39 protein-coding genes and 1 pseudogene (1 of these 40 cut by a window edge) are annotated in these 44,981 nt (G+C 63.1%); 19 read left to right on the top strand and 21 right to left on the bottom strand.

Annotated elements, in window-relative coordinates:
• Positions 1–37: 37 nt before the first annotated feature.
• A complete protein-coding gene (locus tag SO156_RS14000; protein ID WP_458148613.1) occupies positions 38–445 on the top strand; it encodes a hypothetical protein in 408 nt (135 codons plus the stop codon).
• 59 nt (positions 446–504) lie between these two features.
• Here the strand turns inward: SO156_RS14000 and SO156_RS13995 are convergent, their stop codons facing one another.
• Both SO156_RS13995 and SO156_RS13990 read right to left on the bottom strand, forming a co-directional pair.
• Complete coding sequence (locus SO156_RS13995) at positions 505–753, bottom strand: PilZ domain-containing protein (protein WP_458148612.1); 249 nt, start codon at positions 751–753, stop codon at positions 505–507.
• Positions 754–1,022: 269 nt separating this feature from the next.
• Positions 1,023–2,384, bottom strand: a complete 1,362-nt coding sequence (locus SO156_RS13990) for a T6SS phospholipase effector Tle1-like catalytic domain-containing protein (RefSeq protein WP_498535167.1) — start codon at positions 2,382–2,384, stop codon at positions 1,023–1,025.
• A 163-nt stretch (positions 2,385–2,547) separates the two neighbouring features.
• Between SO156_RS13990 and SO156_RS13985 the strand changes: the two genes are divergently transcribed.
• Positions 2,548–3,177 carry a hypothetical protein gene (locus tag SO156_RS13985; protein ID WP_498535166.1) on the top strand — a complete coding sequence of 210 codons (630 nt, stop codon included), beginning with the start codon at positions 2,548–2,550 and terminating at the stop codon, positions 3,175–3,177.
• 245 nt (positions 3,178–3,422) lie between these two features.
• Here SO156_RS13985 and ftsZ read toward each other — a convergent pair whose 3' ends face one another.
• Positions 3,423–4,679 carry a cell division protein FtsZ gene (gene ftsZ, locus SO156_RS13980; RefSeq protein ID WP_498535165.1) on the bottom strand — a complete coding sequence of 419 codons (1,257 nt, stop codon included), beginning with the start codon at positions 4,677–4,679 and terminating at the stop codon, positions 3,423–3,425.
• 51 nt (positions 4,680–4,730) lie between these two features.
• Positions 4,731–5,243, bottom strand: coding sequence for a hypothetical protein (locus tag SO156_RS13975; RefSeq protein ID WP_498535164.1), 513 nt, complete (start codon positions 5,241–5,243; stop codon positions 4,731–4,733).
• A 344-nt stretch (positions 5,244–5,587) separates the two neighbouring features.
• Between SO156_RS13975 and SO156_RS13970 the strand changes: the two genes are divergently transcribed.
• The gene (locus SO156_RS13970) at positions 5,588–7,324 is read left to right on the top strand and encodes an ATP-dependent nuclease (RefSeq protein ID WP_498535163.1); all 1,737 of its coding nucleotides are present in this window, start codon (positions 5,588–5,590) and stop codon (positions 7,322–7,324) included.
• Positions 7,321–9,036 carry a UvrD-helicase domain-containing protein gene (locus tag SO156_RS13965; RefSeq protein ID WP_498535162.1) on the top strand — a complete coding sequence of 572 codons (1,716 nt, stop codon included), beginning with the start codon at positions 7,321–7,323 and terminating at the stop codon, positions 9,034–9,036. Before SO156_RS13970 ends, SO156_RS13965 begins: the two co-directional genes overlap by 4 nt.
• A gap of 116 nt (positions 9,037–9,152) precedes the next feature.
• On the opposite strand, the gene rpmB is transcribed toward SO156_RS13965, so the two are convergent.
• Complete coding sequence (rpmB, locus tag SO156_RS13960; protein ID WP_498535161.1) at positions 9,153–9,461, bottom strand: 50S ribosomal protein L28; 309 nt, start codon at positions 9,459–9,461, stop codon at positions 9,153–9,155.
• Positions 9,462–10,015: 554 nt separating this feature from the next.
• Here rpmB and SO156_RS13955 point away from each other — a divergent pair.
• The 5 genes and pseudogenes from SO156_RS13955 (at position 10,016) to SO156_RS13935 (ending at position 17,056) form a co-directional block, all read left to right on the top strand.
• A complete protein-coding gene (locus SO156_RS13955) occupies positions 10,016–10,816 on the top strand; it encodes a DUF3108 domain-containing protein (protein ID WP_458148634.1) in 801 nt (266 codons plus the stop codon).
• 871 nt (positions 10,817–11,687) lie between these two features.
• The gene (locus SO156_RS13950; RefSeq protein WP_498535160.1) at positions 11,688–15,083 is read left to right on the top strand and encodes a helicase-related protein; all 3,396 of its coding nucleotides are present in this window, start codon (positions 11,688–11,690) and stop codon (positions 15,081–15,083) included.
• Positions 15,084–15,155: 72 nt separating this feature from the next.
• Positions 15,156–15,422, top strand: a pseudogene (locus SO156_RS13945) (RNA-binding S4 domain-containing protein); the annotation flags it as partial.
• 137 nt (positions 15,423–15,559) lie between these two features.
• The gene (fdxA, locus tag SO156_RS13940; RefSeq protein WP_027526516.1) at positions 15,560–15,898 is read left to right on the top strand and encodes a ferredoxin FdxA; all 339 of its coding nucleotides are present in this window, start codon (positions 15,560–15,562) and stop codon (positions 15,896–15,898) included.
• Between the two features lie 345 nt (positions 15,899–16,243).
• Positions 16,244–17,056, top strand: coding sequence for a CarD family transcriptional regulator (locus SO156_RS13935; RefSeq protein WP_458148600.1), 813 nt, complete (start codon positions 16,244–16,246; stop codon positions 17,054–17,056).
• 110 nt (positions 17,057–17,166) lie between these two features.
• Here the strand turns inward: SO156_RS13935 and SO156_RS13930 are convergent, their stop codons facing one another.
• Entirely contained in the window at positions 17,167–17,646 is a 480-nt protein-coding gene (locus SO156_RS13930; protein ID WP_498535159.1) for a hypothetical protein, read from the bottom strand.
• A 339-nt stretch (positions 17,647–17,985) separates the two neighbouring features.
• Between SO156_RS13930 and SO156_RS13925 the strand changes: the two genes are divergently transcribed.
• The 4 genes from SO156_RS13925 to SO156_RS13910 all read left to right on the top strand — a co-directional run bounded on the left by SO156_RS13925 (position 17,986) and on the right by SO156_RS13910 (position 21,784).
• Positions 17,986–19,242 carry a GTP cyclohydrolase II gene (locus tag SO156_RS13925; RefSeq protein ID WP_498535158.1) on the top strand — a complete coding sequence of 419 codons (1,257 nt, stop codon included), beginning with the start codon at positions 17,986–17,988 and terminating at the stop codon, positions 19,240–19,242.
• Positions 19,243–19,250: 8 nt separating this feature from the next.
• Positions 19,251–20,489 carry a URC4/urg3 family protein gene (locus tag SO156_RS13920; RefSeq protein WP_458148597.1) on the top strand — a complete coding sequence of 413 codons (1,239 nt, stop codon included), beginning with the start codon at positions 19,251–19,253 and terminating at the stop codon, positions 20,487–20,489.
• A gap of 54 nt (positions 20,490–20,543) precedes the next feature.
• On the top strand, positions 20,544–21,173 hold the full coding sequence (upp, locus tag SO156_RS13915; RefSeq protein WP_458148596.1) for a uracil phosphoribosyltransferase: 630 nt from the start codon (positions 20,544–20,546) through the stop codon (positions 21,171–21,173).
• A 128-nt stretch (positions 21,174–21,301) separates the two neighbouring features.
• Positions 21,302–21,784: a c-type cytochrome gene (locus SO156_RS13910; RefSeq protein ID WP_498535157.1), complete on the top strand. Its 483-nt coding sequence runs from the start codon at positions 21,302–21,304 to the stop codon at positions 21,782–21,784.
• Between the two features lie 98 nt (positions 21,785–21,882).
• Here the strand turns inward: SO156_RS13910 and SO156_RS13905 are convergent, their stop codons facing one another.
• Together SO156_RS13905 and SO156_RS13900 are read right to left on the bottom strand one after the other, a co-directional pair.
• On the bottom strand, positions 21,883–22,722 hold the full coding sequence (locus SO156_RS13905) for a DUF1194 domain-containing protein (protein WP_498535156.1): 840 nt from the start codon (positions 22,720–22,722) through the stop codon (positions 21,883–21,885).
• 238 nt (positions 22,723–22,960) lie between these two features.
• Positions 22,961–23,248 carry a hypothetical protein gene (locus SO156_RS13900; RefSeq protein ID WP_498535155.1) on the bottom strand — a complete coding sequence of 96 codons (288 nt, stop codon included), beginning with the start codon at positions 23,246–23,248 and terminating at the stop codon, positions 22,961–22,963.
• 476 nt (positions 23,249–23,724) lie between these two features.
• Between SO156_RS13900 and SO156_RS13895 the strand changes: the two genes are divergently transcribed.
• Positions 23,725–24,624 (top strand): AraC family transcriptional regulator, encoded by a 900-nt coding sequence (locus tag SO156_RS13895; RefSeq protein WP_458148592.1) that lies wholly within the window; start codon positions 23,725–23,727, stop codon positions 24,622–24,624.
• Between the two features lie 11 nt (positions 24,625–24,635).
• Here SO156_RS13895 and SO156_RS13890 read toward each other — a convergent pair whose 3' ends face one another.
• From SO156_RS13890 to cyoA, 8 genes are all read right to left on the bottom strand, one after another.
• Positions 24,636–26,051, bottom strand: coding sequence for an adenylate/guanylate cyclase domain-containing protein (locus SO156_RS13890; RefSeq protein WP_458148591.1), 1,416 nt, complete (start codon positions 26,049–26,051; stop codon positions 24,636–24,638).
• A 164-nt stretch (positions 26,052–26,215) separates the two neighbouring features.
• Entirely contained in the window at positions 26,216–26,749 is a 534-nt protein-coding gene (locus SO156_RS13885) for a response regulator transcription factor (RefSeq protein ID WP_498535154.1), read from the bottom strand.
• Entirely contained in the window at positions 26,739–28,136 is a 1,398-nt protein-coding gene (locus tag SO156_RS13880) for an ATP-binding protein (protein WP_498535153.1), read from the bottom strand. Before SO156_RS13880 ends, SO156_RS13885 begins: the two co-directional genes overlap by 11 nt.
• Positions 28,108–28,947 carry an SURF1 family protein gene (locus tag SO156_RS13875; protein WP_498535175.1) on the bottom strand — a complete coding sequence of 280 codons (840 nt, stop codon included), beginning with the start codon at positions 28,945–28,947 and terminating at the stop codon, positions 28,108–28,110. Before SO156_RS13875 ends, SO156_RS13880 begins: the two co-directional genes overlap by 29 nt.
• A complete protein-coding gene (gene cyoD / locus SO156_RS13870) occupies positions 28,947–29,330 on the bottom strand; it encodes a cytochrome o ubiquinol oxidase subunit IV (RefSeq protein WP_498535152.1) in 384 nt (127 codons plus the stop codon). Before cyoD ends, SO156_RS13875 begins: the two co-directional genes overlap by 1 nt.
• Positions 29,327–29,956, bottom strand: coding sequence for a cytochrome o ubiquinol oxidase subunit III (cyoC, locus tag SO156_RS13865; RefSeq protein WP_498535151.1), 630 nt, complete (start codon positions 29,954–29,956; stop codon positions 29,327–29,329). Before cyoC ends, cyoD begins: the two co-directional genes overlap by 4 nt.
• A complete protein-coding gene (gene cyoB, locus SO156_RS13860) occupies positions 29,957–31,954 on the bottom strand; it encodes a cytochrome o ubiquinol oxidase subunit I (protein ID WP_498535150.1) in 1,998 nt (665 codons plus the stop codon). It abuts the gene before it with no gap.
• A gap of 11 nt (positions 31,955–31,965) precedes the next feature.
• Entirely contained in the window at positions 31,966–33,138 is a 1,173-nt protein-coding gene (gene cyoA, locus SO156_RS13855) for a ubiquinol oxidase subunit II (RefSeq protein WP_498535149.1), read from the bottom strand.
• Between the two features lie 178 nt (positions 33,139–33,316).
• On the opposite strand from cyoA, the gene SO156_RS13850 reads away from it, so the two are divergent.
• On the top strand, positions 33,317–34,645 hold the full coding sequence (locus SO156_RS13850) for an MFS transporter (protein ID WP_458148584.1): 1,329 nt from the start codon (positions 33,317–33,319) through the stop codon (positions 34,643–34,645).
• Between the two features lie 133 nt (positions 34,646–34,778).
• On the opposite strand, the gene SO156_RS13845 is transcribed toward SO156_RS13850, so the two are convergent.
• Together SO156_RS13845 and SO156_RS13840 are read right to left on the bottom strand one after the other, a co-directional pair.
• Entirely contained in the window at positions 34,779–36,254 is a 1,476-nt protein-coding gene (locus SO156_RS13845; protein WP_498535148.1) for a M48 family metalloprotease, read from the bottom strand.
• A 69-nt stretch (positions 36,255–36,323) separates the two neighbouring features.
• Complete coding sequence (locus tag SO156_RS13840) at positions 36,324–37,076, bottom strand: thermonuclease family protein (RefSeq protein ID WP_498535174.1); 753 nt, start codon at positions 37,074–37,076, stop codon at positions 36,324–36,326.
• 217 nt (positions 37,077–37,293) lie between these two features.
• Between SO156_RS13840 and SO156_RS13835 the strand changes: the two genes are divergently transcribed.
• The 4 genes from SO156_RS13835 (at position 37,294) to SO156_RS13820 (ending at position 42,519) form a co-directional block, all read left to right on the top strand.
• On the top strand, positions 37,294–38,505 hold the full coding sequence (locus SO156_RS13835) for an ABC transporter substrate-binding protein (protein ID WP_458148583.1): 1,212 nt from the start codon (positions 37,294–37,296) through the stop codon (positions 38,503–38,505).
• 179 nt (positions 38,506–38,684) lie between these two features.
• The gene (locus SO156_RS13830) at positions 38,685–39,476 is read left to right on the top strand and encodes an enoyl-CoA hydratase (protein WP_458148582.1); all 792 of its coding nucleotides are present in this window, start codon (positions 38,685–38,687) and stop codon (positions 39,474–39,476) included.
• Positions 39,477–39,478: 2 nt separating this feature from the next.
• Positions 39,479–40,243 (top strand): VOC family protein, encoded by a 765-nt coding sequence (locus SO156_RS13825; protein WP_498535147.1) that lies wholly within the window; start codon positions 39,479–39,481, stop codon positions 40,241–40,243.
• Positions 40,244–40,404: 161 nt separating this feature from the next.
• Positions 40,405–42,519 carry an acetate--CoA ligase family protein gene (locus SO156_RS13820; RefSeq protein WP_498535146.1) on the top strand — a complete coding sequence of 705 codons (2,115 nt, stop codon included), beginning with the start codon at positions 40,405–40,407 and terminating at the stop codon, positions 42,517–42,519.
• A 97-nt stretch (positions 42,520–42,616) separates the two neighbouring features.
• On the opposite strand, the gene SO156_RS13815 is transcribed toward SO156_RS13820, so the two are convergent.
• The 3 genes in view from SO156_RS13815 to SO156_RS13805 are tightly spaced (at most 18 nt apart) and all read right to left on the bottom strand, a layout consistent with a single transcriptional unit that may run on beyond the window.
• Positions 42,617–43,423 (bottom strand): enoyl-CoA hydratase/isomerase family protein, encoded by an 807-nt coding sequence (locus SO156_RS13815; protein WP_498535145.1) that lies wholly within the window; start codon positions 43,421–43,423, stop codon positions 42,617–42,619.
• Between the two features lie 11 nt (positions 43,424–43,434).
• Positions 43,435–44,595 (bottom strand): acyl-CoA dehydrogenase family protein, encoded by a 1,161-nt coding sequence (locus tag SO156_RS13810; protein WP_498535144.1) that lies wholly within the window; start codon positions 44,593–44,595, stop codon positions 43,435–43,437.
• An 18-nt stretch (positions 44,596–44,613) separates the two neighbouring features.
• On the bottom strand, positions 44,614–44,981 hold the 3' end of the coding sequence (locus SO156_RS13805; protein WP_498535143.1) for an acyl-CoA dehydrogenase family protein. The gene runs 697 nt beyond the window's last position; the window shows 368 of its 1,065 coding nt (coding positions 698–1,065); its start codon lies off the right edge, out of view; it ends in the stop codon at positions 44,614–44,616.

Raw genomic sequence — 44,981 nt, 5'->3', positions numbered from 1 at the left:
GCCTAACCTCGCCATCGCGAACCCCGCGAGGCCTGCCATGCGCTATGGTGTCCGGAAGTCTGCCCACGTGCTGGAGCGCTGTGGACTGGCGTTGGCGGGGGCGGCGTGCGGCCTGTTCGTCGGCGCCCATGTCGGATCGGCCATCCCGGAGCTCACCACGCAGGGCTTTCTGGTGCTGATGATGCTTCTCGGCGCGGTTGGCTTCTATCTCGGCATCGACACCCCGCAGCTTCCCTTCGACCAGGCGCATGAGCAGATCGACGCCGCGGAATTCCTGAGCTCGGCCGGCACCCTCTGCGCCAGTGTGACCGCCTTCGTCTCCGTCGCCGTCATCGTGCTGCGCGAGAACCCGCACATCTTCTGGACCTGGGTCGTCTTCCTCGTCTGGATCGCCGGCGTCACCATGCAGATCGTCGCGGGCGCCAAGGCAAGGTGGCGGAAGTAGGGGGCGCGGTCGTCCTGGCTTTCGCCAGGACGACGGCGGAGCAAGGGGCGCATGTCCCCCTAAAACACCACGCCGATCCGCGTCCCGCGCTTCCATGCGACGCGGCAGCGCTTCTTCGTGTTGACGTGGAGCAGCTCGAAACGATCGGGGACTTTCACCTGGCCGCCGAGATCGACGCAGGCGCCGCCCGGCGAATAGTCGATCAGCGTGCAGTTGATCACCGGCGCCTTCGGGTCCGTGATGATCTTGGCCTGCCGCGACACCAGCCCGCTCGGCTTGACGCGTGTAAATCGGCGCGGATGCTGCATGTCGCTTGTCCTCCTTACGCGAAATGCGTCCTCGCGGGAAGGAATGGCACAGCGTGTCGCACCATCGCGCTAACTGTTGAGTAAGAATTTTAGCGATTCTTCGAAGCGATTAAGGGAGCAGTAACCATCATCTCCGCTGTCATGCCCCGGCTTGACCGGGGCATCCAGTACGCCGCGGCTCCTCCGTATTCGTCACGGCCTCTGGAATACTGGATCGCCCGATCAAGTCGGGCGATGACGGCGAAGTGTGTGGCGCGCTCCCCCACCCCTCACGCCGCCTCCACCGTCGTCGGCTTCTCCGGCCCGACCGGCATCGGCACGGTGACGAACTGCGTCGGCAGATTCACCGGCCTGTAGTCCGGCACGTCCGCCATCCGCTTCACCACGCTCTCATGCACATGCGCGCCTTCGGGGATCAGGCGCGGCTCGCAGTCGGGGATGTAGAAGCCGAAATGGACCTGCCGCTCCGGCCATTCCTTGTACTTCGCGCTCTTCGGGATGTATTCGAGCACGCGCCAGGCAGCCGTCATCGAATTGTGCAGCTCGCCGGTCACGCTGGGCGCGACGTAACTGAACGGGCTGTTCTTGCGCTGCACGCCCCAGGCGAGCTGGTTTACCGTGCGCGGGTTGAAATGCAGCCCGCACTTGGACGCCTCGTCGATCATCCACAGCAGCGGATATTTCGACAGCGCGCTTTCGGTTTCGGCATAGCCGCCGCCGACGTCGCAATGGCAGCCGGCAAAGTACACCTGCAGGATATCCTGCGGCTCTTTCTTGTCATCAGGGACGAAGCGGTTGCTCCAGAACTGCTGCGGCTCCATCCACTCCTTGAGGCGGAACATGCAGCGCCGCTCGTCGATCGCGATCGCCTGGCGAAAGATTTTCACGCTCGGGTTCTGCAGCGTGAAGGCGAGCTCCTCCAGGCTCGGCCAGTACAGCCGGTCCGGCCGCGGCACGATCACGCTGGCGACCGTATCCCACACGCCGATGAATCGGATCGTCGGCCAGCGCGAAGAGGTGATGCGCGCGAACTGCGCGGCGAGATCGAAGCGGTCGGACGGCAGCGGCCCGTCCTCGTCGGAGCCCGCATCGGTCAGCGCGGAGAGATCATTGCCGCGTCCCATGCCGGAATATTGCTTGTAGGCGATCAGGCCGCTGCCAGCGAGGTTCGCCTGTTCCGGCGAGATCAGACCGATTTTGTGGATCAGCCCCGCCAGCACCCGCACGGTATAGGCGCCGCGTGAGAAGCCGAACAAATAGATCTGGTCGCCCGGCGCGTAGTGTTCGACCAGGAAGCAATAGGCCGAGAGCACGTTGTCATCGAGCCCATAGCCGGTGGCGAGTCCCAGCACCAGGTTGATGTTGGCCTTCAGCCGGTGCCACGTCGAGGGCTCCGAGACCGTGCCGACCCCTGGATCATAGAACACAAGTTGCCGCGGCCGCGTTTTGTCGGTCTTGCGCAGGCAACGATAGAGCTTGAGCACATTGGAGATGTTCTCGCTGATCTCGTTGCCGGTGCCGTCGCAGCAGATGACGATGTTCTTCGGTTCGTTTTTGGGTGCGGTCGTGTGTTCGTGCCTGGTTTCGTTCTTGGTTTCGTTGTTGGTCTCGTTCTTGGCTTCGTGCTCCATCGAAGCGTCCCCTCCGGTGATGCTACCGGGGCGAGTATAGCCGATTGGCGTATCAGTCTGTTGAAATTAACGACTTGTTAACCATGCGGTCGCCTAATGTGGACGATTGGGGGATCACCATGTCGGCCCAAGCATGTCAGTCCATGTGACGCGACCGAAATTGATGCCTGTTTCGGCCGATCCGGTCATCCGGTCGGTGGCGAGGCTGGCGGTTCGCGCCAAGGCCGTACTACAGACCAAAACGGCTGTCCTACGGAGTAACCCAATGTTCGGAAAGGACGACTTAGTGGACAATCTCAGCCGCGATCTCGATCGCGTGCGCGGACGGCGCGATGCACTTGCATCCGAGGCCGAGACCCTGACGACTCACATCGCCGAACTCGAAGCCCGCCTTTCGGAGGAAAGAATAAGGCGGGAACGCGATCGCGTTCTGGCGGAAATCGAAGCGATAAAAACGCGCATCAAACAGGCCGCCGGCGCCTTTGCGCCCGTCGTCGACGGTCTCTGCAAGGCGATCGAGCCGGCGGCGGCCGTCATGCCCGAGGCGCGCGAGCTCAATAGTTTTCTGGTGTCGGTGGCGACCGAAATCGACAGCGTGCTCGATCCCCTGTTGCGCGGACTGGATCAGCGCGCGGATGCGGTGCGCGTTGGACACGTTGCACTGGACCTGCCGAGTTCGCCCAGTGAGGCGCGCATCGAGCCGCCAAAAGACAACACCGATCGCCTGCTTCGTTTTCCAGCCTGGCTGTCTCGCGACAAGGAGCCGGAAAAAAAGGAACCAGCGGACTCGTAGCACGGCAGCGTGAAGCATCGGCGCGCTGCGCACCACAAATTCCGCCGTCGTCCCGGCGAAGGCCGGGACCCATAACCCCAGGGAGCGGTTATGGCGCGAAGTTGCTAACCACGAGTCTTCGCCAAACTACTCCCTGTGGGTATGGGTCCCGGCCTTCGCCGGGACGACACCTTGGTTGTTGCTGGTCGCCTAGCAGCGACCCACGTCCGGTATTGGAGGCCAGCAAGTCCCCTTCTCGCAACCGCTCAGCTGCCCGTACGGCGCAGGAAGGCTGGGATATCGAGAACGCCGTCGTCGGTCGCATTGCGCGCAGAAGCGCGGCCGTAGGGATCGAGCGGCCGAGGCGCCGCCTGGCGCGCATGGTCGGGATTAGGCCTTGGCGGTTGCCCCGCTTGTGGGCGAACCTCCGGGCGGAGCGGCGGGCTCGCCACTTGCGGCAGGCTGGCGCTGCGCTCGATGCGATCGGCGATGCGGCGGCTGTCGTTGCGCAGCTTGCCGGCGAGCTGCGTGAGTGAGGTTTCCACCGGCATCTCCTGCGCCGGGTCGAGATTATCGATCCCGGTCGCCACCACCGAGACGCGGACGATTCCTTCGAGGCTTTCATCAAAGGACGCGCCGACGATGATGTTGGCGTCCGGATCGGCCTCATCGCGAATGCGGGTCGCCGCTTCGTCGACCTCGTACAGCATGAGATCCTTGCCGCCGGTGATGGAGATGATGAGGCCGCTGGCGCGCTTGATCGATGGGTTCTCGATCAATGGATTGGAAATCGCAGCCAGCGCGGCGGCGAGCACGCGCTTCTCGCCGGACGCCTCGCCCCGTCCCATCATCGCCTTGCCCTTCTCCTTCATGACGGAGAGAACGTCGGCAAAGTCGAGATTGATCAGGCCTTCCTTGACGATGAGATCGCTGATGCAGGCCACGCCCGAGTAAAGCACCTGGTCGGCCAGGGCAAAGGCATCGGCGAATGTGGTCTTCTCGCTGGCCACCCGGAACAGGTTCTGGTTCGGGATGATCAGGAGGGTGTCGACTGTCTTGAGCAGCTCCTCGATGCCGGCTTCGGCCGAGCGCATGCGGCGCTGGCCCTCGAAGTAGAATGGCTTGGTGACCACGCCGATCGTGAGAATGCCGAGCTCGCGCGCGGTCCTGGCGACGACGGGTGCAGCCCCGGTGCCGGTGCCGCCGCCCATGCCGGCCGTGACGAACACCATGTGTGCGCCGGTCAGTTGAGCGCGGATCGTATCGATGGCCTCTTCGGCTGCGGCGCGCCCCAGTTCAGGCTGCGAGCCGGCGCCAAGGCCTGCCGTCACTTTCGTGCCGAGCTGGATGAGGCGTTTGGCCTTCGACATGGCAAGTGCCTGCGCGTCGGTATTGGCGACGACGAACTCGACCCCCTGCAGCCCGGCCGTGATCATGTTGTTGACGGCATTGCCGCCGGCGCCGCCGACCCCAAACACGACGATGCGCGCCTTCATTTCGTGAATATCGGTGTTGCCAGCCATTCTTCCCTCGCGTTGGTCCGGCAAGCCGGGGATGTGAGAAAGTATTGCATGCTATCTGCAGGCCGCGCGGTCTGCGGCCACGATGGAAGCGGCCAGATGTCCCAATCGACGCGCGGCTTGTCCGGCGCGCGAGCCGCCAGCCTGGCGGTTGGTCCGCAAGTCCGCCACTTCATCTTCCAATCGTGCCGCCCACGCGTTGGTTGCTCTCGTCTCGGCAGCCGCCTGCAGCAGCTCGACGGCGAGGCGATCGGCGCGCTCCCGCTCGCGCTCGAAATCCGCTCTGTAGCCGGCTGCCCTTGCTTCGAGCCGCGCGATCTCGGCCTTGAAGGCCTCGCTCTTGAAGGCCTCGATCTTTGCCATGGAGGCGGCGATGGGGTCTGCCTGGCGGCCAGTTCGCGGGCGGGGCCTGTAGCGCAGTTCGGAGAAATCGACGCCGACCCGCACCTTGCGGTCATCCGACCGCGAGCGCGGCAACCGGCGCCGCCTGGCAAGCGAACGAGCGGCCTCGCGCGAGATGTTGAGGCGGGCGCCTAGCTCGGCATACGTCAACAACTCAACGGACATCGGCTGTCTTCCTGGATTGAACCGGGGAGGCATTTCAGGCTGATGATGGCTGGACGATCAGAGCAGGCTAGGCTGCGTTGGTTAATGGACGGTTAACGCGGGAACGGGGCGCGGCACCGGATTGATGTTGGCCTTGCGGCGGGGCCGCGTCGAAGGCCGTGGCCGTGCCGACGCCGACACCAGCTGCCGCGGCCCTGTCTTTTCGGTCTTGCGCTAGCAGCGATAGAGCTTGAGCGCATATTGGCGCGACCCTAGCGAAAATTGAGAATCCGGCCACTCGTGCCAATTGCATAAACTTACAACATCCCGTAACACTTGAATCAAAAATTTTTTGGGGGAGGTCCGTGTATTTAGCCAGATTATCGATCAAGAATTTCCGCCGTCTAAAAGAGATCTCCGTCGAATTTGTTCCCGGTCTGAATGTCTTGGTCGGTCCTAATAATGTGGGTAAGACCGCCGTGGTCGATGCTCTGCGATCTTTGCTTGCAGGTCCAGACGACCAATACCCTCGGTTCGATCGAGATGACTTACATTTCAACGGTAAGGGGGAACGAGCAAATGAGATCCAGTTCGAATATCTCTTCCGAGATCTAAGCCCCGAAGATGAAGCCGACTTTCTCCACGCGTTGCGACCGGGGCCAGACGGCAAGATAGAAGCGGTGCTCGGGATCAGCTATGGAGATGTAGATAAGTCTGGTCGTCTAAGAGGCCGAAGATGGTGCGGAGACCATAACGACGTTCCAGTTGCTTCAAGCATGCTAGAGAATTTGCGCAGCGTCTATTTGCCACCTCTACGTGACGCTGCACAGGGCCTTAGGCCGAGTCGCACGAGCCAGCTATCGCGGTTGTTGCAGCTCTTGTCTGACGAAAAGGGGCGAGGCGACATCGATGAGGCCTTGAATAAGCTGGATGTAGAGCTGAAGAAGCACAAGCCGCTAATTGATGCTCAGGATGCTATTGCTGGCCGTCACAAGAGCATGCTCGGCGAACAGTTAGCCCAAGCTCTTGAGATCGGCTTGACTGCGACCGACTTTGGGCGGCTGGCTTCTCGGCTATCCATCCTCGTCGATGCTTTCGAAATTGAAAGCAACGGACTTGGGTATAACAATCTCATATTTATGGCGGTGGTGCTAAGCGAACTGGCGAGGAGTGCAGATGCCGCGTTTCGCAGCTTGATCGTCGAGGAACCGGAAGCACACTTGCATCCGCAGCTTCAGGCTGTTCTGCTAACCTACCTTTCGGATATCAAATGTGCCGTGGGCGAGAAGGCCGTACAGGTTTTTGTTACGAGCTACTCGCCAAACTTCGCGAGCCTTGCGAAGCTCTCGTCAGTTGCGTGTCTATTCGAGATCGATGAGCAAGTTGAATCTTTTCATCCTCGTTCAGTCGAATTTGGAAAGGGGAAGAGAGAAAAGCTAGAGCGGTACCTGGATGTCACTAGAGCCGAGCTGTTCTTCGCGCGGCGAGTGATATTCGTGGAAGGGGCAGCCGAACTGATGATGGTCAATCTACTGGCCGAATCTATCGGTGTTAACCTGCGGGAATATGCAGTCAGTCTAATCAGTGTGGAAGGTTTGAACTTCGATTCCTTTATGCCTCTCTTTGGGGATGGTGCCATCAAGATTCCGGTCTCCGTAGTTACTGATTCGGATCCGGAACCGACCGTTGACGCAAGCGGAAGGACCGCCCCTCACTATCCGGCTGTTGGCGAGACCATCGAGCCGTCAGCGAATGCAAAAGCGATGAAGGCTTTGGAGGACAACTATGTGAAAGTGTTTTTCGGGCTTAAGACCTTCGAATATGATCTTGCCCTTCATCATACTAATCGAATTGCGATGGTCGCAGCTCTCAAAGAACTCCATCCTATTATCGGAAAGCAGGTGGAAGCTGAAATCGAAGCAGCATCTGACGATGCTGCGAAAGCAAAGGCTCTTTTTTCAGGAATGTTTGAACGTGGTCAAAACAATGTACAGAAAGGACGATTCGCTCAGGCGCTTGCTGCAAAGGTCGAGGATGAAGACTTGGCGCTGATCGTTCCTTCCTACATCGTAGATGCAATCGGTCACGTATCGCGGAAGTGACAGCCCTTTCGGATGAGCAGCAAGCGATCGTCGGACTGCCGATATGTCCGATAAGTGTCACTGCGTGCGCGGGTAGCGGCAAAACGCGGACGGCTGTTCATCGGCTTATGGAATTGAGACGAACGCTAAGCGATGTGCACGGCATGCCTGCGCTGCTGTCATTTTCCAATGTTGCAGTTGATACGTTTCGCAGAGATTACGACGCGCTGGAAGCGGGCGCATCAATGGTGGCGCAGTCGTCTGCCGTCGAAATCGATACCGTCGATGGGTTTATCACTGCCAACATTCTCAAGCCGCATGGTCATAGGACGATGAGGGCGCCGCGGACACCCTTTTTGGTTCATGGTCGGGAGCCCTTTCTGAAGTCGTTCACCGTCTTCGACGGTACGAGATCGCATGCGACGGCAGACTTACGAGTATTGTTGTCAGAAAGAGTTTTTCGGTTTCAGGCTGGTCAGTCATATGCGGTAATCGAGATTCCTCGAACTGATGCTACGAGGGCGATTGCGAAGCTTGGACAAGTCGGTGCCTATACCCATTCGTTGGGACGGTATTGGACGATCCGTATTCTGGAAGATCAGCCATTTGTTCTGCGAGCCCTCGCTCGAAGATATCCGTACATCTTGGTTGATGAAGCTCAAGATATCGGTCCAGAGCACCAGCGAATTCTGGAACTGCTTGTTGAAGCAGGGTCCGAGCTGTCGCTCATCGGCGATTGCAATCAAGGCATCTATGAATTTTCAGGAGCAACAGGCGAGTTTCTGAAAAACTACGCGGCGCAGGCCGGGGTAATCGCGCGTGATCTAGCTACGAACTATCGCTCGGTTCCTGCCATTGTTGCCGTCGCTAACAGGATTGCTAATCGAAATGACAGCGCTGCTCGTGAAGCTCCAGCAGAGCTGAACGGCGCTTTCTTTCTTCCGTACAAATTGGCCGAGAAGAGTAAAACGATCGATGCGTTCATGACCATGCTTCATGATGCTGAAATCGACCGCAACGATGCGGCGATCGTCTGTCGCTCGACCCAATGGACGAATGCATGGAGTGGCGGAGAAAAGCAGCAGGGGCTAGGAATCGTCCGTAGCTTTGTGAATGCTACTGTTAGCCGGGATAAACTTCATAAGCATACGGATGCTTTCAGGCACGGATGTACTGGTCTGGTTGGTTTGCTTGCCGATAAGCATGGCGATCTGTTGGATGTTCTAAATCGGAAGGCAGACTTAGACTCGCGAAACTTGAGGCGAGCGATCTGGTCGTTCATTCGCGACTCGTCCACAGGACTCCCAAGCGGGAGCCTGCGCGCAGCGACTCAATGGCATCCGCAACTTGTCACTCGCACAAAAGCGCTATTAGACCGGCTAAGTAGTGAGTTTGCGCTGACTCCGGCTGAAAACATCGGAAATAAGCTCGCTAAGAAGGAGTTGTTGGACGAGCCAATCGTTCAACCTCATGATTTAGCTAGTGTCGGTGCAGCGCCGCTTCGCACATCCACTGTCCATCAGGTAAAAGGCGAGAGCATCGGGGCTGTCATGTATGTCGCTGACAAATCTCAGGTGCGCTCACTCATAGGTGGAACAGCCAGCGAGGTTGGGCGCATCGGGTATGTTGCTGTAACCCGTGCGCGCAATTTGTTCGTACTGGCGATCCCGGAAAGTTCTCTTGCCGAACTTGAAGCTGAGTTAATCGAACTTGGCTTCAAGAAGCCAGGATGATGACCGCCCAAGCAAAAACGGCCGGGTCTTTCGACCCGGCCGTCACTCAAACTCAACGCTCTAAAGCTACGCCACGCGACGCTTACGCGTGCCCCCGGCCCAGCTCGTAAGAATTCTTAGCTCGCCTTCTTCTCGGGCACAGCGCCGCCGACCTTCTTCTGGATCTGGCGCTTCAATTCCAGCGCGCGCGGCGAGAGCGCGTCAGCGTTGGCCTTGATGAGGTAGGCATCGAGGCCGCCATTGTGGTCGACGCTCTTCAGCGCATTGGTGGAGACGCGCAGGCGCACGTTGCGCTCGAGGGCTTCGCTGATGAAGGTCACGTTGACGAGGTTCGGCAGGAAGCGGCGCTTGGTCTTGATGTTGGAGTGGCTGACCTTGTGGCCGGTGAGGGGGCCCTTGGCCGTCAGTTCGCAGCGGCGAGACATGTCAAAAATCCTTATCCTTTCCCCCAGCGATTTGCGGCGGCCATTCGGGGCGCCACGGGGGTTGCAAATTCTCTGTCCTTGCAGGGAGCGGGCGGACGTATAGGGGGGAAGGGGCGGGTAGTCAAGGATTTGGCGCGCTTTCAGCCCACCCACCGGTGCCATCGCCCGGCTTGACCGGGCGATCCAGTACGCCGAGGCGCCTGTGATTGAACCGAGGGGCCGCGGCGTACTGGATGCCCCGGTCGAGCCGGGGCATGACAGCGGAGCGGGACGGGGGAACGGCGGAACAAGGGGCAGGAGAGGTTTCCGAGTACGCACTGCCCACTCACGAAAACGGCAATGATTGAAATGCCTTACCATCACATAAAGGGCGTAATCGGGGCGGAAAGAGAGGCCGGTTCCAGGCGGCCGGGCGCTGATTGCCCGACCCCGACATTGTTTGCCGCCGGTTTTGGCTTAAGTACAGGGCTAGCGGTATCATCGGATTGCAGCTGAACGTGATCATGCCTCTGTCTTTCTCGCCCCGGCCGCGTGCCCGCGGCTGGCTGGCGCTGATGGCCCTTTGCGGCCTCGGCTGGGATGTGGCGCCGGCGGCAGCGCAAGGGCGGCTCGATGCGCAGTATGAGGCGACGCTGTCAGGCATTCCGGTCGGCCGCGGCGCCTGGACCATCGACATCCAGGAAGACGTATTTTCGGCTGCCGCGTCCGGCGGCACCATCGGCCTCCTGAAATCCTTCACCGGCGGGTCCGGCACTGGCGCCAGCCAGGGGCGCGTCGTCAATGGCGCGCTGGTTGCGACCGGCTACCAGGCCTCCACCACCACCTCGAAGAAGACCGAGGACATCCACATCGTCCTCGACAAGGGCAATGTGAAAGAGTTCGGCATCGCGCCGGAGCCGCCGGTCGACCCTGATCGCATCGTCGTCACCGAGGCGCATCGCCGCGGCGTCTGGGATCCGATGACGGCTTCGCTCTTGCGCGTGCCCGGCGCCGGCGAGCCAGTGTCGCCGGAGGCCTGCCACACCGGCGCCCCCGTGTTCGACGGCCGCATGCGCTACGACCTGAGGCTCGATTTCAAGCGCATGGAGAGCGTGAAGGCGGAGAAGGGCTATCGCGGCCCGGTCGTGGTCTGCGCGCTCTATTTCGTGCCCGTCGCCGGCTACATCCCCGATCGTCCGGTCATCAAATACCTCGCCGCCCAGCGCAACATCGAGATTGCGTTTGCGCCGGTGGCCGGCACCCGCATCCTGGTGCCGTTCTGGGTGAAGATCCCGACCCCCTTGGGCCCGGCCATGCTGGAAGCCACCAGCTTCATCACCGTCCCCCAGCCGCCCAAGGTCGCGAAGACGCAATAGGGCGGGCCGTCGTCCCGTAGCCCGGATGAAGCGAAGCGAAATCCGGGGTCGTGCCGCCCCGAGGGTCCCCCGTATTCCGCTCCGCTCCATACGGGCTACGCGTTGACGATGGTGGACCCACTACAAATGGTGGAAAGCGCGGCCCCGCTTGTCTATCCCTACTGTGCATGGGGTTGTTTTCGCCGAAATGAGCGAGGCGTGTGTGACGCCGCTTTCACCCTCCCCTGGAGGGGTCCGAGACGAGCGTAGCTCGCTCGTGGGTCGATCGCGCGTCGCGCGAGCGGGGTGGGGTGAAAGTCTCTCCACCTCAACAGTGCCTGCGTGGAGAGATCACCCCACCCCGGCGCTTCGCGCCGACCCTGCCCCTCCAGGGGAGGGTTGGGCCACATGAATCCATTTGACTCTCAGTCGATTCTGATTCGACTCCCTCCCGTCCCCAACATTAAGGAACTCGCCCCGAAAACGCCGCTTGTGCCGACGGCCAAAACTCCATCTAGTGCACCCGAAATCGACTTGGCACGAGATGCTGCGTGAACGAATCCGGAAGCAAAGGGGAGTCAGCGATTCGGCCGCGATTCGTTCCGGAGTCGTTCCGAAGCTTAAGCGTGGGCGAGAAAGCGTTGCAAAATGAGACAGTTGCGGGGGAGGCGGGGAGTCTCTCCACTCACTCCGTCGTCATCGCCCGGCTTGACCGGGCGATCCAGTACTCCGAGACGCCTGTGATTGAACCGAGAAGCCGCGGCGTACTGGATGCCCCGGTCAAGCCGGGGCATGACAGCGGAGCAAGCGATGACAACGGTATGTGTGGCGCGCACTTCGCCACCAATCGCCACTGACAAACCGCCCAATCACGACTAGCTAATCCCCCAGAATGGCCTTTCCTCCCTCCTCCTTCGCTTCCGAGCGCGCGCCTGGCGCGGGCGTCACTGCGGTGCTCGGGCCGACCAATACCGGCAAGACCCATCTCGCCATCGAGCGGATGCTCGCGCATTCCTCCGGCATGATCGGGCTGCCGCTGCGGCTGCTCGCGCGCGAGGTCTATAACAAGATCGCCGATCGCGCCGGCGTAGAGAGCGTCGCGCTCGTCACCGGCGAGGAAAAGATCAAGCCGAGGAATCCGCGCTACTGGGTCTCGACCGTCGAGGCCATGCCGCGCGATCTCGATGTGTCCTTCCTTGCGGTGGACGAAGTGCAGATCGCCGCCGATCTCGAGCGCGGCCACGTCTTCACCGATCGCATCCTCAACCGTCGCGGCCGCGACGAGACGCTGCTGCTGGGTGCAGCCACCATGCGCCCGATCATCGAGCGCCTCTTGCCCGGCGCCTCCATGATCACGCGTCCCAGGCTTTCCAGCCTTGAATTTGCCGGCGATCGCAAGATCACGCGCCAGCCGCGGCGCACCGCGATCGTCGCGTTCTCGGCCGACGAAGTCTACGCGATCGCCGAGCTGATCCGCCGCCAGCATGGCGGCGCTGCCGTGGTGCTCGGCTCGCTCTCGCCGCGCACGCGCAATGCGCAAGTGGCGATGTTCCAGAACGGCGACGTCGATTACCTCGTTGCCACCGACGCGATCGGCATGGGCCTCAATCTCGACGTCGACCACGTCGCGTTTGCTTCCGACCGCAAGTTCGACGGCTATCAGTTCCGCCGCCTGACGCCGGCCGAGTTCGCGCAGATCGCGGGCCGCGCGGGCCGTGCCACGCGCAACGGTACATTCGGAACAACGGGCCGCTGCGCGCCGTTCGAGCCCGAGCTCGTCAACGCGCTCCAGAACCACACCTTCGATGCGGTGAAGGTGCTGCAATGGCGCAACTCGAAGCTCGATTTCTCCTCGCTCGGCGCGCTGCAGGTCTCGCTCAATCTGGCCCCCGGCCATGAGGCACTGACGCGCGCGCCGATTGCCGAGGACATGCGCGTGCTCGATCACGCCGCCCGCGACGGCGAGGTCCGCGACAAGGCGCACGGCAAGGCGGCGGTGGAACGGCTGTGGGAGGCCTGCCAGGTCCCCGATTACCGAAAACTCTCGCCGGCGGCCCATGCCGAGCTCGTCACCACGCTCTACGGCTTCCTGATCGACAAGGGCTGCATCCCCGATTCCTGGTTCGCCGCCCAGGTCGACCAGTCCGACCGCATCGACGGCGACATCGACACGCTGTCGGGCCGGATCGCGCAGATCCGCACCTGGACCTTCGTCGCCAACCGCCCGGACTGGCTGAAAGACCCCGAACGCTGGCAGGGGGTGACGCGGGAGGTCGAAAATAAATTGTCAGATGCGCTCCATGAACGGCTTACAGAGCGTTTCGTTGATCGTCGTACCAGTGTATTGATGCGCCGCCTGCGGGAGAACACGAGCTTGAATACTGAAATCGGCAAGACCGGCGAAGTCATCGTCGAAGGCCACGTCATCGGCCGCCTCGATGGGTTCACCTTTGCACCGGATGCTGCGGAAGCAGGATCTGATGCGAAAGCCTTGCAGGCTGCGGCGCAGGCGGTGCTCGCCGGCGAGATCAATGCACGTGCCGAGAAGCTCTCCGCTGCGCCCGACGAGCAATTCGTGCTGACCTCGGAAGGCACCATCCGCTGGACCGGCGATGCGGTCGCGCGCCTCGTCGCCGCAGAGGAAGCGCTGCATCCGCGATTGCGCATCATTTCCGATGAGCGTCTCACCGGGCCCCCGCGAGAAAAAGTGCAGGCGCGGCTCGAGCTTTGGCTCAAGACGCATATCGAAAAGCTGCTCGGGCCGATGTTCGAGCTGTCGAAGGCCGAGGACGTCACCGGCATCGCCCGCGGCATCGCCTATCAGCTCGTCGAGGCGCTCGGCGTTCTGGAGCGGCCGAAGATCGCCAATGAGCTGAAGGATCTCGACCAGCCCTCGCGCGCGACGCTGCGCAAATACGGCGTGCGGTTCGGCGCCTATCACCTCTATTTCCCGCAGCTCTTGAAGCCCGCCGGGCGTGCGCTCGCCGCGCTGCTCTGGGCGCTCAAGCACGACAATGTCGATCTGTCGGCGCTGTCGGGCGCACAGCATCTGGCAAGCTCGGGCCGCACCTCGTTCCCCACCGACAAAGCGTTGCCGCGCGATGCCTATCGCGTGCTCGGCTACAAGCAGTGCGGCGAACGCGCGGTGCGCGTCGATATCCTGGAGCGCCTTGCCGATCTGATCCGCCCGGCGCTGGCCTGGCGCGAGACTTCGCCCGGCGAAAAGCCCGCCGGCGCGTTCGACGGCCGCAGCTTCGTCGTGACGCAGGCGATGACCTCGCTCACGGGCTCGGCTGGCGAGGATTTCGCCTCCGTGCTGCGCGCGCTTGGCTATCGCATGGAGAAGCGCCCGCCGCTGCCGCCGAAGCCGGCTGTTGCCGAGACGGTCGTGCCTGAGGCAGCGCCTGTCGAAGGCAGCGCCGAAACGTCGAGCGAGGCTGCAGCGGAAGCCGTTGCCGAACTGTCGGCGGATGACGCGGTGCCTGCCATTGAGGCAGCGGCCGAGCCGGTTACCGTCGAGGACGCTCCGGGCATGGAGCAGCATGACGAAGAGCCTCATGCCGAGCCCACGCTCGACGCTACGCCCGATGCGCCGGTAACGCCGGAGGATGCGCCCGGCATCGCGCCGCCGGCTGATGAAGCTGCAACCGTCGAAGCCGCCACCGAGGCTGCGCCGGCCGATGTTGCCGCCGCCGTGGAAGCCGCCGCATCTTCCGATGCTGCCGCGCCTGCGGAAGCTGCGGCAGAAGCCGCCCCCGCCGAGCCGCAGCTCGTCGAGGTCTGGCGTCCCGGCGGCCGCCACGAGGACCGCAAGCCGCGCCACGAGCGGCACCGCCCGCGCCATCACCACCAGCCGCGTCCGCAGGAAGGCGCCCAGGCAGCCCCCGCAGAGGGCGAAGCCGCAGCCACTGATGCCGCGAAGCCTGGCGAGCGCCATCGTCACGGTGGCGGTCGCAAGGAGTTTCGCAAGGGACGCGAAGAGGGCCAGGGTGGCGGCCAAAGCGGCGAGCGTCGTGAGCCGCGTGATGACAAGGGCCGCCGCTTCGAGGGCCAGGAACGTAAGGACCGCGACAAGGATCGCGATCGGGGCAAGGGCAAGTTCGGCGAGCGCGACGGCGGCCGTGGCCGCGACAAGGGCCGCGATCGTCGCGACCGCGAATCCGGTCCGTCGCATCGCCCCTATGCCTCCAGCGCTTCCCCGCGCGAACGCGATCGGCCCATCGATCCGAACTCGCCCTTCGCAAAGCTCGCCGCGCTGAAAGAGCAGCTCGCCGGCCGCAAGGAGTAGCGCAGCGTTTTCGAGCGAAGTGCGGAGCGGTTCGCGTGAAGAAAACGCGTCAAAAGGAATAGCGCCACGACCGAGCGCCAGCGACTCGACAAATGGCTGTGGCACGCGCGCGTGGTGAAGGCGCGCACTTCTGCGGCCGAGCTCGTCGAAAGCGGCCATGTCCGCGTCAACGGCATGCGCGAGACCTCGCCCGGACACGCGATCAAGATCGGCGACGTCCTGACCATCGCGCTCGATCGCACCGTGCGGGTCATGAAGGTGATCGCGTTCAACGAGCGGCGCGGCGATGCAAACTCCGCGCGTGTGCTGTATGAGGAGTTGAACGAGCGCAAAGCGTAATTAATTGCGTCTCACGTTCACTTCTTGGCCGAAGACTTGCGAAAACCGGTCATGATCGGCCGTTCCCGACCTTGCGGCGTGGGTGTTTACGCGCTACGCAAGCCGCGAATTTGAGAGAGCTTTTCGGAGCGTTGTGGATGACTTACGTCGTCACTGAAAACTGCATCAAGTGCAAGTACACCGACTGCGTCGAGGTCTGCCCAGTAGATTGCTTCTACGAGGGCGAGAACATGCTGGTCATCCATCCTGACGAATGCATCGATTGCGGCGTGTGCGAGCCGGAATGCCCGGCGGACGCCATCAAGCCGGATACGGAACCGGGCCTCGAAAAGTGGCTGGAAGTGAACGCCGAATACGCCAAGAGCTGGCCGAACATCACCCAGAAGAAAGATTCGCCGGAGGATGCGAAGGAATTCGACGGCAAGGAAGGCAAGTTTGAGAAATATTTTTCTCAAAACCCCGGTTCTGGAGACTAACTCGGATCAAACTTAACCCTAATACCTTAGTCAGCGCCATAAACAGGTCAAAAAACCCCTAAATCATTGATTTTTGCGGGAAATGTGCTATATTGGGCACATTAGCCGAACCCCGTCAGCCCCGTTGGCCCCTCTGGGTTCCCGTGAAACCTCATGACGAACAGGGGCGTGGCAGTTTTCCGCGCGCAGGCTGTGTCACAGAAAACGCGTAAAAAGAGTACTTCTGCTAAGGCGTCCCATAAGGATGCCAAAAAAGTCGCCACGGCCAGCCGTAGCGCATCCGCATCCAAGGGTCGTGCCGCGACTAAGCACACGGCTGCAAAGTCCTCGAAGAAAAGAAGCGCAATGCCTCACAAGACTGCCAAGCCGGCCGCGAAAGCGACCGTTTCCAAGCCTGCGGCTGCCAAGGCTGCGGTCAAGCCTGCCGTGAAAGCGCCTGTTGCCGCCGCGCCCAAGGCACCCGTCGCTTCCAAGACCCCCGTCGCTGCCGCCAAGCCCGCTGTGAAGCCGGCCGCCGCTGCGCCGAAGGTCGAGGAAAAGAAGGTCGTGACCCAGCGCCAGGGCTTCAAGGCCAATGAATTCGTCGTTTATCCCGCTCACGGCGTCGGCCAGATCCTGGCCATCGAGGAGCAGGAGATCGCCGGGGCCAAGCTCGAGCTGTTCGTCATCAACTTCATCAAGGACAAGATGACGTTGCGCGTTCCGACCGCGAAGGTCGCCAATGTCGGCATGCGCAAGCTGTCCGAGCCCGCGCTGGTCAAGAAGGCGCTGGAGACCCTGAAGGGCCGCGCCCGCGTCAAGCGCACCATGTGGTCGCGCCGCGCCCAGGAATACGAAGCGAAGATCAATTCGGGCGATATCGTCGCGATCGCGGAAGTCGTGCGCGACCTCTACCGCTCCGAATCGCAGCCCGAGCAGTCCTACTCCGAACGCCAGCTCTATGAAGCGGCGCTCGATCGTCTTTCCCGCGAGATTGCGGTGGTGCAGCACTCGACCGAAACCGAGGCGGTCAAGGAGATCGAGGCGCAGCTCGCCAAGAGCCCGCGCCGCACCGGTGCCAAGGCCGAAGCCGCCGAAGGCGAAGCCGATGCGGACACCGAGGGCGATATCGACGATACCGATGGCGACGATACGGCGGTCGCCGACGAGGCAGCATAAGCAGCTTCGTTCGCGCAAGCATTCAAAAGCCCGGCCGTTCGGCCGGGCTTTGTGTTTTGGCGGCGGACACTTGATCCATCAGCAGCTTCTTGAGTTGTGATCGGCTTGCATCAGCGCCGATTGCTTGCTTCCGCAAGATGCGGGAGCTGGCGTCGAAGCCGAGGCCAGCTCCGGGTCAACGATGCGGATTTCCGGACGGGCTTGACCGGCTTGCAGTCGGGAAAGCGCGCGATCAGCTCGGCCTTTAGAAACTCGAGGTGGCCGATCTGAGCGACGAGCTCCTTCAGCTCTCGTTCGCCGTTGATCAGCTCCATCTCGAGGCCTCGCAGTCGCTCCTTGTCGTCGTCGTCGCGATCGACGAATTCATCTGCGCTATTGCCGGCCGCCACGGCGGCGCGCGCAAGCACGTCCTCCATCCGCTCCTTCAAGCTGGCCTGTCGGGCCGTCGCGGCTGTCAGCCTCGCATCGAGCGCCTGGGCGATCGTGTCCATGTTCAACGGATCGGCCTCGATGGCAGGTGTCAGCTGACGCGCGGCCCTGCCCAGCACGACAGCGAGGAAGCGCGACTTCATCAGCAATGTCAACATCATGCGCGTTGGTCGCGTCGTTCGGTCGGCGGGTTCGACCCCATCTGCGTGCTCTTGGCGACGACGCTTGACCCTCTGCGCCAAATCCGAACAGGTATCGCGAAACCTGCGATCAACCCGGTGTCACGCCCGCGCAGGCATTGCGTATCCACTCATTCATCCTCCTTTTGGGTCCGGCTCGCGCTGCCGCGCGCCGGAGAATGCGGGAACAACCGTTCGTTACAACACTGGCGATTAAGAGATGAACTGCTATGTTATTGAGATCGGTCATGAATGGCTTTGCCCTCTGACCGCGCTAGGCCCGTCCGACAGGCGGGCCGTTGGCTTTATAGGAGCCTGGTTATGAGTCGCTCGAACCGCACCGAACATATCCGCCTCACCTCCCATCCGGAGCCGGGTGGAAAGGCGGCCTTCCCGATCCAGTGGGGCGCCGCGGACGCGCGTGCGCGTGGGCCGATCGTCGGCACGGTATCGCGAGCCCAGGACCGCAACGTCATCGGCAGCCATGGCGGTTCCTATGCCGTCTATCGTGCGCTCGCGGTCTCCTCCGGCGCCCTCGACCCGATCCGGCGTCCCGATCTCACCAACACGTTTCCGGCCGCGACCATCGGTCCGTTCCCGCAATGGAGCGATCCGGAAAAGATCGTCGCGCTCGATCCCTGGGGACATCTCGTCGCCGAGAATTTCCGCAAGGAAATCGCCGAAGGGGCCGATATCCGCCCGAGCATCGCGGTGACGCGCGCGCGGCTGGATCTGCCGGAAATCCGCGGCGCGCTGGTTGCCAAACGGCTGAAGCCGGATGGCGAGGTCGTGCACGCCAATGGCAGCGTGTCGGTGGTGAAGATCGCGATCGATCCGGTCTGGTATCTGCCGGGCCTTGCCGTGCGTTTCGGCACGACGGAGACCGAGCTGCGGCGCACCCTGTTCGAGCAGACCGCCGGCATGTTCCCCGAGCTCGTGACGCGGCCCGACATGAAGGTGTTCCTGCCACCGATCGGCGGCACCACGATCTATCTGTTCGGCGACGTGACCAAGCTGCCCGATCATCGCACCAGGATCACCTGCCGCGTGCACGACGAATGCAACGGTTCCGACGTGTTCGGCTCCGACATCTGCACCTGCCGCCCCTACCTCATTCACGGCATCGAGGAATGCGCGCGCGGCGCGCAGGAGGGCGGGCTTGGGCTCGTCGTCTACAATCGCAAGGAAGGGCGCGCGCTCGGCGAGGTCACGAAATTCCTGGTCTACAACGCGCGCAAGCGCCAGGAGGAAGGCGACGCGGCCGCCGCCTATTTCGAACGGACCGAATGCGTGGCCGGCGTGCAGGACGCACGCTTCCAGCAACTGATGCCGGATACGATCCACTGGCTCGGCTTGAAGCGCATAGATCGCTTCCTGTCGATGAGCGACATGAAATATGACGCGCTCACGGGGCAGGGCATCGATATCGTCGAGCGCGTGCCGATTCCGCTGGAGCTCATTCCGGCGGATGCGCATGTCGAGATCGCCGCCAAGAAGGCGGCTGGATATTACGCCGAAGAGATCCCAACGGCGAAGGATTTGACCGACACGGTCGGACGCTCGCTGGAGAAATATTGAGTTACGTGATGGCGGCGGCCACAGAACGAGAGGCCCGATCGCTGCTTTCAGCGGAAGTGGTCCGCGCGCGCGCGACGCAGATGCTCGAGATCGGCCTGAGCGACGGACTGACGCATTTCACGGTTCATCTCGATCGCATGGACGCGGTCGTGGATGCCGTGCTCGCTGTCACGCGACGGTCCTATCCTGCACTGGATATTCCCTTTCACGCGCGGTGGCGGCACTTCGTCCTCGGTGGCGCCGACCGTTGGTCGCGCCTTGCTGACACCGTGTCCTGGCCGGATCGCGCCGCGCGGGCGCGTGCTGAATTCGATCTTGCCATCGTCAGCGTGCTGCTGGATGCGGGCGCTGGCGCTGCATGGCGCTATCGCGACGCGACGACGGGGCGGGCGATCAGCCGCTCGGAGGGGCTTGCGCTGGCAAGCCTCGACATGTTCGCGGGCGGGGCGTTTTCCGGTGACCCGCCCTCTCCCTTCCGCGTCGATGCGGATGTGATCTCGCAACTCCCATTTGCGCGGCTCGAGTCTGGCTTTCAGGTCACGGACAGCAATCCGCTGCTGGGCCTTGAGGGACGCACGGATTTGTTGCGGCGCTTGGGGCAGTTGGTGGCGTCACGCCCGCAGGTCTTCGGTACGCGTGATCGGCCGCGTCCGGGCGGCTTGTTCGATCATCTCGCGGCAAGGGCCGCGAGCGGCTCAATCGCCGCACCGGTCATTCTCGCCGAAGTGCTGAACCAGCTCGGATCGATCTGGCCGTCGCGACTGGAGCTTGCCGGCATTCCGCTCGGCGATTGCTGGCGTCACCCCGCGATCAAGACCGATGACGCGACGACCGGTCTCGTGCCCCTGCACAAGCTGTCACAGTGGCTGAGCTATTCGCTGATCGAACCCTTGCAGCGCGCAGGCCTTGACGTGACCGACATCGATGGCCTCACCGGGCTTGCCGAATACCGCAACGGCGGCCTGTTCGTCGATCATGAGGTGCTCCGTCTGCGCGACGACGCCGACGCCGAACGTGCGCACGCGGTGGATTCGCTGCTCGTCGTGGAGTGGCGCGCGCTGACGGTCGCGCTGCTCGACCGGCTCGCAGGCCACGTCCGCGCAAAACTCGGCCGCCCGCCGGGGTCATTGCCTCTCGCCAGCATTCTGGAAGGCGGCACCTGGGCCGCGGGCCGCGCCATTGCGTTCGCGCGCCGTCCCGATGGCGCGCCGCCACTCAAGGTGATCAGCGACGGCACGGTTTTCTAGCGCATGGGCCGAACCTGTCGCAATGCGCGCCGATAATTTCAGGAGCATCACGTCATGGAAGGCGTCACGATCGTCGATCATCCGCTGGTCCAGCACAAGCTGACGCTGGTGCGGGACAAGTCCATCTCGACGAAATCCTTTCGCGAGCTGGTCAAAGAGATCGGCATGCTCCTGTGCTACGAAGTCACGCGCGATCTTCCGCTCGCCGAGGTCGTCGTCGATACGCCGCTTGCGCGCATGCAGTCGGCAAAGATCGCCGGCAAGAAGCTGGTGTTCGTTCCGGTCCTGCGCGCCGGCACGACGTTCGTCGACGGCATGATGGATCTGGTCCCGACTGCGCGCGTCGCCCATATCGGACTCTACCGCGAACCGCACAGCTTCGCGGCGGTCGAATATTTCTTCAAGTCGCCGTCGGACCTCGGCGAACGGCTCGCGATCGTGGTGACGCCGGTGGTCGCAACCGCCAACACGGCGGTAGCCGCAGTCGACCGGTTGAAGGAGCGGGGCGCGAAGGATATCCGCCTGGCCTGCCTGATCGCCGCACCCGAAGGCCTCGAGCGGATTCGCGGCCTGCACCCGGACGTGCCGATCTGGACGGCGGCCGTCGACGAAGGGCTTGACGAGCACGGCTACATCGTGCCGGGCCTCGGCGATGCCGGTGACCGCGCGTATGGAACGAGGTAGCGAAACGGCCCTGGCAGACAATTTCATTTGAATTCCGGCCCCGCTCCGCCACTTGCAAGATGGCAGTGAGATACGGGACTTCGAAGCCGCCTTGAGCCGCACAATCGCTGCGCTGGCGAGGTGATCAAATGAAGCAGCCGCAACTCCTGGCACGCCTTGCCTTGTCGAAATCCATCCGGTGGCAAGACGCGCGTGTGCAGCGCATCGGTCTGGTGGGCGCACTCCTGGCCCTCAGCGGGGGCGCGTACATGCTGCATTCGCCCTCCCATGCACAGCAGCCGGCACGACAAAGCGTCGATACCGCCTCAGGACAACGTGCGTTCAACAATTCATGTCGGACCTGCCATACGATCAAGGACGGCGACAATCGCCTGGGCCCGCATCTGTACAGGATCCTCGGAAGGAAGGCCGGCTCGCTGCCGGATTACAACTACTCCAGCGCGATGAAGAGCGCCGACTTCGTGTGGGACGAAGAAAAGCTCGAGCGCTTCATCGCTGATCCGGATGATCTGGTGCCGGGCAACAGCATGAAGCCATTTGGTGGACTTGCATCTGCCGACGACAGGGCAAGAATAGTTTCTTTCCTGCGATCGGGCGCGTCGAGCCGATAGGTCTCCCTCACTCGCCCATTCGCCACCTGTTTGCCGCGGCTATGAGCGTTGATCGCAGCTGAGGCCTGCTCTTAACCAGAAAGAGCCGTTGCCGATGCTCACCATCGGCTTCGTCTCTCCCAGATGTCCTCGCCAATGCCACAGGATATCCTCGGCCCTTCTTCGGCCACCGGGACGATCCGGTACGCCGGCGTTCGGCCGGCGACCTCCAGCGTGAGCTTGGTCCGGATTGCCTCCTTGAATCTCTCGCGCTCCCTGATTGCCAGCATGAACGAGCCTGGGCCTCCGATCACGCAATCCTCGTAGTAGATATCAAGGTTATCGATGTCCATCATCGAGACGGTCGTTCGCTTCATCATGATCGGCAGGCCGTTGATGGTGATGCCCTTCGCCAGCGCCGCATTCCGCGCCTGGGTAACAGGGGGGCCCTCGTTGTTCGCACCATCACCGGAAATATCGATCACGCGTCGCAGCCCGCGATACTGATTTTGGTCAAACAGCGGTATTGCAAACTGGATCGCACCGGAAATCGACGTGCGGGATCCCCGGCGAACCGGCGTTCGCATGATCTCGGCGGCCAGCGCATCCGCGGATTCCGGGCCGTCGACGAGCCTCCAGGGCACGATGATCTTCTGATCATCCGATGCGGACCACTCGAAATAGGTCACGGCCAACCTCTTGGTCGGCCCGGCCTTGAGCGCCTCGAGAAATTCCTCGGAGGTGACGGCCTGCGCATAACCCTCGCGTTGGACACGAAGTTCGTCCTCATCCATCGAATAGGAGACGTCAACGGCAATGGCGAGCTCGGCATCAACGGCGGGCAAGGCGTCCTTGTCGGCCAACTGATATCCGAGATTGCCGACGGCCGTACTGGCGAAGTCGCCTCCGGCGATAGCGCCTGCGATCAGCACCCTCAGGAGCCAGACATACTTGCGCATGGGAGGTCCTCGTTCGGGTTGTACTTGCATGCATGGGCTCAGACGACGCGCGCGGGTCCAACTTGATCGCGCAGACGGAGGTAACCTGTCACTGTGTGGCGAAATGGCACACCGGGCTCCGTCGCCGCCGCCCCGGATAGAAGAATGCCCGAGGCGGCTCCTGAAATCATGCTTGCGTCAAAATGGCATCGGTAAAGTTGAGACTGGTAGCGGGATCGGGATCTCACAGGCCGCGCTGCTAGCGCGAAGAGAACCCGATCGTGGTCAGTTTCGGCCCCTTGTGCAGCGCGATCATGTTCTGACGTGGAGTCAGTACGGCGATCTGATGGGGAGAAGCGGGCATGCCAGCAAATTCCAGCGTCGGAGCGGGAGACTGCTCCTGGACCCCGGATGCCCCCATCACAGCAACCTGGTGCCAAGTGATCGGAAAGCCCATGAGTTCAAAGCTTGGAAGTTCTGCTGCCCCCGCTGAGAAGCCGACTACCATCGCCGGCGCAATCGCAACCATCAAGAACATCTTCTTCATGGCAATCTCCTTCCATCGGCTATCCGCGAAGAGTGAACCAGCTCACATCCCGCCACGATAAATTGAAATATGCTATTTTCCTGCACTCCATAACTTGCCACTCTAGCGAACGAACGGCAGATCTTCTTGGTCAATTGCGAACGGCAGCACCGAACCTGGGTACGTGAATTGTCAACACGCTCGGATTGTGGTTCGGCTGAATCAGTTGCCGACTGTGTCCTGATCGAAGGAGTGATCGAGTCAGTCAGCAGATGCCTCGACGCTCTTCCGGAGTGGAGTACCAGCCGGTGCGTGCGACAACGGGTTTTTTCAGCGTCTAACGTCTGGACCCCGCTCTTGCCTAGCGAGGTCTCGAGGCGAGTCTGAGGTCGAAGTTCATGAGTGAAACAGGAAAGCACCAGACGTCGGAATGCTTGCCTGAACTCGCAACATTTCGACTTTCGACTGACAAGTTTCCCCAGCGAGAGCGCCTGTCCATGTGGCGCCAGGAATTCGGCGACAAGATTCTTCGGGTCGATATCGAGCCGTTGTCGGATATTCCATTCCACGCCCGGTCGACGTTGCGTACCCTGCCGGGGCTGAATGCGTTCTCTTCCACGTCATCGCCGCTTCGGTTTCGTCGCACCAGCGATGCGGCGGATGCTGATGGATCCATTGCCCTCATCATAAACATGACGAAAGACTGTGTCGTATCTCAGCGGGGCCGGGAAGTGACGCTGCGCACGGGCGACGCAGTCGCAGTGCATCACAGGAGTACCGGGAGCGCGAGCTTTGCAGAAGGAAGCTACTTCGCTCTGGTGATCCCGCGGGCCGAGCTTGCGTCGCGCCTGAGCAATATCGATGAGCCGACGATGCAGCCCATCCCGCGCGAGCAGACCACCCTGCGGCTCATCAGAAGCTATATGCGTCCGCTATGGGACGAGCTTCGCCTGGCCACGTCCGATCTGCGTAGCCTGGTGGTGACGCATGTTCATGATCTTGCGGCAATGATGCTGAGCGATAATCGCCTGCCGAGCGAGAGCAACGCCAGCGCGGTGGTGGCGACCCGGTTGGCCGCCGTATTGGACTACATCGCTGCTCATTTTGACGACCCGGAACTCAATCTGGAAACGGTCGCGCATAGCCAAGGCGTCTCTCCGCGCTATCTGCAACGGCTGCTTGAAACCTCGGGATCATCGTTTACCGCTCAGGTGAATGAGCTGCGCCTGCAACGAGCGTTCTCGCTTCTCACGGAGGCGGCCGCGAGCCCGAGATTGATTTCCGAGATCGCATTGGAAGTCGGCTTTTCCGATATCTCCTATTTCAATCGATCGTTTCACTCGCGATTTGGCGAGTCGCCGAGTGGCGTGCGGGCTCAGTCAAGAAGATCGCATTGACGCCGCCGCCGCTATGCTACGACGTCCGTGCCTGAAGCGGCACGCGCCTGCGTCCAGATCGCGATCGGCTGCTCGAGGCCGCGGACAGTCTGCGGGGTCTGTTCTATCAGCGGACGAAACGCCGCTTCGGCCTCGCCGAGCTCGATCCTGGCGCGCCTGACGAGATCGTCGCTCGCCACCAGCGCGCAGCCGAGCGTGCGCGTCAAGGATTCGAGTCGGCTCGCCGCGTTCACGGTCGAGCCGATCACCGCAAACTCGAGACAAGTCAGTCCGATATCGCCGAGCACGACGGGGCCGTAATGCAGGCCAAAGCTGACGCGGATCGGTGGCTCGCCAGCCGCCTTGCGCTGCTCGTTCCAGCGATCCGCGGCCGCCATCATCGCCTGTGCGCAGCGTAGCGCGTTGATGGCATCAAGCCTGCCGACAAAGGGCGTGCCGAAGGTCGCCATCAACCCGTCGCCGAGATACTTGTCCAGCGTGCCGCTGTGACGGAACACCTCCTGCTCCATCAGCGCATGGAATTCGCGCAAGGTGCGTACGACGTCTTCCGGCGTGCGCGCGTCGGCAAAGGCCGTGAAGCCGACGATGTCGACGAACAGCACCGCGACGTTTTGCGTACGCACCTGCCTCAACGGCTCGTCGTGCCGCGACAGCTCGTCGACCACGTTCGGCGAGAAATAGCGCGCGAGATTGCCGCGTTCGCGCTCGACGGCGGCGTGACGGATCAGGAGATCATTGCTGCGACGCACCGCCAGGGCGAGCGTCACTGCGACGATCATGAACACGACGATCTCCTGGATACGCGTCGCGAGCTCGATCGAGTTGGGCGAGATCAGCTGAAACATCCGGTGATCACCGCCGATCGCGGCGGCTATGCGGGCGGTCCGCGCGGGATCGGGGTCGGGCTGCCACCACACCCAGGCAACGCCGATGATCCAAAGCGCCGCGGTCCAGGTGCCAACGGCGATGACGGTCCGCCACGAGTAGGCCAGCGTCGCGCCCGACAGCAACACGAAGAAATAGATGAAGTTACCCAAATGGAGTTGCATCGCTGCCGGCCAATGCCCGGAGCCGAAAGGATTTGGCCCCAGGAGCACGAACGTCAGCAGCGCGAGGTCGCAGAACAGCAGCGCCAGTTCCAGCCGCGACACGCCGACCCGGCCAACCCTGACCTGCGCCCAGCCAATCAGTGCGAACACGCCGAGCAGCGCCACATAGTAGAGTTGGTCCCATACCGGATTGATGTATATGAGCAGGCAAGCGATCACCGCGAGCGCGAAGTAGCGCGCCCGCACCGCCAGCTGCAGACCCTCCTGCTTGGCCGCTGCGAGCGCGGCCTGTGCAAACTCGACGGTTTCGGTCTCGCGCCGATCGCGCGCACGCGGCAATACGGCAGACAGGTCAAGGCGCTCGACAAGCGTGGTCACGGGGCAGTCTCCTCGCGTGGGCCTTCGCAGCCGTCGACCTACGTCAACAGCCGCGTAGGGTGGGTTAGCGAAGCGTAACCCACCTCTTCCCCTTCTGCGAAGATGAACAGTGGTGGGTTACGCTTCGCTAACCCACCCTACGATGACGGCGAGGCAGGGTCAGCTCACTTCACCGGCCGTTTCTCGAGCTTTCGTGCCAGCGTGCGGCGGTGCATGCCGAGCCGGCGTGCGGCTTCCGAGATGTTGAAATCCGTTTCGATCAGCGTCTGGTGGATGCGTTCCCACTCCAGAGTCTTGATCGAGGTAGGCCGGCTATCCAGCGCGACCGCGGCATTGCCTTCGGCTTTTTGGAACGCGGCCTCGATGTCATCGGTGTTGGAGGGCTTTGCGAGATAGTGGCAGGCCCCAAGCTTGATCGCCTCCACCGCGGTGGCGATGCTGGCAAACCCCGTGAGCACCACGATCAGCATGTCGGGATCATGGGTGTGCAGGAGTTCGACGCAGGCCAGCCCCGAAGCGCCGCCGAGCTTGAGATCGACGACGGCGCGACCGAATGATTTGTCCTCGAGCTCCTTCCGGACCTCTTCGATCGAGGCCGCGATCACGACCGAATAGCCGCGGCGCTCGAACGAGCGTTTAAGCGTGCGCGCAAAGCCGGCGTCGTCCTCGACGATGATCAGGGACTGCTCAGGCGTCAAAACCGCCTCCGATGGCGAGCATGGAGAGCGGTAGCACGAGCCGAACGGTGGCGCCGCGCTTCCTGTGGTTCTCCGCGGTCACCATGCCCCCGAGCTTGCGCACGACGTTGACCACCAGGAACAGGCCGAGCCCGCCGCCGGCGCGGCCCTTGCTCGACTGGTAGGGTTTTCCGAGCTGCGCCAGCATCTCCGGCGCAAAGCCCGGGCCGCGGTCGCTGATCGACAGCACGAGCTTGTCGTCCTCGCGCTCGGCCAGGAGCTCGACCCAGTCGCGCGAGACCTCGTAGGCGTTGTCGAGCACGTTGAAGATCACCTGCTTCAGCGCGATGTCGGAGACGATCGCAACGTCCTCGCCGAAGGTGTTGGTGAAATAGAGCGTGCGCGCCGAGCGCGCGTTGCGCCATTCCTCGACCAGCGCGGTCAGGAACGCGGCCACCGTCGTCGGCGCCGAGTCCTCGCCGCGGGCTTCGCCGGCCGAGACCAGGATGCCCGTCACGATCGACTTGCAGCGTTGCAGCGAGGTCTCCATCTCAGCGAGATCCTCGGCGAGCTCACGGTCGTCTGCGAGATCCGGCATGCGGCGCCAGTCGTTGAGGATGACCGAGAGCGAGGCGAGCGGGGTGCCGAGCTCATGCGCGGCGCCGGAGGCGAGCAGGCCCATGCGAACGATGTGATCTTCCTCGGCGGCATGCTGGCGCAGCGCCGCCAGATGGGCATCGCGCTCGCGCAGGTTCCTGTTGATGCGGGTCACGAACACCACCAGCAGCACCGCGTTGAGCGCGAAGCCGAAGAGCATGCCGACGACGGTCAGGCTGTAGGTGTTGCTCAGGGGGTTGTGCGGCAGGTCCAGCGGCCGGTAGGCGACCGTCAGCCAGACGAACGCGGCGCAGGTCAGCGCCACCAGCGACCAGGTCGAGCGAGCATCGAGCAGCACCGCACCAAGCGTAACCTGCAACAGGAACAGTGAGGTGAAAGGATTGGTGGCGCCACCGCTGAGGTAAAGCTGGGCGGTGAGCGCTGCGACGTCCAGCATCAGCGCGACCAGCAGCTCGTTGTTGGTGATCGCTGCGCGATGGCGCACCCAGACCAGGCTCGAAATGTTGAGCAGCAACAGCGCCGAGATCACCGCGCCCATCCGCGTAAGCGGCAGCTCGATGCCGAGTCCGAAATGCGCCGCCCCGATCGTGACGATCTGGCCGACGACTGCGGTCCAGCGCAGCTGGATCAGCAGCGCCATGTTCTTGCGGTTGGTCTCGTCGTCGGTTGGCGCGGTCAGCGACGCCGCGGTCAGCTCGGTGCGGCCGTCCGCCTGCGCGGGAAGCGCAGCCGCATCATGTCCGAGAGAGAGCTGTTCCTTCTCAGGTCGGCCCGACGATCGTTCCAGCATCTGATCCCGTCCCGTGGGCGGCGGTCTCGCCGACCCTTTCGTGGACAACGCGCCCGCGACGGAATGGTCCGCCGCCGAATGTGACGTAAAGTTTGCCGGCCAGCATAAAGGCCAGCGCAAACCATGTCAGCGCGTAAATCAGGTGGTTATTGCGAAAGCGGACCACGGTCAATCCGCCGATCGGATAGACGCTGGCGTTGGGGACCGCGTCGGCGTCGATGAAGAAGGGCGCGACATCGCCCAAGTCGCGCGCGGCGGCGATTGCCGCGACGTCGCGGGAGTACCAGCGGTCATGCGCGGGATCGTTGTCGCGCAGGAAGCCGCCCTTCGGCTCGGTCATGCGCAGCAGGCCATCGATCTCGATCGTATGGGGCGCACTGCTGTCTGCGCGCGTCGCGGGATCACGCTTGTCCGCCGGCACGAAGCCGCGATTGATCAGGACGAGCCTGCCGTCGTCGCGCCGAAGCGGCGTCAGCACCCAGAAGCCGGCGCCTTCCTCGGTCACGGCTTTGACCAGCGTCTCCCGGTCATTCAGCAGGCGGCCGGCGACGCTGACGTGGCGGTATTCGTCGGTCGCGGCAGTGACCGCGGACCAGGTCGCGGGCGGCGGCAACATGGTCGGCGCGGCATGAACGCGCGTCTCTACGCGGTCGATCAGCGCCAGCTTCCAGGCGAGCCGTTCGATCTGCCAGACGCCGAGGCCAATCAGGATGGCGATGGCGAGGAGGGAGAGCGTCGTGAGCCACAAAGACGGGCGCGCAGCCCTGGTGCGGCTGCGCGTTTTCCGTTCGTCATGTCTCACGGATGCGATCAATTCATCCCGCTCATCTGGTGGACCGGCATCATGTTGCCGTTGAGGTGGTTCATCACCCACAGCGAGCCGGACAGCGCGATCACGACCATGACGATGGTGAAGATCATCGCCATCATGCTCCAGCCGCCCTCGACCTTGGTGTTCATGTGCAGGAAGTAGATCATGTGCACGACGATCTGGACCATAGCGAAAGCCATGATCACGAGCGCGGTGACGTGCTTGTTGGGAATCGCTCCGCCCATGACGAGCCAGAACGGAATGGCGGTGAGCACGACCGAGAGCACGAAGCCCAGGAGATAGGTCGAGAGCGAGCCGTGCGCATGCGCATGCGCATCGTGATGATGATCGGCCGCATGTGCGGCGTGAGTGTCGGTGCTCATCGCAGAACTCCAAGGAGATAGACGAAGGTGAAGACGCCGATCCAGACCACGTCGAGGAAGTGCCAGAACATCGACAGGCACATCAGCCGGCGGCGGTTGGCCTCGATCAGGCCGAACTTCCAGACCTGCACCATCAGCGTCACCAGCCAGATCAGGCCGCAGGTAACGTGCAGGCCGTGGGTGCCGACCAGGGTGAAGAAGGCCGACAGGAAGGCGCTGCGCTGCGGGGTTGCGCCCTCGTGGATCATGTGGGCGAACTCGGTAAGCTCGATGCCGATGAAGGCGGCGCCGAACAGGCCGGTGATCAGGAGCCACATCTGCGTCTGGCCGATCTTGTTCTGCTGCATCGTCAGCATCGCAAAACCGTAGGTGATCGACGACAGTAGCAGCATCGAGGTGTTGACCGCGACCAGCGACAGGTCGAACAGATCCTTCGGCGCGGGGCCGGCGGCGTAGTTGCCGCCGAGCACGCCGAAGGTCGCGAACAGGATCGCAAAGATGAGACAGTCGCTCATCAGATAGATCCAGAAGCCGAGCGAGGTGCTGTATCCTCCCGGATGCGGGTGCTCGTCAGCGAGGTAGAACAGCGGCTCGCCCGACTGGTCGGGTTTTACAGCGATCGTCATTTACTTGGCTCCGGCGAGCAGTTGGGTGCGCGCTTCTTCGGTCCGGACGACCTCATCGGCCGGAATGTCGAAGTCGCGGTGGTAGTTGAAGGTGTGACCGATACCGACGGCGAGCATCGCGATGAAGCTCGCGGCGGCCAGCCACCAGATGTACCAGATCAGGCCGAATCCCATCGCGGTGGCGAAGCCGGCGAGGATGATGCCCGTGCCGGTGCTGCTGGGCATGTGGATCGGCTTGAACCCGGTGAGCGGACGCCGGTAGCCGCGCTTCTTCATGTCCCACCACGCGTCATTGTCGTGAACGACGGGGGTGAAGGCGAAATTGTAGTCCGGCGGGGGCGAGGAGGTTGCCCATTCCAGCGTGCGCGCGTCCCAAGGATCGCCGGTGACGTCCTTGAGCTGCTCGCGCTTGAGGAAGCTGACCGCGAACTGCATCAGCATGCTGAGGATGCCGAGGAAGACGAGGCCGGCGCCGATCGCGGCGATGACGAACCAGATCTGGAGCGAAGGATCGTCGAACACGCGCAAGCGGCGGGTCACGCCCATCAGGCCGAGAACGTAGAGCGGCATGAAGGCGAGGTAGAAGCCGGTGACCCAGAACCAGAACGAAAGCTTGCCCCAGAACGGATCGAGCTTGAAGCCGAATGCCTTCGGGAACCAGTAGTTGATGCCGGCGAATGCGCCGAACACGACGCCACCGATGATCACGTTATGGAAATGCGCGATCAAGAACAGGCTGTTGTGCAGGACGAAGTCGGCCGGGGGAACGGCGAGCAGCACGCCGGTCATGCCGCCGAGCACGAAGGTCAGCATGAAGGCGATCGTCCACAGCATCGGCAGCTCGTAGCGAATGCGGCCGCGATACATCGTGAACAGCCAGTTGAACATCTTCGCGCCCGTCGGGATCGAGATGATCATCGTGGTGATGCCGAAGAACGAGTTGACGCTGGCGCCCGATCCCATCGTGAAGAAGTGGTGCAGCCAGACCAGGTACGACAGGATGGTGATGACAACGGTGGCGTAAACCATCGAGGTGTAGCCGAACAGCCGCTTGCCTGAGAAGGTCGAGGTGACTTCGGAGAAGACGCCGAAGGCGGGCAGAACCAGGATGTAGACCTCGGGATGGCCCCAGATCCAGATCAAGTTCACGTACATCATCGGGCTGCCGCCGAAATCGTTCGTGAAGAAGTTGGTGCCGATGTAGCGATCGAGCGAGAGCAGCGCGAGCACGACGGTCAGAACGGGGAAGGAGGCGACGATCAGGACGTTGGTGCAGAGCGACGTCCAGGTGAACACCGGCATCCGCATCATGCTCATGCCGGGGGCCCGCAGCTTGACGATGGTGCAGATCAGGTTGATGCCGGATAATGTCGTGCCGACGCCGGCGACCTGCAGTGCCCATATGTAATAGTCGACGCCGACATCGGGACTGTAGCCGATGTTCGAGAGCGGCGGATAAGCGAGCCAGCCGGTGCGGGCGAATTCGCCGATGAACAGCGAGGCCATCACCAGCACTGCGCCGCCGACCGTCATCCAGAAGCTGAAATTGTTCAGGAACGGGAATGACACGTCGCGCGCGCCGATCTGGAGCGGCACGACATAGTTCATCAGGCCCGTGACCAGCGGCATCGCCACGAAGAAGATCATGATCACGCCATGGGCGGTGAAGACCTGGTCGTAGTGATGGGCGGGGAGGAAGCCTTCCGAGCCGCCGAACGCGAGCGCCTGTTGCGCGCGCATCATCAAGGCGTCGGCGAAGCCACGCAGCAGCATCACGATGCCGAGGATCATGTACATGATGCCGATGCGCTTGTGGTCCACGGTGGTGAACCACTCGCGCCACAGATAGCCCCAGAGGCGGAAATAGGTGACGCCGGCGAACAGCGTGATGCCGCCGAGCGCGACAACGATGAAGGTGCCGACCAGGATCGGCTCGTGGAACGGCAGCGAATCGATGCCGAGACGGCCGAAGATGAGCTTGAGAAGATCAGGAGACATGCTGGATCTCTTTAGGAGTCTGACTTCGGACGATGTCCGAGGAAGAAGGACGTCGACTTGAGCGGCGTGAAGGTTGGCCGCTTCAATCCGGCGCCGAGCAGCGGCGTGGTGTCGGCGCGGGTCTTGATCGCGGCGCTCGTCTGACCCTGCGGAGCGTCAGGCGTGCAGGTGCTGGCCACGAAGCTCGGCTCGGGACCGAAAGCGGTACCGCGGCGGGCATATTTGTCGTAGGCAAGCGGCAGGGTGTTGTTCAGCCCTTCATGGCCGGCGCCGCCCTTGGCGTCGATTGCCATCATCTCGCTCATGCACATCTTGCCGGGCTCGACACACATGTTGAGGATGAGGCGGTAGAGATCGGCATCGACGCTGGCGTAGCGGCGCACCGGCTCGTTCTGGCTCGGCTTCTCGAGCTGGAGATACTCGCTACGGCCGAGCGATCCGCCGGCAGCTTTGGCCTTCGCGATCCACTCGCCAAAGCCCTTGTCGTCGAGGCCGTGGAAGGCGAAGTGCATGCCGGAGAAGCCGGCGCCGGAGTAGTTCGCCGAAAAGCCCCTGTAGGTGCCGGCGTGGTTGACCACCGCGTGCAGCTTGGTCTCCATACCCGGCATCGCATAGATCTGGCCGGCGAGCGCGGGGATGTAGAACGAGTTCATCACCGTCGAAGCGGTGATGCGGAAATCGATCGGGCGATCGACGGGAGCAGCCAACTCATTGACGGTGGCGATGCCGTAGTCGCGATAGATGAAGAGCCACTTCCAATCGAGGGCGACGACATCGACCTCGAGTGGCACCGTCGCCTCATCGACTCGCTGATTGGCGGCGATGCGATCGAGGGAGCGGTAGGGGTCGAGCAGATGCGTTCCCATCCAGGTCAGCGCGCCCAGGCAGATGATGATCAGCAGTGGCGCCGACCAGATTACGAGCTCGAGCTTCGTCGAGTGGTCCCATTCCGGCTCGTAGCGGGCGGACTTGTTGGACTGGCGGTAGCGCCAGGCGAACAGCACGGTCAGCGCCATCACGGGCACGACGATCAGCAGCATGAGCACGGTGGAGATGATGACGAGGTCGCGTTGCTGGGCCGCGACATCGCCGGCTGGCGCCAGCACCACAAAGTCGCAGCCAGAGAGCGCGGCAGCCAAAGGTAGTAGCGCGAAGATCCTGAGGATCAACCGTAAACGGGACACGGGTAGGCCTTTTGTTGGAAATTTCGTAGTCCAGCCAAGGCGTAGCTGCGGCGCACCAATTGGGACATTGGACAATTTGTCCAATGTTGCAGTGCGGGAGGTTGCGCCAGACAGGGGCAGGCTGCCCGGCGACCGCGGGGTGGTCGGCTTTGGTTTTCAGGACGTTAAGAGCGCAGGAATGGCGACCGCACAGACCCCCGCAATGGCAGGCATCCACCCCGGCGAGCACGGCCATGACCATGCCAATCCCGGCGAGATCGCCATCGGCGTCATTATCGGGCGCACGTCGGAATTCTTCGACTTCTTCGTCTATGCGATCGCCTCGGTGATCGTGTTTCCGCGTCTGGTCTTTCCGTTCGCCACCGAACTGACCGGCACGCTTTATTCCTTCGCCATCTTCGCGCTCGCCTTCATGACGCGGCCACTCGGCACCGTCATTTTCATGACGATCGACCGCGAATACGGCAAGACCGCAAAACTGGTCGCCGCGCTGTTCCTTTTGGGCACCGCGACCGTGGCGATTGCGTTCCTGCCCGGCTACAGCGACATCGGTGCGGCTGCGATCTGGCTCTTGGCGCTGGCGCGGGCAGCCCAGGGTCTCGCCTGGGGTGGCGCGTGGGACGGGCTCGCCTCGCTGCTCGCGCTCAACGCGCCGCCGAACAAGCGAGGCTGGTACGCCATGGTGCCGCAGCTCGGCGCGCCGCTCGGGCTGATCGTGGCGAGCGCGCTGTTTGCGTATTTTGCCGGCAATCTCTCGGCCGACGATTTCTTCGACTGGGGCTGGCGCTATCCATTCTTCGTCGCCTTCGCCATCAACGTCGTGGCGCTGTTCGCCCGCCTGCGCATGGTCGCGACGGAGGAATATGCCTCGTTGTTCGAGACCCGCGAACTGCAGCCCTCACGCATCTCCGACACCGTCGCGCGCGAAGGCCACAACATCATGCTTGGCGCCTTCGCGCCGCTCGCGAGCTTCGCGCTGTTCCACATGGTCACGGTGTTTCCGCTATCCTGGGTATTTCTGTTCACCCATGAAAGCCCGGTCAGGTTCCTGATGATCGAGATCGTCGGTGCCGCCTTCGGTGTCGCGGCGATCGTGGCCTCCGGCATCATCGCCGATCGCGTCGGCCGCAAGTCCCTGCTGATGGGCTCGGCGATCGCAATCGCGGTCTATAGCGGCTTTGCCCCGCAACTGCTCGATGCCGGCGCGTTCGGCGAGACCATCTACATGGTGCTCGGTTTCATCCTGCTTGGGCTGTCCTTCGGCCAGTCCTCCGGCGCGATCGCCTCCAACTTCAAGCAGATGTACCGCTACACGGCCTCGGCGCTCACCTCCGACATGGCCTGGCTGTTCGGCGCCGGTTTTGCGCCACTCGCCGCGCTCCTGCTCGCCACCAATCTCGGCGTCATTGCCTCGGGTGCCTATCTGCTCTCCGGCGCATTGTGGACGCTGATGGCGCTCTGGCTCAGCGGCCAGCGCGAACGCGGCGATATGGATGCGGGCAACTAGTCAGCTGCCTGGCAGCCGCACCAACTCCAGTGCGTAGGGTGGGCAAAGGCGCTCTTGCGCCGTGCCCACCATCTATCCACGATGTGCGACATAAGTGGTGGGCAGGCTTGCGCTTTGCCCACCCTACGAGAGCTCAATCCACCACGATCTTCACGCGGTCGCGCACTTTCACCTGCGCGTGGGCGTCGAGGCCGTTGAGCACGCGGAAGCGCTCGGTCGGGTGATCGACGCCGGCCATGCGGTGAGCGAGCGATTCCACGGTGTCGCCGGGCTGCACGGTGATCACCTTGATGCGCAAGGGACGCGCGGCCTGGATTTCCTCGAGCGTCAGGCGGCGGAATGAGTTCACCGTCTCGCGCGCGTTGCGCTCGCTCTCGGTGGTCTTCTGCCGGCTTGCGAAGATGAAGCGGTAGACGTCGCTGCCGAAGCGCAGCGCGTAGACCTTGAACTGCCACTGGTCGCCCTTGGCGGTTACGGCGGCAGCCGGGAAGCCGTTGATGGTGATGTCCTCGGTCGAGGATTTGTCGACGCCTTCCATCCATCCGGAATTGAGATAGTCGCCGAGCGTCTGCTCGGCCGGCACCCGCACGACGTCGAAGCGCATCGCCTGTGAGCCGCCCTCGCGCACGCCGATCACCGCTTGCGCGGTGTTGTCGAGCGTGAAGTTGTCGGGCGCCTGGAAGGTGAAGCCGAGCTTGGGGTGCAGGAAACGGCGGCCACGAACAAAGCCTTCGCTCGGGTCCTCGCCATAGACTATGTTGTCGATCGCGCCGAGATAGGCCTCGCGGTCGCGCTCGGCGCCCTCCGGCGCTGCATATTGCCGCGCGATCGACTGGGCGTTCTGTACGCGCTCGGGGGTAGCCGGATGCGAGGAGGTAAAGTCCTGCGCGCGCGGATCGAGCGCGTTCTTGCCGGCCTTCAGCTCGGCGTTGCGCTCCATCGCCGAGAGGAAGCGCGCCGCGCCATAGGGATCGAAATGCGCCCGCGCCGAGATGCCGACGCCGATGCCGTCAGCCTCGAATTCCTGGTTGCGCGAAAAGCTCGCCATGGTGAGCTTGGTCTTGGCGAGCGCGAGCGCGGTGAGCTCGGGATCGTTGCTCATGTCGGTGACGACGCGGGTGACGATCGCAGCTTGGCGCGCCTGGTCCTCGCGCATCGCGGCGTGCTTGGACAGCACATGCGCCATCTCATGGCTGAGCACGGACGACAGTTCGGAGGTGTCGCTGGCAAGTGCGAGCAGGCCGCGCGTGACATAGAGCTGGCCGTTCGGCAGCGCGAAGGCATTCACCGCGCCGGAATTCAGGATCGTGACCTTGTAGCCCTGGTCGGGACGATCGGAGGCCGCGACCAGGCGCTCGACCGTCTTGGTGACGAGCTGCTCGAGCCGGGGATCGTCGTAGGCCCCACCATAGCTGGCAAGGATGCGCTCGTGTTCCTTCTCCGTGGCCGGCGTCTGCGCCACCGCGGGCTTCGGCTTGGGCGGTGCGACGACCGGCGGGGCCGCGGTCTGGAACCGGCCCATGTCGCCGCAGCCCGAGAGCAGCGTCCCGAGGCCAAAAGATAGACCGAGGCAAAGCGCAGCCGGCGCAGCCCGAAGGCGGCGGCTCACCTCTGTTCCGCGTCCCAAAACCCCATCCACGTCGCTTAACCCGTGCCTGGCCTTAAGGCCTTACCCCGGCTAGTTCGTGCCCAGCAATTCGATCTGTCCCACCCGGAGCGCGTCAATCCGCGGCCCAACATTTCCCTCGACCCAACCCCGGACTCGAATCTTTCGATTTTCCAGGGACTTGAGAACGATCCCAGCGCTCTCGAAGGCCGGAACCATGCGCCTTGAAATAGTCACAGCAAAGCCGCGTGTCCAGTTCCGGCCGAAGTTGAGGTAAGTCGTTGCCCCAGCTTGCCGGACGGAGAGGACTTTACCCTCGACCACTACGAAGCGCCCGATCCCGGTCAAAATATCGTCCGGACTTTCCGCGTTTTTTATGACCAATGGGTCAGCCCAGCTGCCCTTTTTTCCGCGACGCGCCTCGGCCTCTGCCGCCATCAGGGCTGCCGCGCAGTCCTTGTCTGCGATCTCGGCGGAGACGATTGCATCACCCTGGGACAACAGGAGGGCCTGTACGGAGGTGTCGCTCTCGCCGACGAAAACCAGCGCTGGCTGACGGCCATAGCGGTCCGGCGTGTCATCGGTGCCGCGCAGGCGAACGTCGCGGCCGGCGAGCATCGCGGCCAGCGCCTGCTTCGTCGTTGCAGTCGGCTCGATGCCGAGGAGGCGCGCCTCGCGCCCGTCATCGAGACGCAAGCTGCGCGCATCGACGATGTCGGCGACGCGTCCTTCGCCCTGCGGTTCGAACTGGCAGGCAGCGGCAAAGGCTGTGTCGTGACAGGTCGCGAGAAGCGCTGCTGCGATGAGTATCGTAGGGTGGGCCAAGCGAAGCGTACCCACCACACTCGTTGTTCGAGGAAATTGGCCGGCACGGCGCGTTTGCGCCTTTGCCCACCCTGCGAAGTCATTCCATTTTGCGGAAAACAAACGTCTCACCTCGCGATGCTGCAGCGCTTGCTGCACCCTGACGCATGCTGCATGATCTCGCCAATACCAATAATCAAGCCGCCATCAGAGTACGGCGCGATAAGGGAGGTTTGCCATGAAGAGGATTTTGTCCGGCATTTTCATCGCGGCGTTGGTCGCGAGCACGGCGCAAGCCCAGGACAAAGCCCAGGACAAGCCGCCTCTCAAGCTCGGCGGCATTCTCGACATGTCGAGCCTCTACGCCGACATCACCGGTCCTGGCAGCGAGATGGCGGCCAAGATGGCGGCGGAGGATTTCGGCGGCGAGGTGCTGGGCCGCAAGATCGAGATCCTCGCAGCCGATCACCTCAACAAGGCGGACCTTGCCGCCAACATCGCGCGCGACATGATCGACAACCAGGGCGTCGAGATGATCTACGACGTCGCGGCCTCCGCCACCGCGCTTGCAGCAGGCGAGATCGCGAAAGCGCGCAACAAGATCGTCATCTTCAATGGCCCGGGCTCGATCCGCCTCAGCAACGAGGCCTGCGGCCCCTATACCGTGCACTACGTCTTCGACACTTTTGCGCAGGCCAACACGACCGGACTTGCCGCTGTGAAGTCCGGCCTCGACACCTGGTTCTTCCTCACCGCAGACTATGCCTTCGGCCAGGATCTGGAGAAGGACACCAGCACTGTCGTGGTGAAGGCCGGCGGCAAAGTGCTGGGCAATGTCCGGCATCCGCTCAACACCTCGGACTTCTCGTCCTTCCTGCTTCAGGCGCAGGCCTCCAAGGCCAAGGTGATCGGGCTTGCCAACGCCGGCGGCGACACCGTCAACGCCATCAAACAGTCGGCCGAGTTCGGCATCATGAAGGGCGGCCAGAAGATCTCGCCGTTGCTGGCCTTCGTCACCGATATCGATTCGATCGGGTTGGAAACCGCACAGGGCCTGCTCCTGGCGGAGGCCTTTTACTGGGACATGAACGACGAGACGCGCGCTTTCTCGAAGCGCTTCATGGAGCGCGTGAAGCGGCCGCCGACGTCGGCGCAGGCCGGCGTCTATTCTTCCGTCACGCACTACCTGAAAGCCGTGAAGGCGGCCGGCACCACCGATGCCGCCGCGGTCATGAAGGTGATGAAAGGGACGCCGATCAACGACTTCTTCGCGCATGATGGCAAGATCCGCGAGGACGGCCGCATGGTGCACGACATGTACCTGTTCGAGGTCAAGAAGCCGTCGGAGTCCAAGGGGCGGTGGGACGACTACAAGCTACTCGCCACCGTGCCCGGCAACGAGGCGTTCCAGTCGCTCGAGCAGTCGCGCTGCCCGCTGGTGAAGAAATAGCCGTCATTGCGAGGAGCGAGCCCGACAACAGGTCGTCATCCCGGGGCTCGCGAAGCGAGAGCCCGGGATCCATCGGGCCGCAGAGATCGCTGGGGGATGGATTCCGGGCTCGCGCCAAGGGGCGCGCCCCGGAATGACGATGTGAGAGAGTGGCACCATAGAAGAAAGGCAAAACACCCATGAGCAACGACATGGTCCTGCAAAAGCTCGAAGGCGGACTGCTCACCATCACCATGAACCGCCCCGAGCGCAAGAATGCGCTGAACCCCGACATGGTGCGCGGGCTGGTCGAGGCGGCGCGGCGCGCGGCCGATGATCCGGATGTCCGCGCGGTGCTGTTCAGGGGCGCCGGCGGCAGCTTCTGCGTCGGTGGCGACGTCAAGTCGATGGCCGAGGGGCGTGCGCCGCTGCCGTTCGAGACCAAGCTCGCGAACCTGCGCCGCGGTATGGAGGTGTCGCGCATCCTGCATCAAATGCCCAAACCCGTGGTGGCGCAGCTCGACGGCGCGGCGGCTGGCGCGGGTCTCTCGATGGCTCTGTCCTGCGACCTTCGCATCGCCAGCGAGTCCTGCAAGATCACGACCGCCTTCGCAAAGGTCGGCTTCTCCGGCGATTACGGCGGCACTTATTTCCTCACCCAACTCATCGGCAGTGCGCGGGCGCGCGAGCTTTATCTGATGTCGCCCGTGCTGAGCGCGAAGGAGGCGCAGGCCATCGGCCTCGTGACGAAAGTGGTGCCTGACGCCGAGATTGACGCCGCCGCGCACGAGCTCGCGCTGTCGCTGGCGCAGGGTCCGTCGATCGCCCTTGGCTACATCAAGCGCAACATCAACAATGCCGAACACCTCCCGCTTGAGGACTGCTTCGACGGCGAAGCCATTCACCACACCCGCTGCGGCGATACCGAGGACCACAAGGAAGCCGCAAAGGCTTTTGTCGAGAAGCGGAAACCCACTTTCAAGGGCGCTTGACCATGGCACCTTATATACGCTTGCGGCAGATCTGCCTGGTTGCGCTTCAGCTCGAGCCCGTGATCTCCGATATTGCAGGCATCATGGGCCTTTCCGTTTGCTATCGCGACGGCAATGTCGCGAAATATGGCCTGGAAAATGCGCTGCTGCCGATCGACACGATCCTGCTGGAGGTGGTGGCGCCGTCCAGGGACGGCACCGCAGCCGGCCGTTTCATCGCCAAGACCGGTGGCCGCGGCGGCTATATGGCGATCTTCTGCTGCGACGATCCGGACGCGCGCGGCCGCAACGCGAATGCAATGGGCGTGCGCACCGCGAACGTGATTGACCATCCGCCCTATCAAGGGGTGCAACTGCATCCCCGCGACTGCCGCGCCGCCTTCATCGAGTTCAATCACACCAAGGGCAGCGACGATATCTTGGGCCCCTATCCGCCGGCGGGGCCGGATTGGCAAAAGTTCATCCGCAAGGACGTGACGCAGGCGCTGACGGCGGTCGAGATGCAGAGCCCGGATCCGCAAGGCCTGGCCGAGCATTGGGGGAAACTGATCGGCGTCGCGCCGAGCAAGGCGGATAATGGCGAGACCGAGCTGAAGCTGCCTAACGCCACCTTCCGCTTCGTCAAGGGCGGCGCTGAAATCATGAGCGCGCTGGAGTTCCGCGTGGCCGATGTCGCGGGTGTTCTGCACGCTGCAAGGGAGAAGGGGCTCGCGGTAGCAGGCAATGAATTCTTGCTGAGTGGGGTGACGTTCCGGCTCAGTGCTTGACCAGTTGGCACATTTGCCTGTTGGGTCGTCATGCCCGAGCTCGTCCCGGGCATCCGCGTTCTTGACCCGAGATGCTGGTGCAGGAGGCGAGGCGTGGATGGCCGGGACAAGCCCGGCCATGACGGGGATAGGTTGAACAAGAGCAAAGAGATACATACCCGATGCCGCATCTGCTCGACAGCTTCTTCGCGCCGGCAAGCATCGCGCTGATCGGCGCCTCGCGCGATCATGAGAAGATCCCGGGCCGGCTGCTGTCGATGCTGCGCAAGAACGAGTATCCCGGACGAATCTATCCCGTGAACCCGAACTACGCCGAGATCGACGGGCTCACCTGCTACAAGTCGATCGCCGACATTGGTGTGCCGATCGATCTTGCCGTCATCATGATCCCGGCGCTCGTGGTGCTGCCGGCGCTCGAGCAATGCGCCGCCGCCAGCGTGAAGAACGCCGTCATCATCTCCTCGGGCTTCGCGGAGGAGGGCGGCGACAGCGCCGTGATGCAGCAGGCAATCGCTGATCTGGCCGCACGCACGGGCATGCGCATCTCCGGCCCGAATGCCGAAGGGTTTTTCAGCCAGGTGCAGCGCGTGGCGGCGACGTTCAGCCCGGCGGTCGACGTCAAGCCGGGCGTGGCGCCGCTGGTCGCGACCACGCGGCGGATCGGCATCGTCGCGCAAAGCGGCGGCATCGGTTTTGCCTATTACAATCGCGCGAAGGCGCTCGGCGTTGCCGTGAGCTACGTCGTCTCGACCGGCAACGAGTCCGATCTCGGCGCTGGCGAGTTCCTGGATTATCTGGTGCAGGACGCCTCGACCGAGGTGATCCTGCTGTTCATCGAGGGCATCCGCGACGTCGAGAAATTTCTCGCAGCTGCACGGCGTGCCGCCGGGATGAAGAAGCCCGTCATCGTGACCAAGGTCGGCCGCAGCAGTGCGGGCGAGCGTGCGGCGGCATCACACACTGCCAGCATGGCCGGATGGTCCTCGGCTTATGATGCCGTGTTCGCCAAGTACGGCTTCATCGTCTCGAACGATCTCGACGAAGCGCTCACGATCGCCGCGGTGCTTGCCAGCAATCCGCTGCCGAAGGGCGATCGTGTTGCAGTCGTCACCGTGTCCGGCGGCGCGGGCATCTGGGGCACCGATGCGGTGGCGCTGAGGGGCTTGCAGGTGCCGGAGCTCTCCGAGCCGGTTCAGGCGGAGATTGAGACATTGATGCCGTCCTACGGCACTGCACGCAATCCGATCGACGTCACCGCCCAGGGCGTGACCTCGGGCGGTTTGCAGAAAAGCGTCGATCTGCTCAGCGCTTCCGACGAGGTCGATGCGATCCTGGTCATGCTGTCGCTGTCGAGCGAGGTGCGGATGCCCTTCAAGGAGGCGGAGCTGAAGCCGCTGCTGGCGGCGCAGAGGAAGCCCGTGGTGTTCTATTCCTACACGCTGCCATCGGATTTTGCGCGACGGGAGCTGGCCAAGTCCGGCGTCGTTGTGCTGTCGGGCCTCACCCATGTCGGGGGCGCTTTGCGGCAGCTTGTGGACTTCGCGAGATTTGACCTGCCCAAGCCTGCGGAAGAGGCGCAGCGACCGGGGCACGATTTCTCGGCTTTTTTGACGTCGCCGGTGCTGTCCGAAACCGACAGCAAGGCCCTACTCCGTTCGGCCGGCATCGCGCTCCCGGACGAGGTGCTGGTCGCAGAGAAGAGCGGACTCGATTCGGCGATCGCGCGTGCCGGCTTTCCGCTGGTGATGAAGATTCAGTCGCCCGACATTCCGCACAAGAGCGAGGTCGGCGGCGTGCGGGTGAACGTTACGACCAAAGGCGAGGTGTTTCTGGTGTTCGAGCAACTCCTGAACAATGCGCGCAGGCATCGGCCGGATGCCGCGGTTCAGGGCGTTCTGGTTGGGCCAATGGCAAAGAAGGGCGTCGAGATCATTGTCGGCACGATGACGGACAAGACGTTCGGCCCGATGGTGATGGTGGGGCTCGGCGGTATCACGACCGAATTGTTCCGCGACGTCATCTACCGCCCCGCGCCGGTAAGCGCGGCGGAAGCTGGCGCGATGCTGGCCGGGCTGAAAGCAGCGCCGCTGCTGAACGGGTTTCGCGGGGCTGCCAAGGCGGATGTTGCGGCACTGGCGCAGTTGATCGCGGACATCTCCGTGCTTGCGGCACGGCATGCGCGGGAGATTGCGGAGATCGAGCTCAATCCGGTGCTTGTACATCCGGAAGGGCAGGGTGTGACGATCGTGGACGCGCTGGTGGTGGGGCGGAAGTAGCTAGCGCAAACACCGCTGTCGTCCCGGCCTTCGCCGGGACGACAGTCGAGAATATGGCGACAGCGGAAAGCAACGGCGTCGGCTTGCGCAGTCGTAATCACCGCCCCCTGAAATTCGCCACGCGCCGTTCTTCCGTCGCCTTCACGCCCTCCTTGAAATCCTCCGTCGCCCGCAATCTCGTCTGCTCGGCGAGCTCGTGATTGGTCGCCGCCATCACGCGATCGGCCAGCCCTGCCCGCATCGTGGCACGCGTGGAGACGAGGCCGAGCGGCGAGCATTCGGCGATCTCGCCGGCGAGCCTCAACGCGGCCGCCTTCACCTGGTCCTGCGGCACCAGTTCGTTGGCAAGGCCCCATCTGTGGGCCTCTTCGCCGGTGACGCGGCGGCTGGTGTAGAACATCAGCTCGGCGTTGTTCTTGCCGATCAGCTCGGGCAGCGTCACGGTCAGGCCGAAGCCGGGATGGAAGCCGAGTTTGGTAAAGTTGGCGGAGAAGCGCGCCTCCGGGCAGGTGACACGAAAATCTGCCGACACCGCGAGCCCGAGCCCGCCGCCGATGGCTGCGCCATGCACGGCGGCGACGATCGGCTTCTTGGCGCGGAAGATGCGAACGGCCTGGATGTAGAGATGATTGATCGGCCCAAGGCTATCGGCCGGATCGCCTTTTGCTGCGCGCGCCTCCTGCTCCTGCCGGGCCGGGTCGTTGAAATTGGCGCCGGCGCAGAACGCCTTGCCCTGCGCCGACAGGACGGAGGCGCGGATTTCGATGTCAGAATCGAACTCGTCGAGCGCATCCGCGATCTGGTTGATCAGGGAGATGTCGAAGAAGTTGAGCGGCGGGCGGCGGATCTCGATGGTGCCGACGTGCCCGACCTTCTCGACGCCGATGTCCTTGTAGCTCGTCATGATGATCCTCGTTAGCGCAAACCAAGTCCGCGGGCGATGATGCCGCGGAGCACTTCGGTGGTGCCGCCCTGGATGGTCAGTTTCGGCGCGGTCTTGATGGCGAAATCGAGCTGCCGCTCGAGTGTCTCGCGATTGGTGGCAGTCTCCTCGACGAAGGCGGCGAGATCGCGCACGCGATGCGGCAGCTGCTGCTCCCACACCGTGCCGATGTCCTTGACGATGGAGGCCTCCACCACGGGCTCCTTGCCGGCCTGCAACATGCCGGCAACCGAGACCGACATGCGCCGCATGGTGTGGAGCTGCGCGACGAGGCGGCCGATGCCTTCGGCGCTGCGCGTATCCGGATCGCTGCCGATTGCGCGCACCAGCTCGGTCAGCACGTAGTAGGTTTCGAGGAAGCGTTCCGGACCCGAGCGCTCGTAAGCGAGCTCGGATGTCGCCTGCTTCCAGGCGCCGTCGACCTCGCCCAGCACGTGATCGTCAGGAATGAAATGGTCGGTGAAGACGACCTCGTTGAACTCGTACTGGCCGGTGATCTGGCCGATCGGGTTCACCTTGATGCCCGGCTGCTTCATCTTGACCAGGAACTGCGTCAGGCCGTGACGGCGGTTTTCCTTGGTCGGCTGCGAGGTGCGGAAGATCGCGATCATGTAGTCGGCGATGTGCGCCGACGAGGTCCAGATCTTTGTGCCGTTGATGAGATAGCCCCCGTCGGTCCTGGTCGCCCGCGTCTTGGCCGCGAACAGGTCTGACCCCGAATTCGGCTCGCTCATGCCGATGGCAAAGCACAATTCGCCGCGGCAGATGCGCGGCAGGATGTCCATCTTGATGTGCTCCGGCGCGTATTTGAGCAGGATCGGCCCGCTCTGGCGGTCGGCGACGAAGAAGCGCCGCGTCGGCGCGTTCGCGACGCGCATCTCTTCCGTCACCACATAGCGCTCGAGGAAGGAGCGCTCATGGCCGCCATATTTCTTCGGCCAGGTGATGCCGATCCAGCCGCGCTCGCCGACGCGGCGGGAAAATTCCGGCACGTCGGTGTCCTCGCGATTTGGCTTGAAAGGGTTGAAGGTGCCGCGGGCCATTTCCTCGGCGAGGAAGGCGCGCACTTCCTTGCGCAGCTCCTCGCATTTCGGCGGCAGGCGGATCGGATCGAAACGGAGGGCAGCGGTCATGTTTTTGTTTCCTATCCCTCAGCGTGATGCCACCAGCGGCCACAATTCATCGGCGCCTCTGGCGGCAACGAGCTTGCCGAGCTCGACGGCCCAGTAGCTCTCCGAGCCGAAATCGTCGCGCCAGGCCAGCGCCCGCAGCGAGTAGCGATGCAGGATGTGCTCGATGGTGAAGCCGATTGCGCCGTGCACCTGATGCGCGATGGCGCCGCCCTTTTCGGCGGCCTCCGCGCAGCGGATTTTTGCGGAGGCGGCTTCGAGATAGACCTCGTCATTGAAGGCGGTCGCGCTCGCGATCGCATCGGCGGCGGAGGTCGCAGCCGCCAGCGCCGCGGCGGATTCGCCGGCGAGCTTTGCGAGGTTGTGCTGCACCGCCTGGAATTTCGAGA

It is taken from the genome of Bradyrhizobium sp. UFLA05-125 (assembly GCF_059803515.1).
Note: the sequence above shows the minus strand (reverse complement) of the source record. Positions and strands in the feature narration are given on the sequence as shown.

Excerpts from the sequence above, each read along its gene's own strand:
- SO156_RS13930 (WP_498535159.1), bottom strand. The coding sequence starts at position 17,646 with ATGATGTTGACATTGCTGATGAAGTCGCGCTTCCTCGCTGTCGTGCTG.
- SO156_RS13950 (WP_498535160.1), top strand. The coding sequence starts at position 11,688 with ATGGCCTTTCCTCCCTCCTCCTTCGCTTCCGAGCGCGCGCCTGGCGCG.
- SO156_RS13925 (WP_498535158.1), top strand. The coding sequence starts at position 17,986 with ATGAGTCGCTCGAACCGCACCGAACATATCCGCCTCACCTCCCATCCG.
- SO156_RS13995 (WP_458148612.1), bottom strand. The coding sequence starts at position 753 with ATGCAGCATCCGCGCCGATTTACACGCGTCAAGCCGAGCGGGCTGGTG.
- SO156_RS13900 (WP_498535155.1), bottom strand. The coding sequence starts at position 23,248 with ATGAAGAAGATGTTCTTGATGGTTGCGATTGCGCCGGCGATGGTAGTC.
- SO156_RS13975 (WP_498535164.1), bottom strand. The coding sequence starts at position 5,243 with ATGTCCGTTGAGTTGTTGACGTATGCCGAGCTAGGCGCCCGCCTCAAC.
- SO156_RS13895 (WP_458148592.1), top strand. The coding sequence starts at position 23,725 with ATGTGGCGCCAGGAATTCGGCGACAAGATTCTTCGGGTCGATATCGAG.
- SO156_RS13815 (WP_498535145.1), bottom strand. The coding sequence starts at position 43,423 with ATGACGAGCTACAAGGACATCGGCGTCGAGAAGGTCGGGCACGTCGGC.
- upp (WP_458148596.1), top strand. The coding sequence starts at position 20,544 with ATGGAAGGCGTCACGATCGTCGATCATCCGCTGGTCCAGCACAAGCTG.
- SO156_RS13910 (WP_498535157.1), top strand. The coding sequence starts at position 21,302 with ATGAAGCAGCCGCAACTCCTGGCACGCCTTGCCTTGTCGAAATCCATC.
- cyoD (WP_498535152.1), bottom strand. The coding sequence starts at position 29,330 with ATGAGCACCGACACTCACGCCGCACATGCGGCCGATCATCATCACGAT.
- SO156_RS13810 (WP_498535144.1), bottom strand. The coding sequence starts at position 44,595 with ATGACCGCTGCCCTCCGTTTCGATCCGATCCGCCTGCCGCCGAAATGC.
- SO156_RS13830 (WP_458148582.1), top strand. The coding sequence starts at position 38,685 with ATGAGCAACGACATGGTCCTGCAAAAGCTCGAAGGCGGACTGCTCACC.
- ftsZ (WP_498535165.1), bottom strand. The coding sequence starts at position 4,679 with ATGGCTGGCAACACCGATATTCACGAAATGAAGGCGCGCATCGTCGTG.
- SO156_RS13905 (WP_498535156.1), bottom strand. The coding sequence starts at position 22,722 with ATGCGCAAGTATGTCTGGCTCCTGAGGGTGCTGATCGCAGGCGCTATC.
- cyoB (WP_498535150.1), bottom strand. The coding sequence starts at position 31,954 with ATGTCTCCTGATCTTCTCAAGCTCATCTTCGGCCGTCTCGGCATCGAT.
- fdxA (WP_027526516.1), top strand. The coding sequence starts at position 15,560 with ATGACTTACGTCGTCACTGAAAACTGCATCAAGTGCAAGTACACCGAC.
- SO156_RS13955 (WP_458148634.1), top strand. The coding sequence starts at position 10,016 with ATGGCCCTTTGCGGCCTCGGCTGGGATGTGGCGCCGGCGGCAGCGCAA.
- SO156_RS13935 (WP_458148600.1), top strand. The coding sequence starts at position 16,244 with ATGCCTCACAAGACTGCCAAGCCGGCCGCGAAAGCGACCGTTTCCAAG.
- SO156_RS13820 (WP_498535146.1), top strand. The coding sequence starts at position 40,405 with ATGCCGCATCTGCTCGACAGCTTCTTCGCGCCGGCAAGCATCGCGCTG.
- SO156_RS13990 (WP_498535167.1), bottom strand. The coding sequence starts at position 2,384 with ATGGAGCACGAAGCCAAGAACGAGACCAACAACGAAACCAAGAACGAA.
- rpmB (WP_498535161.1), bottom strand. The coding sequence starts at position 9,461 with ATGTCTCGCCGCTGCGAACTGACGGCCAAGGGCCCCCTCACCGGCCAC.
- SO156_RS13880 (WP_498535153.1), bottom strand. The coding sequence starts at position 28,136 with ATGCTGGAACGATCGTCGGGCCGACCTGAGAAGGAACAGCTCTCTCTC.
- SO156_RS13985 (WP_498535166.1), top strand. The coding sequence starts at position 2,548 with ATGCCTGTTTCGGCCGATCCGGTCATCCGGTCGGTGGCGAGGCTGGCG.
- SO156_RS13920 (WP_458148597.1), top strand. The coding sequence starts at position 19,251 with ATGGCGGCGGCCACAGAACGAGAGGCCCGATCGCTGCTTTCAGCGGAA.
- SO156_RS13850 (WP_458148584.1), top strand. The coding sequence starts at position 33,317 with ATGGCGACCGCACAGACCCCCGCAATGGCAGGCATCCACCCCGGCGAG.
- SO156_RS13835 (WP_458148583.1), top strand. The coding sequence starts at position 37,294 with ATGAAGAGGATTTTGTCCGGCATTTTCATCGCGGCGTTGGTCGCGAGC.
- SO156_RS13825 (WP_498535147.1), top strand. The coding sequence starts at position 39,479 with ATGGCACCTTATATACGCTTGCGGCAGATCTGCCTGGTTGCGCTTCAG.
- SO156_RS14000 (WP_458148613.1), top strand. The coding sequence starts at position 38 with ATGCGCTATGGTGTCCGGAAGTCTGCCCACGTGCTGGAGCGCTGTGGA.
- cyoC (WP_498535151.1), bottom strand. The coding sequence starts at position 29,956 with ATGACGATCGCTGTAAAACCCGACCAGTCGGGCGAGCCGCTGTTCTAC.